At 46.7% G+C, this 57130-nt stretch carries 61 protein-coding genes and 2 tRNA genes (1 of these 63 cut by a window edge); 53 read left to right on the forward strand and 10 right to left on the reverse strand.

Annotation, left to right across the window (positions count from 1 at the left end):
• The 3 genes from CBF27_RS07785 to tnpB all read right to left on the reverse strand — a co-directional run.
• On the reverse strand, positions 1 to 275 hold a 275-nt coding region (locus tag CBF27_RS07785), incomplete at its 3' end, for an IS66 family transposase (RefSeq protein WP_148112286.1).
• 47 nt (positions 276 to 322) lie between these two features.
• A complete protein-coding gene (locus tag CBF27_RS14360) occupies positions 323 to 682 on the reverse strand; it encodes a transposase (protein WP_245985998.1) in 360 nt (119 codons plus the stop codon).
• Positions 683 to 849: 167 nt separating this feature from the next.
• Positions 850 to 1137, reverse strand: a complete 288-nt coding sequence (gene tnpB, locus CBF27_RS07795; RefSeq protein WP_126813756.1) for an IS66 family insertion sequence element accessory protein TnpB — start codon at positions 1135 to 1137, stop codon at positions 850 to 852.
• Positions 1138 to 1375: 238 nt separating this feature from the next.
• Between tnpB and CBF27_RS07805 the strand changes: the two genes are divergently transcribed.
• The 3 genes from CBF27_RS07805 to CBF27_RS07815 are packed head-to-tail and all read left to right on the forward strand — an operon-like array spanning position 1376 to position 3704.
• Complete coding sequence (locus tag CBF27_RS07805) at positions 1376 to 2431, forward strand: DDE-type integrase/transposase/recombinase (protein ID WP_126813757.1); 1056 nt, start codon at positions 1376 to 1378, stop codon at positions 2429 to 2431.
• Positions 2428 to 3156 (forward strand): IS21-like element helper ATPase IstB, encoded by a 729-nt coding sequence (istB, locus tag CBF27_RS07810; protein ID WP_126813758.1) that lies wholly within the window; start codon positions 2428 to 2430, stop codon positions 3154 to 3156. Before CBF27_RS07805 ends, istB begins: the two co-directional genes overlap by 4 nt.
• Positions 3157 to 3215: 59 nt before the next feature.
• Positions 3216 to 3704, forward strand: coding sequence for a transposase (locus tag CBF27_RS07815; RefSeq protein ID WP_211334638.1), 489 nt, complete (start codon positions 3216 to 3218; stop codon positions 3702 to 3704).
• Between the two features lie 388 nt (positions 3705 to 4092).
• Here CBF27_RS07815 and CBF27_RS07820 read toward each other — a convergent pair whose 3' ends face one another.
• A complete protein-coding gene (locus tag CBF27_RS07820; RefSeq protein ID WP_126813760.1) occupies positions 4093 to 4965 on the reverse strand; it encodes an LD-carboxypeptidase in 873 nt (290 codons plus the stop codon).
• A 203-nt stretch (positions 4966 to 5168) separates the two neighbouring features.
• On the opposite strand from CBF27_RS07820, the gene CBF27_RS07825 reads away from it, so the two are divergent.
• The 23 genes from CBF27_RS07825 (at position 5169) to CBF27_RS07935 (ending at position 24092) form a co-directional block, all read left to right on the forward strand.
• The gene (locus CBF27_RS07825; protein WP_126813761.1) at positions 5169 to 5543 is read left to right on the forward strand and encodes a hypothetical protein; all 375 of its coding nucleotides are present in this window, start codon (positions 5169 to 5171) and stop codon (positions 5541 to 5543) included.
• A 154-nt stretch (positions 5544 to 5697) separates the two neighbouring features.
• Positions 5698 to 5934: a preprotein translocase subunit SecG gene (gene secG / locus CBF27_RS07830; RefSeq protein ID WP_126813762.1), complete on the forward strand. Its 237-nt coding sequence runs from the start codon at positions 5698 to 5700 to the stop codon at positions 5932 to 5934.
• An 84-nt stretch (positions 5935 to 6018) separates the two neighbouring features.
• A complete protein-coding gene (locus CBF27_RS07835) occupies positions 6019 to 6777 on the forward strand; it encodes an alpha/beta hydrolase (RefSeq protein ID WP_126813763.1) in 759 nt (252 codons plus the stop codon).
• Positions 6774 to 9125: a ribonuclease R gene (gene rnr / locus CBF27_RS07840; protein ID WP_126813764.1), complete on the forward strand. Its 2352-nt coding sequence runs from the start codon at positions 6774 to 6776 to the stop codon at positions 9123 to 9125. The genes CBF27_RS07835 and rnr overlap by 4 nt, the downstream gene beginning before the upstream one ends.
• A gap of 11 nt (positions 9126 to 9136) precedes the next feature.
• On the forward strand, positions 9137 to 9601 hold the full coding sequence (smpB, locus tag CBF27_RS07845) for an SsrA-binding protein SmpB (protein ID WP_126813765.1): 465 nt from the start codon (positions 9137 to 9139) through the stop codon (positions 9599 to 9601).
• A gap of 231 nt (positions 9602 to 9832) precedes the next feature.
• Entirely contained in the window at positions 9833 to 10552 is a 720-nt protein-coding gene (atpB, locus tag CBF27_RS07850; RefSeq protein WP_126813766.1) for a F0F1 ATP synthase subunit A, read from the forward strand.
• A 43-nt stretch (positions 10553 to 10595) separates the two neighbouring features.
• Positions 10596 to 10808, forward strand: coding sequence for a F0F1 ATP synthase subunit C (gene atpE, locus CBF27_RS07855; protein WP_126813767.1), 213 nt, complete (start codon positions 10596 to 10598; stop codon positions 10806 to 10808).
• A 74-nt stretch (positions 10809 to 10882) separates the two neighbouring features.
• Positions 10883 to 11404 carry a F0F1 ATP synthase subunit B gene (atpF, locus tag CBF27_RS07860; protein WP_126813768.1) on the forward strand — a complete coding sequence of 174 codons (522 nt, stop codon included), beginning with the start codon at positions 10883 to 10885 and terminating at the stop codon, positions 11402 to 11404.
• Positions 11397 to 11936 (forward strand): ATP synthase F1 subunit delta, encoded by a 540-nt coding sequence (gene atpH / locus CBF27_RS07865; RefSeq protein ID WP_170175050.1) that lies wholly within the window; start codon positions 11397 to 11399, stop codon positions 11934 to 11936. Before atpF ends, atpH begins: the two co-directional genes overlap by 8 nt.
• Positions 11937 to 11967: 31 nt before the next feature.
• The gene (gene atpA / locus CBF27_RS07870) at positions 11968 to 13506 is read left to right on the forward strand and encodes a F0F1 ATP synthase subunit alpha (protein WP_126813770.1); all 1539 of its coding nucleotides are present in this window, start codon (positions 11968 to 11970) and stop codon (positions 13504 to 13506) included.
• A 17-nt stretch (positions 13507 to 13523) separates the two neighbouring features.
• Positions 13524 to 14441, forward strand: a complete 918-nt coding sequence (locus CBF27_RS07875; RefSeq protein WP_126813771.1) for a F0F1 ATP synthase subunit gamma — start codon at positions 13524 to 13526, stop codon at positions 14439 to 14441.
• A gap of 19 nt (positions 14442 to 14460) precedes the next feature.
• Positions 14461 to 15864 (forward strand): F0F1 ATP synthase subunit beta, encoded by a 1404-nt coding sequence (gene atpD, locus CBF27_RS07880; RefSeq protein ID WP_126813772.1) that lies wholly within the window; start codon positions 14461 to 14463, stop codon positions 15862 to 15864.
• A 12-nt stretch (positions 15865 to 15876) separates the two neighbouring features.
• A complete protein-coding gene (locus CBF27_RS07885) occupies positions 15877 to 16314 on the forward strand; it encodes a F0F1 ATP synthase subunit epsilon (protein WP_126813773.1) in 438 nt (145 codons plus the stop codon).
• A gap of 57 nt (positions 16315 to 16371) precedes the next feature.
• A complete protein-coding gene (locus tag CBF27_RS07890; RefSeq protein WP_126813774.1) occupies positions 16372 to 16611 on the forward strand; it encodes a DUF1146 family protein in 240 nt (79 codons plus the stop codon).
• A 115-nt stretch (positions 16612 to 16726) separates the two neighbouring features.
• Positions 16727 to 18034 carry a UDP-N-acetylglucosamine 1-carboxyvinyltransferase gene (gene murA, locus CBF27_RS07895; protein WP_126813775.1) on the forward strand — a complete coding sequence of 436 codons (1308 nt, stop codon included), beginning with the start codon at positions 16727 to 16729 and terminating at the stop codon, positions 18032 to 18034.
• Between the two features lie 23 nt (positions 18035 to 18057).
• Entirely contained in the window at positions 18058 to 18237 is a 180-nt protein-coding gene (locus CBF27_RS07900) for a DNA-directed RNA polymerase subunit beta (protein WP_126813879.1), read from the forward strand.
• Positions 18238 to 18313: 76 nt separating this feature from the next.
• Positions 18314 to 18589 (forward strand): membrane protein insertion efficiency factor YidD, encoded by a 276-nt coding sequence (yidD, locus tag CBF27_RS07905; protein ID WP_126813776.1) that lies wholly within the window; start codon positions 18314 to 18316, stop codon positions 18587 to 18589.
• A gap of 265 nt (positions 18590 to 18854) precedes the next feature.
• Entirely contained in the window at positions 18855 to 20042 is a 1188-nt protein-coding gene (locus CBF27_RS07910) for an ABC transporter substrate-binding protein (RefSeq protein ID WP_126813777.1), read from the forward strand.
• 69 nt (positions 20043 to 20111) lie between these two features.
• On the forward strand, positions 20112 to 20987 hold the full coding sequence (locus CBF27_RS07915; RefSeq protein WP_126813778.1) for a branched-chain amino acid ABC transporter permease: 876 nt from the start codon (positions 20112 to 20114) through the stop codon (positions 20985 to 20987).
• Between the two features lie 9 nt (positions 20988 to 20996).
• Positions 20997 to 21977, forward strand: coding sequence for a branched-chain amino acid ABC transporter permease (locus tag CBF27_RS07920; protein WP_126813779.1), 981 nt, complete (start codon positions 20997 to 20999; stop codon positions 21975 to 21977).
• Entirely contained in the window at positions 21955 to 22731 is a 777-nt protein-coding gene (locus CBF27_RS07925) for an ABC transporter ATP-binding protein (protein WP_126813780.1), read from the forward strand. Before CBF27_RS07920 ends, CBF27_RS07925 begins: the two co-directional genes overlap by 23 nt.
• Complete coding sequence (locus CBF27_RS07930) at positions 22731 to 23435, forward strand: ABC transporter ATP-binding protein (RefSeq protein ID WP_126813781.1); 705 nt, start codon at positions 22731 to 22733, stop codon at positions 23433 to 23435. The genes CBF27_RS07925 and CBF27_RS07930 overlap by 1 nt, the downstream gene beginning before the upstream one ends.
• Before the next feature lie 3 nt (positions 23436 to 23438).
• Positions 23439 to 24092: a CBS and ACT domain-containing protein gene (locus CBF27_RS07935; RefSeq protein WP_126813782.1), complete on the forward strand. Its 654-nt coding sequence runs from the start codon at positions 23439 to 23441 to the stop codon at positions 24090 to 24092.
• Between the two features lie 43 nt (positions 24093 to 24135).
• On the opposite strand, the gene CBF27_RS07940 is transcribed toward CBF27_RS07935, so the two are convergent.
• Positions 24136 to 25050 carry an AEC family transporter gene (locus CBF27_RS07940; RefSeq protein ID WP_126813783.1) on the reverse strand — a complete coding sequence of 305 codons (915 nt, stop codon included), beginning with the start codon at positions 25048 to 25050 and terminating at the stop codon, positions 24136 to 24138.
• Between the two features lie 119 nt (positions 25051 to 25169).
• On the opposite strand from CBF27_RS07940, the gene CBF27_RS07945 reads away from it, so the two are divergent.
• The 4 genes from CBF27_RS07945 to CBF27_RS07960 all read left to right on the forward strand — a co-directional run bounded on the left by CBF27_RS07945 (position 25170) and on the right by CBF27_RS07960 (position 25913).
• Positions 25170 to 25400 (forward strand): DUF2969 family protein, encoded by a 231-nt coding sequence (locus CBF27_RS07945; protein WP_126813784.1) that lies wholly within the window; start codon positions 25170 to 25172, stop codon positions 25398 to 25400.
• 83 nt (positions 25401 to 25483) lie between these two features.
• Positions 25484 to 25564, forward strand: a tRNA-Tyr gene (locus CBF27_RS07950).
• A gap of 10 nt (positions 25565 to 25574) precedes the next feature.
• Positions 25575 to 25646, forward strand: a tRNA-Gln gene (locus CBF27_RS07955).
• A gap of 84 nt (positions 25647 to 25730) precedes the next feature.
• Positions 25731 to 25913, forward strand: a complete 183-nt coding sequence (locus CBF27_RS07960; protein ID WP_126813785.1) for a hypothetical protein — start codon at positions 25731 to 25733, stop codon at positions 25911 to 25913.
• Between the two features lie 123 nt (positions 25914 to 26036).
• Here the strand turns inward: CBF27_RS07960 and CBF27_RS07965 are convergent, their stop codons facing one another.
• Positions 26037 to 26642, reverse strand: coding sequence for a TetR/AcrR family transcriptional regulator (locus CBF27_RS07965; RefSeq protein ID WP_126813786.1), 606 nt, complete (start codon positions 26640 to 26642; stop codon positions 26037 to 26039).
• A gap of 201 nt (positions 26643 to 26843) precedes the next feature.
• Here CBF27_RS07965 and CBF27_RS07970 point away from each other — a divergent pair, with 201 nt between their 5' ends.
• Positions 26844 to 31085, forward strand: coding sequence for a 2-hydroxyacyl-CoA dehydratase (locus tag CBF27_RS07970; protein ID WP_126813787.1), 4242 nt, complete (start codon positions 26844 to 26846; stop codon positions 31083 to 31085).
• Positions 31086 to 31204: 119 nt separating this feature from the next.
• The gene (locus CBF27_RS07975) at positions 31205 to 31915 is read left to right on the forward strand and encodes a GntR family transcriptional regulator (protein WP_126813788.1); all 711 of its coding nucleotides are present in this window, start codon (positions 31205 to 31207) and stop codon (positions 31913 to 31915) included.
• 29 nt (positions 31916 to 31944) lie between these two features.
• On the opposite strand, the gene CBF27_RS07980 is transcribed toward CBF27_RS07975, so the two are convergent.
• On the reverse strand, positions 31945 to 32589 hold the full coding sequence (locus CBF27_RS07980; RefSeq protein WP_126813789.1) for a YigZ family protein: 645 nt from the start codon (positions 32587 to 32589) through the stop codon (positions 31945 to 31947).
• Between the two features lie 93 nt (positions 32590 to 32682).
• Here CBF27_RS07980 and CBF27_RS07985 point away from each other — a divergent pair, with 93 nt between their 5' ends.
• Entirely contained in the window at positions 32683 to 32991 is a 309-nt protein-coding gene (locus CBF27_RS07985; RefSeq protein ID WP_126813790.1) for a DUF7662 domain-containing protein, read from the forward strand.
• Between the two features lie 34 nt (positions 32992 to 33025).
• Here the strand turns inward: CBF27_RS07985 and CBF27_RS07990 are convergent, their stop codons facing one another.
• Positions 33026 to 33949, reverse strand: a complete 924-nt coding sequence (locus CBF27_RS07990) for an alpha/beta fold hydrolase (RefSeq protein ID WP_170175051.1) — start codon at positions 33947 to 33949, stop codon at positions 33026 to 33028.
• Between the two features lie 98 nt (positions 33950 to 34047).
• On the opposite strand from CBF27_RS07990, the gene CBF27_RS07995 reads away from it, so the two are divergent.
• From CBF27_RS07995 to hpf, 3 genes are all read left to right on the forward strand, one after another.
• Positions 34048 to 35388, forward strand: coding sequence for an ATP-dependent helicase ComFA (locus CBF27_RS07995; RefSeq protein ID WP_126813792.1), 1341 nt, complete (start codon positions 34048 to 34050; stop codon positions 35386 to 35388).
• A complete protein-coding gene (locus CBF27_RS08000; RefSeq protein WP_126813793.1) occupies positions 35385 to 36068 on the forward strand; it encodes a ComF family protein in 684 nt (227 codons plus the stop codon). Before CBF27_RS07995 ends, CBF27_RS08000 begins: the two co-directional genes overlap by 4 nt.
• A 168-nt stretch (positions 36069 to 36236) precedes the next feature.
• The gene (gene hpf, locus CBF27_RS08005) at positions 36237 to 36791 is read left to right on the forward strand and encodes a ribosome hibernation-promoting factor, HPF/YfiA family (protein ID WP_126813794.1); all 555 of its coding nucleotides are present in this window, start codon (positions 36237 to 36239) and stop codon (positions 36789 to 36791) included.
• Here the strand turns inward: hpf and CBF27_RS14135 are convergent.
• A complete protein-coding gene (locus tag CBF27_RS14135) occupies positions 36788 to 36952 on the reverse strand; it encodes a hypothetical protein (RefSeq protein ID WP_170175052.1) in 165 nt (54 codons plus the stop codon). The two genes, hpf and CBF27_RS14135, sit on opposite strands and share 4 nt — an antisense overlap.
• A gap of 110 nt (positions 36953 to 37062) precedes the next feature.
• On the opposite strand from CBF27_RS14135, the gene secA reads away from it, so the two are divergent.
• The 14 genes from secA to CBF27_RS08075 all read left to right on the forward strand — a co-directional run bounded on the left by secA (position 37063) and on the right by CBF27_RS08075 (position 51887).
• Positions 37063 to 39588, forward strand: coding sequence for a preprotein translocase subunit SecA (secA, locus tag CBF27_RS08010; protein ID WP_126813795.1), 2526 nt, complete (start codon positions 37063 to 37065; stop codon positions 39586 to 39588).
• A 67-nt stretch (positions 39589 to 39655) separates the two neighbouring features.
• Positions 39656 to 40763 (forward strand): peptide chain release factor 2 gene (gene prfB, locus CBF27_RS08015; RefSeq protein WP_126813796.1). Its coding sequence is split into 2 segments (ribosomal slippage): positions 39656 to 39727 and positions 39729 to 40763, totalling 1107 coding nucleotides; the frame shifts between segments, so codons are not numbered across the junction.
• Between the two features lie 129 nt (positions 40764 to 40892).
• Complete coding sequence (ftsE, locus tag CBF27_RS08020; protein ID WP_126813797.1) at positions 40893 to 41579, forward strand: cell division ATP-binding protein FtsE; 687 nt, start codon at positions 40893 to 40895, stop codon at positions 41577 to 41579.
• Positions 41572 to 42456 (forward strand): permease-like cell division protein FtsX, encoded by an 885-nt coding sequence (gene ftsX, locus CBF27_RS08025; protein WP_126813798.1) that lies wholly within the window; start codon positions 41572 to 41574, stop codon positions 42454 to 42456. Before ftsE ends, ftsX begins: the two co-directional genes overlap by 8 nt.
• A 444-nt stretch (positions 42457 to 42900) precedes the next feature.
• Positions 42901 to 43755: a phosphate ABC transporter substrate-binding protein PstS family protein gene (locus CBF27_RS08030; RefSeq protein ID WP_211334639.1), complete on the forward strand. Its 855-nt coding sequence runs from the start codon at positions 42901 to 42903 to the stop codon at positions 43753 to 43755.
• Positions 43756 to 43786: 31 nt separating this feature from the next.
• Entirely contained in the window at positions 43787 to 44707 is a 921-nt protein-coding gene (gene pstC / locus CBF27_RS08035; protein WP_126813799.1) for a phosphate ABC transporter permease subunit PstC, read from the forward strand.
• Position 44708: 1 nt separating this feature from the next.
• Positions 44709 to 45593 carry a phosphate ABC transporter permease PstA gene (pstA, locus tag CBF27_RS08040; RefSeq protein WP_126813800.1) on the forward strand — a complete coding sequence of 295 codons (885 nt, stop codon included), beginning with the start codon at positions 44709 to 44711 and terminating at the stop codon, positions 45591 to 45593.
• Between the two features lie 13 nt (positions 45594 to 45606).
• Complete coding sequence (pstB, locus tag CBF27_RS08045) at positions 45607 to 46416, forward strand: phosphate ABC transporter ATP-binding protein PstB (protein ID WP_126813801.1); 810 nt, start codon at positions 45607 to 45609, stop codon at positions 46414 to 46416.
• An 11-nt stretch (positions 46417 to 46427) separates the two neighbouring features.
• On the forward strand, positions 46428 to 47180 hold the full coding sequence (gene pstB, locus CBF27_RS08050; protein ID WP_126813802.1) for a phosphate ABC transporter ATP-binding protein PstB: 753 nt from the start codon (positions 46428 to 46430) through the stop codon (positions 47178 to 47180).
• Positions 47181 to 47197: 17 nt separating this feature from the next.
• Entirely contained in the window at positions 47198 to 47875 is a 678-nt protein-coding gene (phoU, locus tag CBF27_RS08055; RefSeq protein ID WP_126813803.1) for a phosphate signaling complex protein PhoU, read from the forward strand.
• 173 nt (positions 47876 to 48048) lie between these two features.
• Positions 48049 to 49314 (forward strand): murein hydrolase activator EnvC family protein, encoded by a 1266-nt coding sequence (locus tag CBF27_RS08060; RefSeq protein ID WP_170175053.1) that lies wholly within the window; start codon positions 48049 to 48051, stop codon positions 49312 to 49314.
• A 220-nt stretch (positions 49315 to 49534) separates the two neighbouring features.
• Positions 49535 to 51142, forward strand: coding sequence for a daptomycin-sensing surface protein LiaX (liaX, locus tag CBF27_RS08065; RefSeq protein ID WP_126813805.1), 1608 nt, complete (start codon positions 49535 to 49537; stop codon positions 51140 to 51142).
• 38 nt (positions 51143 to 51180) lie between these two features.
• Entirely contained in the window at positions 51181 to 51528 is a 348-nt protein-coding gene (locus CBF27_RS08070; RefSeq protein WP_126813806.1) for a PspC domain-containing protein, read from the forward strand.
• A complete protein-coding gene (locus CBF27_RS08075) occupies positions 51528 to 51887 on the forward strand; it encodes a phage holin family protein (protein ID WP_126813807.1) in 360 nt (119 codons plus the stop codon). The genes CBF27_RS08070 and CBF27_RS08075 overlap by 1 nt, the downstream gene beginning before the upstream one ends.
• Positions 51888 to 51929: 42 nt before the next feature.
• Here the strand turns inward: CBF27_RS08075 and CBF27_RS08080 are convergent, their stop codons facing one another.
• Positions 51930 to 52889, reverse strand: coding sequence for a LacI family DNA-binding transcriptional regulator (locus CBF27_RS08080; RefSeq protein ID WP_126813808.1), 960 nt, complete (start codon positions 52887 to 52889; stop codon positions 51930 to 51932).
• Between the two features lie 223 nt (positions 52890 to 53112).
• Between CBF27_RS08080 and CBF27_RS08085 the strand changes: the two genes are divergently transcribed.
• From CBF27_RS08085 to CBF27_RS08095, 3 genes are all read left to right on the forward strand, one after another.
• Complete coding sequence (locus tag CBF27_RS08085) at positions 53113 to 54774, forward strand: alpha-glucosidase (protein WP_126813809.1); 1662 nt, start codon at positions 53113 to 53115, stop codon at positions 54772 to 54774.
• Positions 54775 to 54793: 19 nt separating this feature from the next.
• Positions 54794 to 56572, forward strand: a complete 1779-nt coding sequence (locus CBF27_RS08090) for a glycoside hydrolase family 13 protein (RefSeq protein ID WP_126813810.1) — start codon at positions 54794 to 54796, stop codon at positions 56570 to 56572.
• A gap of 104 nt (positions 56573 to 56676) precedes the next feature.
• Positions 56677 to 57130 carry the 5' end (the start) of an extracellular solute-binding protein gene (locus CBF27_RS08095; protein WP_126813811.1) on the forward strand. It continues 809 nt past the right edge of the window, so only the first 454 of its 1263 coding nucleotides appear in the window; it begins with the start codon at positions 56677 to 56679; its stop codon lies beyond the right edge, outside the window.

Here is a 57130-nt window from a genome sequence, read left to right on the forward strand (position 1 = left end):
TAGACAATGGCCTGTTTGCCGTGACGATTGCTGCAGAATTGCCAGTAGTAAGTTTTTTCCTTCTGACTGTTGATGACACGATACGTCGTTTCATCCGCATGCAGGACGGTTTCCTGACACAGGTAATACTTGAGCCGCTCTGCAATTGGATCCAGCGCGTTCTTGACCGCCAGGATATGCCAGTTAGCGATGTTGCCCCGCGTAATAGCTAATCCATGGACGCGTTGCCAATACTCGATTTGACGGTAGCACGGCAGTTTTTGTTCAAATTTCATGAGTGCTGTCTGTGTTACGAGACTGTTTGATCCTAAACTATTGGGAATCAGCGGTTTTGGCACGGGCGCTTTTTTGAAAGACGGTCTACCTGCGTTGCGGGTGTTTCTGCAGAACGTGTTGCTTCTGACGGCTGGTCTTCCGAAAATAGGTTAAGCTGGCCGCTGACTTGATTCGATAATGTTTCTTTGGAGCGGCCAAAGCGTTTATCAGTCAAATAAGCTACTTGTTCACGCAATAACTTAACTTCAGCTATTAAGTGTTGATTGGCTTGATTTGTGGATTCGATTGTTCCTCTCAAATCCTCGATGGTTCCTTTTAACGTCTCAATGACTTGAAGCAAGATGGAAACATCGTTATTTTTGTTATTTTTAAAAATCTGATCATCAAATAAAGCCACTATTTCCACCGCATTTCTATCATTTTATTACGTTATTATTATACCATAAATCATCACAAAAAAACAGAGGGAAAGCGCATGAAATCAACCTTTCCGCGACTTTTTCTCTGTTAAAACTGGCCGTTAACACCGGGTTTTATTGCTCGTTTTTGGTCGATCGACAACCCATCTAACAACTAACGTATTTGTTGGTGCGTCAGCTGACGCACCTCGTCTTTTTTGCGCGGCCATTGCAGGCGTCCGTTTTCGATACGCTTGTAGCACAGCAGCCAGCCGTCACCATCCCAGTACAATAGTTTGAACCGGTCGCTTCGTCTGCTGCAAAACAGAAAGATCGCATCATCATAGACGTCCATCTGATAGTCTTGTTGGACGATACCAGCCAGATCATCGATTCCCTTGCGTAAATCACAAAAGCCAGTCACGATATAGACCTGTTTGACAGCTGTCAAATCAAGAAGCATCGGTATTCAGCTCCTTTAACACCGTTTGAAGAATGTATTGATTGATGCTGTTATAGATCAATACCTCGTTGCCATCTTTGTGTCTTAACCGCACCGCAAGTCTCGCTGGACGCGGTGTTTTTTGTCCGCACTTTTGACTTCTTCGATGAGTTGAATAGGGATTATTTCATTTGGTTTATGCAAATATGCCACCTCCATAGTTATTTGTTAGCTCAAGTATACTTGGGGGTGGCAGCAGATGATAGATACTGTTTTATCAGGCGCTTATTTCGGGACAATGGAAGTTGTTCATGAAGGAAGTTTTAAAGAGGTCAAAACCTTGGTCATGACGTTTCCTTTTAGTAACGCAGGCTTCGCAGTTGTCCTCCCAGCAGAAAATCAAGAGTGTCTGTTGGAAGGCATGAAAGAATTATTCAAACAAGCTGGAGGTGTTCCCACTAAGATAAGAATTGATAATATGTCAACAGCGGTAGTGACAAGAAAGTCAAGAACAGCTCCTGCTGTTCTCACAGACGGCTTTTTACAATTTGCCACGCATTATGGCTTTGAAACGCAAGTCTGTAATCCGCGCAGTGGACATGAAAAAGGAAGCGTTGAAAACAAAGTCGGTTATGTACGCTATCACTTCTTTGCTGGCTCCCCCATTATGAAAGATTTTACAAGTTTCAATCACGAGCTTGCCATCCAGTTAGTAAAAGATCAAGAAAGACGGCATTATGAAAAAGGGGTTCCAATCAAAGAGTTATGGCAAGAGGAAAAAAACGATTTGTTGAATTTGCCTGAAATGTCCTATCCTGTTTTCAAAGAAATAGAAGTTAAGGCAAATAAGTATAATGAGATTTCCCTTGATGGCGCTCGACTTCACATACCAAGATGTCGCAACCATTCTTTACTTTTTTGTTTGCTTAAAAGTGAAACCTATCAACTATTCAACGGGCAAGGAGAAGTGATTGATGAAGGTCCGCGTCCTTATATGCACAAAAAACGCGATATTGATTGGATGACGATTTTTATGGACTGGCGCAGAAAGTTGCGTTCCATGCCCTATTCACGGTATTGGAAATATTTACCTAGTCGTATTCAACTTTTTCTCAGTCATCCTGATTGGCAAACACAAGCTCATCGCGTTGAACAATTAATCAATTTTTTAACGACACAAGATATGTTGAGTATTGAAGAAAATCTTTATGAATTATTGTCTGAATCAAAAGATCCAGACATATATGAAGTGACTTGGCAATCCTATGATCAATTTCTTCAACCTTTTTCAGAAAAGAAGGTGGTTGAAGGATGAGCACACCACTAGAAGCTATTTGTAAACAACTGAAATTGCCACACTTATTGACTGTTTTAGGAGCAGATGGTTTTGAGACAAAAGAAGAATGGTTGTTATTTTTACTGCAAAACGAATTGCAGTGCCGCGAGGCACTCAAAGCCGCCAGACTCTATAAAAAAGCGAAGTTCCCAACAAAAAGAACCTTGGAAAACTTTGATTGGCATGACTATATCGCTTTACCTAAACCAACGACCCGGGAGGCATTAACAAGCTTGTCATTTATTCATCAAAGAGAGAATGCCGTTTTTGTGGGGACACCAGGTACTGGTAAAACTCATTTAGCCTGCGCCTTAGGTCATTTAGCGACTACTTCGGGCATTGAAACCCAGTTTTGGCGTGTTTCAGACCTTGTAGGTGAGCTAGAACTGCACTGGAAAAATCAAACCTTAAATCAGTTTAAGAGGCGCTTTGACCGGACAAAATTAGTCATCCTGGATGAAATGGGTTATGTCCCTTTTACAAAAGGAGGAGCGGAGCTCCTTTTCCAGCTGATAAGTGACTGGTATGAAACAAAAAGTATCATTATTACTAGTAATCTTGAGTTTAGTCAGTGGCATAAGGTTTTCTTAGATGCTCGACTGACCGCAGCTTTGGTGGATCGTTTAATCCATCATGCCCATATTTTAAGTTTTACGGGCGAAAGTTTTCGACTAAAAAATGCACTATCTACACCAAAATATTAAAGAACATTTTCAGGTGCAGAGTTGTGTACTTTTAGTCTGCAATATTGTGTAGAAAAGTCTTGCAAAACACACTTGAAGCAGGACATCAGGCCAAGTATGTCCTATTTGATTCTTGGTTTTCAAGTCCTAAAACGTTCCGTACCGTTTGTGAGTGTGGCTTGCACGTGGTAGCCATGGCTAAGCGCTCGTCTAAAGTTCACTACTGTTTTAAGCAAGAAATGGTTGACGTGAAAACCATTTTCAAACTGGAGAAGAAGCGCCGTGGGCGCTCCCGTTACTTACTTTCAGTAATCGTTAAAGCCGTCTATGAAGTTGGCAAAATCTTACCAATCAAACAGGTTTATGTACGCAACCGTGATAAACGCAACGAATATCTGGTATTGGCGCCAACGAATACGACCTTAACGGAAGCTGACATCATTCAACTTTATGGCAAGCGTTGGTCAAATAGAAGTCTATTTCAAGATGGGGAAACAGTACCTTCATCTTGCCAACTATCAAGGGCTATCATATTGACGGTATCTTTGCGCATTGCCTCCTCGTTGTGACAAGCTATCTAATATTGTCTCTTCGGTAACTTGACGAAACAGATGAGCGAACCATTGGTGAGTTATTTTATTTGAGGGTTGAGTAACTAAGCGATTTAACTGTCGCAAAAGCACTTCGCGATTTAATCGAACTATTCCGTGACGCATTTAAGGTGGAGCTCGTTCTTCGTAAGGATGTGTCAGACAACATTATTGATAAATTTATAGGAACATTGTCAATAATGATTCAAAAACAGTTACTGAGTACCGCGAAAGGCTATTATTTCGACTATAAACCCTGTTATCAAGGAATCAGTCCGTGAAATCAACTTTCGAGTTTTAGTCAATACCAAATATAAAAAGAGAATAACGAAAACTGGTGTTAATAGTTGTAAAAATTTATTAAAGATTAAATCAGAAACTGCTGGATCCTTAGGTCAGTCTCCCCATTCAACACCAGCGCTTTCGACAACCGTCCGTGCCCGACGTCATCGGTTTTGGCTACGGGCATTTTTTTATCAGGCAGGACATCCAGCAGCAAATCGCCAATTGTCTGTGTAGAGTCCGCGCGCTCGTAGTCTGTAAATGTTCCTAAAAGAATGCCGGACAGCTGCTGAAAATCTGGCAGTTGTGTCAGTTGATGAAAGTAGCTGAACTGCTTCTCGGTTAAACCGCCTTGGCTTTCGAGGAACAAGATGCGGTCTTTCAATGGCGGCAAATAGGGTGTGCCGGCTAATTTCAGAAAGCAGCGGATGTTACCGCCGATGAGCTGTCCGCTCATGCGATTGCCGCGGATAAACCGCCAGTCGACATCATACAAGCTGTTTTCGCCGTGAATAAAAGTTTCTGTAAAGCGGGCCAGTTGTTGACCAGTAGTGTCTTGCAGGATGGTTTTCAGTTGAAAGAGTCCTGTGGGGATGCCGGACTGGGCTGCAAGTGCATTGAGAACGGTCGTGACATCGCTGTAACCAAAAAAGGGTTTTGGGTGATTCTTGATGGCTGTGTAATTCAAAAAAGGCAGGACGCTGTTGGCCATGTCGCCGCCGGAAATATCAAAAATTGCTTTGATTGTTTTATCTGCAAAATACTGGTTGAGGATGGCGGCTTTTTCCTGATAATGACGTGTACTTCGGCTGAACAATAGCGGGCTTTCCGCCACTTCAATGCCGAGTTTATTGAGGACGGCTGTTAATTGACGAACGGTTTCTTTTTCTGATGCCGGCAAGGGATTGGAATTGCCGACAAGAGCGATTGTATCGCCCGGCTGGCAGACTAGATGCATCGTAATGACCTCCGATAATAATAATGATACCTTATTATACCAATAGCCTGCGTTAATTAAAAAAATCTTAGTTTGTGCCCCTTTTTTTTAGTAAATGGTACAATTTAAAATGGAACAGCCCGCCAGCGCGGGTTATGTGCGGAGCATTCCCGGAATGCCCGGCAATGAAGATTAGATGTATCAAGTGAAAGGGAGTAGTTGGGTTGTTGAAAAACGGGCAAAAAAAAGCAGTGATACATACGATTGCGTCACTGGCGCCAATCGTCTTTTTTGTGGTGTGGTCAGCATTGTTTGGCGGGTGGTCGCTTGCTAAAAAGCTGTCCGGCTGTGTGGTGATTATCGTTTGGGCAGCTGCAGACATTTATATGTATCAGGATAAGGCGGCTTGGAAAAAAAAGTTTTCCCAGTATGTTGCCGCTTATCAGCTGACACCAGAACAGTTGAGTGATGTGACGGGATTCAGCCGATATGATTTTTCGCGTGATAAAAAAGGACGGATGTTATTTGTTTTCTGTGCCAGTCCCAAAAAAAGACAACAAGTCCTATCCTGTTTGGAGGACGTTTTTGGTCCGGTTTAGCATTCGTCTTGAAAAAGCGGTGAAGCAAGCCGGCGTGATACGCAAAAAGATATGATGAATAGTAGAAAATCATGCAACAGTCATAGAAATTTTTTCAATAGTATGGTAAAATGACTTGGCATATGAGAAGACATAGAGAGCGAGGGAATATGTGATGTATAATATATTATTGACAGTGATGCTGATATTATCAGTGATTATAATTATCTCCATTATGATGCAGCCGACGAAACAGAACAGTGCTGCCAGTGCATTTACCGGCGGAGCTGCTGAATTGTTCGGCAAAACAAAAGCAAGAGGGTTTGAAGCAGTCATGCAGAAAGTGACAGCCGTGCTGACTCTGGCGTGGTTTGTCATTGCGATTGTACTTGCCTTTTTATCATCCAAGTAAATTTGTTGCATCTCCTGTCGAGACAGGAGATTTTTTTATTGATACAATGAAACAAGAGTCAAAGTTGTGAGAAGGGGGTAAATCATGTTACCTGAATCATTATATTTTAAAACTGGCGGGAAAAAAGCGGTGCTGTTGTTCCATGCCTATACCGGCAGTCCCAATGATGTCCGACTGCTGGCGCGGATGCTGGAGCGGCACGGCATCAGTGTTCTGGCACCGCTTTTCTCCGGTCACGGGACGGCCGAACCGCTGGACATTTTGTCTATTGATCCGTCTTCCTGGTGGGAGGATGCTGAGCGGGCCGTTGCCTTTTTGCAACATGAGGGTTTTGAGCAAATCGCGGTTTTCGGGCTGTCGATGGGCGGGATTTTTGCCATGAAGACACTCAGCCGTTTCCCGGCGATGGTCATCGGCGGCGGCGCCTTCAATTCGCCGCTCATACCGCAGCAGGACACGAAGATTTATCCGAGCTTTCTTGAGTATTGCAAGCTGGTTTACCGGCGCCGGAAGCTGCCTGAAGAAGCCGTTCAAGAAAAAATCATGCAGATAAAAGAACCGTTAAAAACGCAATTGGGAGCGATACATGACGTGACCAGTCAGGTGGTAGCGGATTTTGCGCAAATCCATCAAGATGTTTTTCTCGCTCAGTCCGGTAAAGATGAAATGATTGACGCCCTGAGCGTGTACCGGACCGGAGAACTGCTGTCACACACAAACCATGAGATTTTCTGGTATCCGGAAGCCACACATGTCATTACCGTGGGCAGCAACCGGTACCGTTTTGAAGCAGATGTACTGGCATTTATTGAGAAATTGCCGTGGGACGAGGTGAAAGAATGACCCAAACAATTAAACAAGCTGTGCTTGAGCTGCTGGCTGAAGGAACAAAAAAATCCTATGCCATGGAGCAGCTGGCTGAAGCACTGGGCTTGCAGAAAGGCAAGGACTTCAAAGAACTTGTCAAAACCGTTGCCCAGATGGAACGGGAACAAACAGTTGAATTTACAGGCAAAGGAAAAGTCAAGCTGGTCCAGCCTGATGTCCAGCTGGAAGGTATTTTCAGAGCGAACGAGCGCGGGTTCGGTTTTGTCACCATCGATGATGAAGAAGACGATGTGTTTATCCCGAATGATGCCACCGGCTATGCCATGGACGGGGATAAGGTTCTGATTGCCATCACGCGTCCGTCTAACCAGCTTGAGGGGCAGGCGGCTGAAGGGAAAGTCATGTCGGTAGTTGAACGTGCGGCTTCCCAGATTGTCGGCGTGTTCACGTCGTTTTCGGAAGAAGAAGTTGAAGAAACGGATTTATACGGTTACGTGACGCTACAGGAGAAAAAATTGAACCAGTTTAAAGTGTTCGTTGCGGCAACAGGCATCCGTCCGGTGAGCGGCAGTGTCGTGATTGTCGAAGTGACCCATTATCCGGAACACGGCTATGCACGAAGTTTGGAAGGTATCGTCAAAAAGGTGGTAGGGCATAAAGATGACCCCGGCATGGATATTTTGACGATTGTGATGCAGCATGGCATTCCTGTTGATTTTTCAGAAGAAGCTATGCGACAAGCGGAAGAGACACCAGATGAGGTGCTGCCGGCAGACTTGGCAGGTCGGCGTGATTTGCGCGACAAAGTTATTGTGACGATTGACGGCGAAGACGCCAAAGACTTGGACGATGCGGTCAGAGTCGAGCGTCTGGCCAATGGCAACTATTTTCTGGGTGTGTACATTGCCGATGTTTCGTACTATGTCACCGAAAACTCGCCGCTCGATCTGGATGCTGCCGACAGAGGCACCAGTGTGTATCTGACTGACCGGGTGATTCCGATGCTGCCGCATAAACTGTCTAACGGCATTTGTTCGTTGAATCCTCAGGTGGACCGGCTGGCAATGGCATGCGAGATGGAGATTACGCAGGAAGGCACCGTTGTTTCCTACGAGATTTTTGAAGCAGTGATCAATAGCAGTGCACGCATGACTTACACAGCAGTCAACGCAATACTGGAACAGCAGGACGAACAGACGCTGGCTGAATATGCCGAGCTTGTGCCGATGTTTCGTGAGATGGGGGATCTGCACCGCATTCTGGAAGAGATGAGGCGGCGGCGGGGCGCCATTTCCTTTGAAGACCGGGAAGCTAAAATTATCGTTGATGAAGCGGGACATCCGCTGGACATCCAGCTGCGGGCCCGAGGGGTCGGCGAACGATTGATCGAGTCGTTCATGCTGGCGGCCAACGAAACGATTGCACGACATTTTTACCGCCGGAAGCTGCCGTTCATCTACCGGATTCACGAGCAGCCGAAAGAGGAAAAAATGCAGCGGTTTTTCGAGTTCGTTACAAATTTCGGTATTTTGATTAAAGGAAAAAAAGAAGACGTGACACCGAAGGAACTGCAAAAAGTGCTGGACAGCGTGCACGGCAAGCCGGAAGAATCCGTCATCAACATGATGATGCTCCGCAGCCTGCAGCAGGCGTGCTATTCGGAAGTGGCGACCGGGCACTACGGCTTGGCAGCTGAGGATTACACGCATTTCACATCGCCGATTCGCCGTTATCCTGATTTGACCGTTCACCGTCTGATTCGCGAATACAGCCGGGAAAAAACAGTCAGCGACAAAACAAAGGCGAAGTGGCAGGAACAAATTCCGGACATCGCCGAACACAGTTCAATCGCCGAAAGACGGGCCGTGGATGCGGAACGAGACACCGATACGCTGAAAAAAGCAGAATTTATGATGGACAAAATTGATGAAGAGTTTGACGGTGTTGTTACTTCAGTCACCAAGTTTGGTCTGTTTGTCGAACTGCCGAATACGATTGAAGGTCTTGTGCATGTCAACACATTGAAAGACGATTACTATCACTTTATCGAAAATCACTTAATGCTTGTCGGCGAACGGACCAAGCGCTCATTTCGCATCGGGCAGAAGGTGACGGTCAAAGTGGTGAAAGCCGATCCGGAAAGTCGGGAAATCGATTTTAATATCGTCGCGTCCGAAGAGGTCAGGGAAACGCCGGCTTTGCCGAAACACGGCAAAGGAAAAAGACCGGCCCGCAGCAACGGTGCTGACAGAAGAAATAGAAAGGCCTCGCAGCGGAAAGACGCAAAACATAAAAATAAGCAAAAACAGCCTTTTTATAAGGAAGTTGTTAAAAAGAAAAAGAAGAAGAAAAATCGTAAGTGAGGGGTGAATGTATGCCTAAACCAACGGATAATGTCATTGCACAAAATCGGAAGGCCAGCCATGATTACACGATCATCGACACTGTTGAAGCAGGGGTTGTGTTAAAAGGCACGGAAATCAAATCCGTCCGCAACCGCCGAGTGAACTTAAAAGACGGATTTGCACGTATTAGGAACGGCGAAGCCTATTTGCTGAATGTCCATATCAGTCCCTACGAGCAGGGAAACCTGTTCAACCATGACCCGCTCAGAACGCGGAAGCTGCTCCTGCATAAGAAGCAGATAGCCCGTCTGGAGGCGGAAACCAAAAACAGCGGCGTGACATTGATTCCTTTGAAAATGTACCTTAAAAACGGCTTTGCCAAAGTACTGATCGGCATTGCCAAAGGAAAGAAAAAGTACGATAAACGGGAAGATTTGAAACGGAAAGACATTGACCGGGAAATCAGCCGCACACTAAAAGAAAGAAACAGGTAAAAAATACTTGCCAATACGACAGAATTTGCTAGAATAGGGGGATAAAGTCGCTCTCGCCAACGAACCTTTTTTGTGAAAAAACTTTGTAATATCGGTTTGTTGGTGGTATCATATGACTAGTTGAATATTTCAACAATTTATAGTTTTTTGTGCGATTTTATTCATTGTACATTGCCAGAGACTGACAACGATCCAATGAATCATTTTTCTTTAGAAAAGGGGTGAAGTGTGATGGAAGAAAAGTCCTGGATAATTAACATTGCGGGGCTATCATTTGATGGTACGATTTGCTTAATGACCATACTGACTTGTGCTATTATCTTTTGTCTTGTTTACTTTTTTGGCAGAAATCCAAAGATGAAACCGGGCAGAAAGCAAAATGCACTGGAATATCTGGTCGAGTTTATCAGGGGGATTGTTTCAGACAATGTGCCTGCTAAGGAAGTGAACGACTATCATTTGTTAGCTTTTACGTTTTTCATGTTTATTTTAGTGTCTAACCTTATAGGTTTAGTGACGAAGATAACAATCTTTCCGAGTGACACCAACTTTTGGAAGAGTCCAACGGCTGATCCAATCGTGACCATGACGCTGGCACTGATTGTCGTGCTGCTGACCAACTATTTTGGGATCAAAAAACAAGGGTTCCGAAAATTTTTCGTAAACAGCTACATGAGTCCGGTGAAATTTTTAACACCGATCAAGATTATGGAGGACTTTACCAATGTATTAACACTGGGACTTCGTCTCTACGGAAACATTTATGCCGGCGAAGTGTTGCTGACGCTGATTGCAAGTTTAGGCACAAGCAGTAAGTTTACGTTTCTCCCGGCGTTGCCGCTGGAAGTTATTTGGCAGGGTTTTTCAGTCTTTATTGGTGCCATCCAAGCTTACATCTTTGTAACTTTGACAATGGTGTACCTGTCTCATAAAATTGAAGTTGAAGAATAGCAATATTAGATTTTTAAATGTGAAATTAGGAGGAGAATGCATCATGCAATACATTGCAGCAGCAATCGCAGTTTTTGGCTCGGCAATCGCCGCAGCATATGGTAACGGAAAAGTTATTTCCAAAACTTTGGAGTCTATGACAAGACAGCCTGAAATGGCTGGACAATTGAGAGCCACCATGTTTATTGGTGTTGGTATCATCGAAGCTGTTCCTATTTTGGGGATTGTTATCGCCTTGCTCTTGGTGTTCAAGTAGAATAATTCACCGGGAAGTAGTGTGCCAACTACTTTCTTTTTGATGTAGCAACTTAGGAAGGAAGTGTAACAACTATGTTCAGTGATCTGGTCGTTGCCAGCACGACGTCAACTACGTTAGGCTCGATGCTCTTTGTTTCGTTGTCTTTTTTGGTGTTACTGCTTTTACTGAAAAAGTTTGCATGGCAGCCTGTCATTCGTATGCTTGATCAGCGGGCAGATAAAATTTCCAATGACATCGACTCTGCGGAGAGCTCCAGACGGGCAGCAGACAAACTGGTTGAACAGCGGGAGAGTGAACTGCAGCAATCTCGTATAGAAGCGCGTGCAATCATCAGTGAAGCAAAAGAAACAGCTGAAAACAGTGCTTACAGTATTATTGAAAATGCTAAGAAACATGCACAAGACATGAAAGAACAAGCTGAAAAAGAAATACGTATTGAACGAGAAAAAATGATGGATGATTCCAAGAAGGAAGTAGCGGAACTTTCCATTCAGATTGCATCTAAAATATTGAAAAAGGAAATTTCCCTTGATGTTCATCAAGAACTGATTCAATCCAGCATTGACAGACTAGAAGGTGATGGGGATGAATAAGCAGTATACGACAGCACGTACCTACGGCAAAGCATTGTTTAATGAAGCTGAAAAAAACAACGAAGTGACGGATGATTTTCAGGAACTGCTGAAACTAAGAGATGTCTATCGGGATGTCCCGGAACTGGGAGAAATGCTGACGGACAACAGGTTGAGCGTATATGAAAAGGTAAGTATCATTAGTGAATTGGAAAACAGCTTTGGCAAAACTGTTGCCAAGTTTATCCACATGATTTATGATTACGGCCGCATGGACGAACTGCCGGAAATGATTGATGAGTTTGAGCGGGAATACTACAAACGCTCGGGCATCATTGTCGCAAGAGTGACAACGGCTGTTCCGTTAAGTCAAGAGCAGCGGCATGATTTGGAAAATAACATTGCTGAATATTTCAACGCCGATAAAGCCATGCTGAATGCGAAAATCGACCCGTCCATCATCGGCGGCGTCATCATCGAAACAGAAGGCAGCATCATTGATCAAAGTATCAAGACGGAGCTGGAAAATATGCATGCGGCATTAATGAAATGATGCTGATCGAAAGTGGTAAGAGGTGAAAAATATGAGTATCAGCGCACGAGAAATTAGTTTACATATAAAAAAACAAATAGCGGATTTTGAAGAGTCCTTGACAGTCGACGAAATAGGCACAGTCAGCTATGTCGGAGATGGTATTGCGCGGGCTTACGGACTTGAAAATGCCATGTCAGGCGAGTTGGTATCCTTTGCTAACGGCGCTTACGGAATGATTCAAAATTTGGAATCAGACAGCGTTGGTATCATTGTTCTTGGAGATTATGAGCATATCCGAGAAGGAGATAAAGTCAAACGTACCAGAAAAATCATGGAAGTCCCAGTCGGCGAAGAACTGATTGGACGGGTGGTCAATCCGCTTGGACAACCGATTGACGGGCTCGGCGACATCAATACGACCCGTACACGGCCGATTGAAGCACCGGCACCCGGTGTCATGGACAGACAATCGGTAGACGAGCCGCTGCAGACAGGACTCAAAGCGATTGATGCACTTGTTCCGATCGGCAGAGGCCAGCGTGAATTGATTATCGGTGATAGAAAGACCGGCAAAACGTCCATTGCCATTGATACGATCATCAATCAAAAAGATGAAAACATTATCTGTATCTATGTGGCAATCGGACAAAAAGAATCCACAGTCAGAACACAAGTTGAGACGTTGAAGAAATTTGGCGCGATGGACTACACGATCGTTGTATCAGCCAGTGCCTCACAACCGGCGCCTCTGCTTTATATTGCGCCGTATTCCGGTTCAGCGATGGGCGAGGAATTCATGTATAACGGCAAACACGTCCTAGTCATTTTTGACGACTTATCCAAACAAGCGGCGGCTTACCGTGAAATTTCCCTGCTGTTGAGAAGACCGCCGGGACGTGAAGCTTACCCAGGGGACGTCTTTTATCTGCATTCCCGTTTGTTGGAAAGAGCGGCTAAACTGAATGAGGAACTTGGCGGCGGCTCGATGACCGCCCTGCCGTTTGTTGAGACACAGGCAGGAGATATCTCGGCCTATATCCCGACAAACGTCATCTCTATTACAGACGGCCAAATCTTCCTTGAGAGCGACTTGTTCTATTCCGGGGTCAGACCCGCAGTTGATGCTGGACTATCGGTGTCCCGGGTAGGTGGTTCTGCCCAAATCAAAGCGATGAAAAAAGTAGCGGGAACGCTGCGCTTGGATTTGGCAAGCTACCGTGAGCTAGAGGCCTTTACGCAGTTTGGTTCGGATCTGGATGCGGCGACACAAGCCAAACTGAATCGCGGACGCCGGACTATTGAAGTGCTGAAACAGAATGTGCACGAACCGCTCTCGGTTGAGAAGCAGGTTATTATTTTGTACGCTCTGACAAAAGGATTTCTTGACACGATTCCAGTCGGGGATATACTGCGGTTTGAAAAAGAACTGCTGGAGTACATCGGCAATAACTATCCGGCAGTTTTTGATACCATCCGCAGCACGAAAAATCTGCCGGAGAGCGACGTCATCGATCAGGCGATTGATGAATTCAAAGGTATTTTTTCATCTACCAAGTTTTCCGTGGCAGAAGCTCTGAAAAATTCGTAGAAAGTCGGTGATTTAAAATGAGTGGTTCGTTGGTAGATATCAAGAAGCGGATTGCTTCCACAGAAAAAACAAGTCATATTACCAGTGCCATGCAGATGGTCGCCGCCTCGAAACTGACTAAATCGGAGCAGTCTTCCAGACGTTTTCAGCTGTACGCTTCCAAAGTGCGTGAGATTGTGACGCACCTGGCTTCTACACAATTAAAAGCTCTGGATAACATAGATGAAGACGGGGAAGAGTCAGGAATGATGGAAGCTTATCACAAAATGCTGGTAGCCCGTCCGGTAAAGCGGACCGGCTACATCGTCATCAGCTCCGACAAAGGGCTGGCAGGCGGCTACAACAGCTCCGTGATAAAAAACACCGTCGACATATTTGAAAAGTATCACAAAGATCCTCATGAAATCGTGTTGATGACAATCGGCAACACGGCTTCCGAGTTTTTTAAAAATCAGAACATGCAGGTTTCTTATGAATTGAAAGGCGTCAGCGACCACCCTGCATTTTATGAAGTCAACCGGATTGTTTCCACAGCTATTCAGATGTACCATAACGAATTGTTTGATGAATTGTACGTATGTTACAATCACCACGTCAACACGCTGACTTCCGCTTTCCGGGCAGAAAAGATTTTGCCGATTGTGGATTTGGACGTCAGGGAAGCGAAAAGTTATGAACAAGAGTACATTCTGGAACCGTCCGAGGATGTGATTTTAAATACGCTGCTGCCGCAATACGCGGAAAGTTTGATTTTCGGTGCCGTTCTTGATGCGAAAACAGCTGAGCATGCCGCTCGGATGACAGCCATGAAGAGTGCCACAGAGAATGCAAACACGATTATTGATGATTTGACTATTTCCTATAACCGGGCACGTCAAACGGCTATCACCCAAGAGATTACGGAGATAGTCGGCGGCGCGGCGGCGTTGGAGTAGTAAAGGGGAGGAACATGAGATGAAATCAGGAAAAATTGCTCAAGTAATTGGCCCAGTTGTTGACGTTGAATTCCCCCTAGACCAATCTTTACCTAATATTAACGATGCCTTGATTGTTTATAAAAAAGATAATAAGACAAAAGTTGTTTTAGAGATTGCCTTGGAACTGGGAGATGGAATGGTCAGAACCATCGCCATGGAGTCAACTGACGGTCTGCAGCGGGGGATGGAAGTGCTCCATACCGGCCAACCGATTACAGTGCCTGTCGGTGAGGAAACGTTGGGCCGGGTATTCAACGTACTGGGCGACACGATTGACCGTGACGAAGCATTGCCCGAAACAATGAAGCGGGAAGCAATTCACAAAAAAGCGCCCACCTATGAAGAATTGAGCACGGCCACTGAAATTTTGGAAACAGGTATCAAAGTCATAGATTTGCTGGCCCCTTATTTGAAAGGCGGAAAAATCGGACTGTTCGGCGGTGCCGGTGTAGGTAAAACAGTTCTGATCCAAGAACTGATTCACAACATCGCCCAAGAACACGGCGGGATTTCCGTATTCACCGGTGTCGGTGAACGGACACGTGAAGGGAATGACCTGTACTTTGAAATGAAGGAATCCGGCGTTATTGAAAAGACGGCGATGGTCTTCGGGCAGATGAATGAACCGCCCGGTGCCAGAATGCGTGTCGCGCTGGTCGGCTTGACATTGGCGGAATATTTCCGTGATGTTGCCAATCAGGATGTCCTGCTGTTTATTGATAATATTTTCCGGTTTACCCAAGCCGGCTCGGAAGTCTCGGCTCTGTTAGGCCGGATGCCGTCAGCAGTAGGCTACCAGCCGACACTGGCGACGGAAATGGGCCAGCTGCAGGAACGGATTACATCAACCCGGAACGGCTCCATCACATCCATTCAGGCGATTTATGTGCCGGCGGATGACTATACTGACCCTGCACCGGCGACAGCATTTGCTCACTTGGACGCGACCACCAACCTTGAACGGCGCTTGACTGAACAGGGGATTTACCCGGCGGTCGACCCGCTGGCCTCCACCTCCAGTGCGCTCGAACCCGGCATAGTCGGCCAAGAGCACTACGAGGTCGCCACAGAAGTACAGCGGCTGCTTCAGCGTTACAAAGAACTGCAAGACATCATTGCGATTTTAGGGATGGACGAGCTGTCTGATTCTGAGAAAGTGATTGTTGCCAGAGCCAGACGGATTCAGTTTTTCCTATCACAAAACTTCCATGTCGCTGAACAATTTACGGGTCAGCCGGGGAGCTATGTGCCGCTCAGCGAGACAATTCGCGGATTTAAGGAAATTCTTGAAGGTAAACATGACAATCTGCCGGAAGAAGCGTTTCGGAACGTCGGACGAATTGAGGATGCGGTCGCTAAAGCCGAGCAACTTGGCTACTAAAGGAGTGACACCATGAATTTATTCACTGTCAATATTGTAACGCCCGACGGGATTATCTATGACCATCAGGCCAGATTCTTGCTGGCGAAAACCCAGGCCGGTGATTTGGGGATTTTGGCGAATCATGCGCCGCTGGTGGCACCGCTTTTGATTGAAGCTGTCAGAATCGACCGGTTTACCGATGAAGGCCAGACTAATCTAGCGTCTGACTGGGTAGCCGTCAACGGCGGGATTATGGAAGTGCGTGACAACGTCGTCTCCATTATTGCCAACAGTGCGGAAACCGAGCAGGACATTGATATCAGCCGTGCTGAACGGGCGAAAAAACGGGCCGAGGAAAAAATCGCCAGAGCGAAAGCCGAAAGGGATGCGACTGTCGATTTGGACCGTGCCGAAGTGGCTCTTCACAGAGCATTGAACCGTTTGAAAGTAGCAAACAAAAGAAGGTAGAGGGTCTCAGACTCTTTACCTCTTTCTTTATGCCGAATCACGAAAGGTGGTCGTAACATGCAAGTTTTTGGGATAGATGCAATCGTCCGGATTGTCAGCCACGTGACATTTATTTACCTGATTTTTTGGGGCTTCCGCTCCGTCCGGCTGGACACATTTTTCCAAAAGGGTGCCAATAACACTCAGATACGTGTCATGATATTGAGTTTCTCAATTATTTCAGGCTATTTGTTAAGTTCTTTTTTCCTGGAAATAATCAGCTTGTCCCGGAATATCTTTGTGACATGGCTGCCGTAATAAATGACACACCTGACATCTATATGACAAAAATCAAAAAAATTACTCAATAAGCGCTAAACATGATATAATGTCAGGGTCATATGCAATTACTGCAATTTCTGGGGGGAACATAATGGAGTATATGATTGTACGCAGCGGCAGACAATTAGAAGGAACCGTTAAAATCGAAGGCGCCAAAAATGCTGTGCTGCCGATTCTAGCCGCGACAATTCTAGCTGAAGAAGGTCGATCGGTCATTGATAATGCCCCGATACTTTCGGACGTCATGATGATGAATAAAGTAATTGAACATTTAAATACCAGCGTAACTTTTGAAAAAGACAAAAACCGCATCACTGTGGACGCAACTCAGCCGCTCTGTGCCGAGGCGCCATTTGAATACGTGAGTCAAATGCGTGCATCGATTGTCGTTATGGGCCCGCTGCTTGCAAGAAATAAACATGCAAAAGTTGCGATGCCCGGCGGATGCGCGATCGGCAAACGCCCGATCGACTTGCATTTAAAAGGATTTCAAGCACTGGGAGCGACCATCAAGCAGGAAAACGGGTATATCGAAGCCTATGCGGATGAACTGACAGGCGCGCGTATCTACTTGGACTTTCCAAGTGTCGGTGCGACACAGAACATTATGATGGCAGCTGTTAAAGCAAAAGGCACTACGATTATTGAAAACGTGGCCCGCGAGCCTGAAATCGTCGATTTGGCTAATTATCTGAACAAGATGGGAGCAAACGTTTTTGGTGCCGGAACTGAAACGATTCGTATCGAAGGTGTGGACAAGCTGACGGGAATCGAGCATTCCGTCGTTCAGGATAGAATCGAAGCAGGCACGTTCATGGTTGCCGCAGCCATCACTCAAGGCAACGTGCTGATTGAAGACGGCATCATGGAACATAATCGTCCGCTGATTTCCAAACTGCGTGAAATGGGCGCGGTGGTGGAAGAAGAAGCCGGCGGTATCCGGGTCATCGGTCCGGAAACAATCAAAGCGGCCGACATCAAGACTCTGCCGCATCCGGGATTCCCGACAGACATGCAGGCACAGATGAGCGCCTTGCAAGTTGTAGCAGACGGCACCAGTGTGTTATCGGAAACGGTGTTTGAAAACCGGTTCCAGCACTTGAACGAAATGAACCGCATGGGTGCAAATTATACCATTCAAAATAATGTGGCATATATCAAAGGAGTGTCGAAGCTTCAAGGAACGGAAGTCGCAGCAACAGACTTGCGTGCCGCGGCTGCCCTGATTCTGGTCGGGCTGGTGGCTGAGGGCGTGACCCGTGTGACCCATTTGGAATATCTTGACCGCGGTTATTATGAATTTCATAAAAAACTGCAAAAGCTGGGAGCTGATATTGAGCGTGTCGATGACCGCGACAATGTCCCACAGCCGTCATCTGAACAATTAATCAATCGCTAACTGATGTGGAGGTGTATCTATTGGTGGACGGTACAGGCAGAAGAGTCCTTTTTCAGTTGCTGAAAATCTTGCTGGTCGTGCTTGGACTGATTGTCCTATTTCTGATAGGTACCATGGTCGGTTATGGTGTGATTGGCAAAGGCGACATGTTTGAGGTGTTTCAGAAAGAAACATGGCAGCATATTTTTGATTTTATGAGATAAAACTGATAAGTCAAAACCGGTCCAGTTTTCCGGTTTTGGCTATTTCTTATTGCAACAGTGAGTGAAGAGGGAATATATGAAATCGATAATCATTACGTTAGTCAGAGGCTACCAGCGTTTTATTTCGCCGTTGTTTCCGAGAAGCTGCCGCTATCATCCGACGTGCTCTCAATACATGGTGGATGCTGTGCACACACACGGTGCGGCGAAAGGTTTCCTGATGGGCATTGCCCGGATATTAAGATGTCAGCCATTGGCCAAGGGCGGCATCGACTATGTCCCGCTCCATTTCTCTCTTAGAAAGAATCCGGATGAAACGTATCATGGCCCTTATGATAAACGGGTCAAGTAAGAGGCAATCAATTGTAACCAAGCAGGCAGGGCGAAACAGGCCCTGTTTTTTTATACATCCGGACAGCTTGTGCTTTTTCGCACAAAAATCTGTTCATTAATGAACCGAATGTCAAAAGAAATCGGGCGCCAACGCGGAAACAGTACTTTTTTTGAGAATAATCCAAATATTCAGAAAATTCATTGACATTCTCTTTTTTTTGTTTTATATTTGTATACATCTATAAAAAATATAGTGCTTAGGATTAATTTAGGGGGAGATTAATATGAAAAAACTGACAGGAGTATTGATGGCGAGTTTGTTTCTGCTGGCTGCGTGCGGCAGTCCGGGCGGAGGCAGCACATCCGGCTCAAAAGAGAGCCAAGGAGACAGCGACACAGTCAAAATCGGTGCGAACCTTGAGTTGTCCGGCGGCGTTTCAGCATACGGCAACCAGGAGAAGGAAGGCATCGATCTGGCGGTGGAGGAAATCAATGCCGCTGGAGGTATCAACGGCAAGAAAGTCGAAATTGTTGCGAAGGACAACAAATCTGAAACCGCAGAAGCAGCAGCGGTAGCAGCAAGTTTAACAAATAATGACAACGTCGTCGCGATTATCGGACCGGCGACATCCGGTGCGACTAAGGCCACGATTCCGAATGCCACTAAAGCCAAAGTACCGGTCATCACACCTTCAGGAACGGATGACGGCATCACAGTGACCGGTGAAGGCGACAGCAAAAAGGTTCAGGAATATATTTTCCGGACATGTTTCCAAGACTCGCTGCAAGGCGTCATCTTGGCGAATTACGGTACAGACACGCTGAAAGCTGAAAAAGCGGTCATCATCGGCGATGTTTCCAGCGACTATGCCAAAGGCCTGACCAAGTCATTCAAAGATACCTTTAAAGGCGAGATTGTATCCGAGGAAAGCTTCAACGCAGATGACAAAGATTTTAAAGCCATCCTGACGAAGATAAAAGGCAAGGATTTTGATTTCATCTACCTGCCCGGCTACTATGAACAAGCGGGCGCTATCATCAAGCAGGCGCGCGAAATGGGCATTGAACAGCCGATTCTTGGCGCGGACGGATTCTCCGATGCCAAGCTGATTGACATTGCCGGCGCTGAGAATGTCAATAACATTTTCTACACGGCGCATTTCTCTGAAAATGCACCGGCCAGCGACAAAGTAACAGCGTTTATTGATGCGTTCAAGGAAAAATATGATAAATCACCAAGCTCATTTAATGCACTGGCTTATGATTCGGTTTACATGATCAAAGCAGCTTTGGAGTCAGCGGGAGAAGACGCCGATGGCGAGAAACTGGCCAAGGAACTATCTTCACTGAAAGACTTTGAAGGTGTCACTGGTACGATGAGTATGGATGAGAATCACAATCCGTCGAAAGATCTGGTCGTTATCGGACTGGAAAAAGGCAAAGAAGTATCAGCAGAGACTGTCAAACCATAATAACATGTCATAAACAAGGTGTATCTCATAACATGCACCTTGTTTTTTACTGAAAGAAAGGGAATCGCTATGGAATTTATACAGCAATTGGTCAATGGACTGTCGCTGGGCAGTGTTTATGCGTTGATAGCATTAGGCTATACGATGGTTTACGGCATTATCAAGTTAATTAATTTTGCCCACGGGGAAGTGTATATGCTGGGTGCTTTTATCGGTTATTTTGTCATCAATACGTTTCAGCTCAGCTTTTTTCCGGCATTGTTAGTTTCAATGCTGGCGTGTGCGGCTATCGGAGTCATCATCGAGTTTCTGGCTTATCGCCCATTGAGAAATTCGACGCGGATTGCCGCGCTGATTACGGCAATCGGCGTGTCCTTTTTACTTCAAAACCTGATGATTTATTTTGTCAAATCGGATCGGCGCGCGTTTCCGCAAATCATCCGCAACCAGAACTATGATTTGAAGTTGTTTACGATTAGTAAAATCGAACTGTTGATTTTATCAACAGCCGTTATTTTGATGATTCTGCTGCAGCTTGTCGTCAAGTATACTAAGATGGGAAAAGCGATGCGTGCTGTGAGTGTAGATGCAGACGCGGCGCAGCTGATGGGGATTAATGTCAACCGGACCATCTCCTTCACGTTTGCGATTGGTTCCGCATTGGCCGGTGCCGGCGGCGTGTTGATCGGGCTATACTATAATAGTATCGACCCGATGATGGGCGTTGCGCCTGGATTGAAGGCCTTTATTGCGGCTGTGCTAGGCGGAATCGGGATTATCCCCGGTGCGGCACTTGGCGGGTTTACCATCGGTGTGGTGGAAACCATTGTCAGTGCGCTTGGTTACACGGCATACAAAGACGCGGTGGTCTACGCCATCTTGATTATAATTTTGCTTATCCGGCCATCCGGACTGTTAGGCAAAAATGTGAAAGAGAAAGTGTAGGTGAGACTCATGAAAAAAAATCTGAAAATCAATGCCGTTTGGGTGGCAATCATGGTCCTCGCCTTTGCCGCGATTGGTATCAGCTACTCAGTCGGGTTAATCAATCCTTATATCGAAACGACGCTCGTGCAAATCGGTATCAATATTATCCTTGCAGTCGGCTTGAATCTGGTGATTGGTTTCTCCGGACAATTTTCTTTGGGCCATGCAGGATTTATGGCGATTGGTGCTTATGCGACTGCCATCGCCTCGTTAAAGAATCCGACATTCGGCGGGTTCGCCACAGGCATGCTGGCCGGAATGGTTTTGTCGGGGGCTGTGGCGCTGGTCGTCGGGATTCCCACGCTGCGTTTGAAAGGCGACTATTTGGCGATTGCAACACTGGGCGTGTCCGAAATCATCCGTGTGCTGATTGTGAATCTGGACACGGTCACAAACGGGCCGGCGGGTCTGTTCGGCATCACACCATTTGTGACATGGTCGATGGTCTTCGGCTTTGTCGTGGTGACGACGCTGGTCACCGTCAACTACATACACAGTGGCGCCGGCAGGGCCACATTATCAGTGCGTGAGAATGAAATCGCCGCAGAAGCCATGGGTGTCAATACGACGAAGTATAAAGTGACAGCCTTTGTCATCGGCGCAATGACGGCCGCACTGGCAGGGGGCTTGCACGCCAGCTATATTCAGACGATTTTACCGAAGGACTTTGCATTTATGAAGTCGATTGATATTCTGATCATCGTTGTGTTCGGCGGTGTCGGCAGTGTGACTGGCTCATTTATCGCTGCCATCGTGCTTGGGTTGTTAAATATGTTTTTACAGGACTTCGGCCAGCTGCGTATGATTATTTATGCGTTGGCGCTCATTATCATCATGATTTTCAAACCGAGCGGTCTGATGGGAACATGGGAATTTTCTGTCAAGCGGCTGTTTGAGAAAAAAGCTAAAAAAGGGGGAAACGCTGATGTCTCTTCTGAAAGTAACTAGTTTGACAAAAAATTTCGGGGGGCTGGCGGCCGTTTCCAATGTGAACTTAACGTTAGAAGCGAATGAACTGGTCGGCTTGATTGGTCCGAACGGCGCAGGGAAAACGACCCTCTTTAATTTGCTGACAGGTGTATACGAGCCGTCCGAGGGAAGTGTCACGCTGGAAGTAGCAGGAAAAGAAACTAAAATTGACGGTATGAAGCCGTATAAAATTGCCAACTTAGGATTGAGCCGCACGTTTCAAAACATTCGTCTCTTTAAAGATTTGAGTGTGATGGATAACGTGCTGATTGCGATGAACAGCAAAAAGCCGCAAGGGATACTGACGGGGATTTTGCGTCTGCCGGCTTTCTATAAGCAAGAAGACGAGATGCGTCAGAAGGCGCTGGAATTGCTGAGCATGTTTGATATGGCAGACAAGGAGCGGGTGTTGGCGAAGAATCTGCCTTACGGCGAACAGCGCCGTCTGGAAATTGTGCGGGCGCTGGCGACAGAGCCTAACGTGCTGTTTCTGGATGAGCCGGCAGCCGGCATGAATCCGCAGGAAACGGCAGAGCTGACCGATTTGATTCGCAGTGTTCAGGAGAAGTTTGAGTTGACGATTTTACTGATTGAGCATGACATGTCGCTGGTCATGGATGTTTGCCAGCGGATTTATGTGTTGGAATACGGCAGAATCATCGCGCACGGCCTGCCGGCAGAGATTAAAGCCAACCCGAAAGTTATCCAAGCTTATTTAGGCGGTGAGATATAATGTTGAAGATAAGAGATATGTCTGTGCACTACGGCATGATTCAAGCGGTCAAGCAGGTCAGTTTTGACGTGCAGGAAGGCGAAATCGTTTCGTTGATTGGGGCTAACGGTGCAGGCAAGACAACTATTTTGCGCACGATTTCCGGGCTGATTCGTCCCACTTCCGGCGAGATTTCTTTTGAAAATCAGGATATCACGAAAATGGGAGCGCAGAAAATCGTTGCCGCCGGCTTGTCGCAAGTACCTGAGGGTCGTCACGTCTTTCCGGGGATGACGGTTTTGGAAAACCTGGAAATGGGTGCGTATTTGCAAACAGATAAAGCATCCAATAAGCAAATGATGGCGACGGTTTTTGAGCGTTTCCCGATTCTGGAAGAGCGGAAGCATCAGGACGCGGCCACGCTGTCCGGCGGCGAGCAGCAAATGCTGGCAATGGGCAGGGCGCTGATGTCGCGACCGAAGCTGTTGCTTTTAGATGAACCGTCGATGGGGCTGGCACCGATTTTCATTCGTGAGATTTTTGCTATCGTGCAGGAGATTCAGAAACAAGGCACGACGGTGCTGCTGATTGAACAAAATGCGAAGATGGCACTGTCGATTGCCGACAGAGGGTATGTACTGGAAACCGGGAAAATCGTCCTGAGCGGTACCGGCCAGGAATTGTTGGCGAGTGATGAAGTTCAGAAAGCTTATTTGGGGGGATAAACGATGATTGTAGAAAATTATATGGCGAAAGATGTCATCACTGTATCAAAGGCAACTAAAATTTTTGATGCGGTCGAATTGATGAATCAAAATGACATCCACCGGCTGCCGGTCGTTGAAGACGGTAAACTGGTCGGCCTGATTACCGAAGGGACCATTCAGTCTGCCATGCCGTCTCAAGCTACCAGCTTAAGCGTGTATGAAGTCAATTATTTGTTGAACAAGACGACGGTTGCCGACATCATGATAAAAGAGGTTGAGACTATCCAGGCAGATGCACTGCTGGAAGATGCCATTTCCAAAATGCGCCAGCACAATATCGGGGTGCTGCCGGTCATGTCACCGTCCGGCGAGGTAATGGGCATCATAACGAACAATGATATTTTCGATGCGTTTCTAGAAATTACGGGCTACAATCAACCCGGCACGCGCGTTTCGATTGCCATCTCAGATGACCACGAAGGGGTGTTGGCGGATTTAACGACACTGTTTGCGGAAAATCATATCAATATCGTTCAAATTGTCGTCTACCGCAAAAACAACCAGCCGACCATCGTGATCCAGCTGGCTAATCCAAACGATGCGGCGATTGTTGATTTATTATCAGCCAAAGGTTACGAAGTCATTTCCTGCGTTACGACAACAGCAGCGGAATAACAAAAAAGCGTCGTCTTCCTGAATGGAAGGCGCGCTTTTTTTGCTAGACGAACAAGATGACTGCTGTCATCAACAGAAAACTGATAATGAAGCTGATAGAAGCGATAAAGCCGACCGTTTCGGATTGGAGTCCCTCTTCGATGGCGCGAATCGTCGACACAGTGGCAACCGGCGTGAACAGCATGAGCAGGATGATTTTTTTCTCAAGCAAACTGAAAAACGGTATCAGGTAAATAAGCACGGCTAGCCCCGCAGCCAGAAGATAGCGGGTGACAAGTACCTTGCCGACCAGCTGCCGATCGTTGTCAGAAAGTTTGAATTCCAGAAACAGGCCGACCATGAACATCGATAAAAAGGTGTTGCTGTTGGCAAACGGCTGGGCAAATTGATAGACGAGCGCCGGTACGGGCACCGAAAAGCTGTGGAGCAGTAACAGGACAACGTAGGTCATTAACGGGATGGAGCGCAGCATTCGTCTGAGAATATCGCCCATCGTGATACTTGAGCCGTGGCGGGCGCTGAAATAGTTAATCATGATTTCCGTCCCGCCGAACATCATCAAGGCGTTGCCGATATCAAAAATAATGGCGAACGGGATAAAAACCGGATAAAAGCCCTGAATGAACGGCAAGGCAAAGTTGCCGATATTGTAACCTGAAATGGTGAACATCATCAGCTGATGATGCTGCGGCGCCTGTTTCCGCCAAAAAAAGCCGGCAAAACTGACGAGTACGACAGTCACGATGACGGCGGTCAGTGTTAATTTAAATAATGCCAGTGAAAGTGCAACATCTTTCAAACCGATGATGATGGCTGCGGGCAGCGTCACTGTCATGATGATTTTGGCGAGGATTTGTCCGTCTGTCTTTTTCAGTGCGCCGGTTTTTTTCATGAAGTAGCCGCTCAAAATGATAAGAAGCAAAGTTGCAGCATGAATCAGTATTTGTCTAATGGTCATCAACCTCCGATATACTTGTCATTATGAAGATATTCCGGCAGTTCTGCAAGCAAAAGATTAACAAATTGCTTTTTTTATGTTATCTTTGATAGCAGGAAACAAAAAGGGGACACAGACTGATGAAAAAAAATAAAAGCGTAGAAGTGACAATCAAAGAAGCAGATAAAAATATGTTCGGTCAACCGGCAGTGGTTCACCAGCTTTACATCGGTAAAAAAATGATCGGCGAAGTGGAAGAATTGTCAGAGGGCAAATACGGTGTGACAATCAATAACCAGCAGACAATGGTTGTGAAGTCTTTCGAATCAGGCTATGAGGAAGTTATCCGCGTCTGGAATTTGGAGCATTAAAAAAAATAAAAGTTTAGGCTTGCTTTTTCCAGTGATTTTTTGTATGATAATGAAGTCGGGTTTTTCACGACTGACAGATAGCTGGAGGGGTAGCGAAGTGGCTAAACGCGGCGGACTGTAAATCCGCTCCTTCGGGTTCGGCAGTTCGAATCTGCCCCCCTCCATTTAAACCATTGGGGTATAGCCAAGCGGTAAGGCAACGGACTTTGACTCCGTCATTCGTTGGTTCGAATCCAGCTACCCCAGTTAAAAAATCAACCATCCAACGGGTTGATTTTTTTGTTTTGTGATACAATGAAAGAAATAAGCGACCGGAGAGGATGACTGAGCATGTTGACAAAATTGACAGGCGTGACAGATACGATGCTGCATTACCGTTCTCTGTTGAGGAACAGCGAGTATGTAGTGCTGGCGCATTTATTTGAAAACAAAGATATCCGCCGCAATCGCATTCGTGTGATTCGGGACCGCGACACAGCCCATACTAAAAAATGGCACAGCCGGCTGTATTAGGCTGTCTGATGTAAACAAGGCGGGACCGGCCTCTATCAACAGTCCATGTAATGAAAAAAACATCGCCCAAGCATCTTGAAAAAGAGTCTTGGGCGATATTTTTCTTCTGAGAGCCGCTTTTTTTTACTTTTCGATATCGATGCCGAGCACCGTCAAGTGGCCGTTACCGACTAGTTTCAGTACGAGCCGCGCCATGTGTTCCGGTGAAAAATCGGATTTTGTGCTGACCCACCAGTGGACTGTTGCAACGAAGATAGCGGTCATGTATTCGATAATAAAGCTGATGGGAACTTCAATGTCGTTTTCAGTGATACGGAGTTTGTCAAAAATATCCTCATATTTTGAGTAGAGCAGGTCGGAAATTTTTTTGCGGAAGATGCCGTTGGAGCTGCCTTCCGTCAATGTTAGGAAGAAATTTTGCTTTAGCTTGATTTCAGCAAAAATGCGCGACAGTGTTTTTTCGATGGTTTTGACTTTAATCAAGTTGCCGTTCATCAGATTGTCGGCATCCAGAATCGATGCCAGTTGCGAGATGGCGAACTCGATGATTTTCTCATACAAATCTGCCTTGTCTTTAAAATGGGCATAAAAAGTTGCGCGGTTGATCATGGCCCGCTTGGAGATGTCCTGAATGGTGACGGCCTCATACCCTTTCTCATCCACCAGCTCAATGAATGCTTCCAGAATCATTTTTCTCGTCCGGAGCACACGCAAATCAATTTTTTTCATAAAAACCTCCTGCCGTTTCTCAACAAAAACGCATTGATTGTTGTTTATATCACAAACTGTGATGAATTGATGATTGAAAAAAATCACGAATGATTTAAACTAGACTTATACTATTATATCAGACATGATGTTGGGTATTCAACAAACTGTTGGAGGCTTTTTGTGTCATTACGCACATCTGATCTACTCAGGAGGTTTATCATGATTTATAATGCAGGAATCGATGTTGGTTCTACCACAGTGAAACTTGCGATTTTGGACGATGCTCAGCGGATGGTGTACTCGCAATACCGGCGGCATTTTTCAGATGTCAAAGCTGCGACAGAAGAGATTTTGAAAGAGGCACTGGCCGCTTTAGGTGAAAATATTCAGATTCGAATTAAAATAACGGGTTCCGGCGGAATGGGTATTTCCGATGTGTTGGATATCGGGTTTGTTCAGGAAGTCATTGCCTGTACCAAAACAGTTGAAACGTTGATACCTGAAACAGATGTTGCCATCGAACTGGGTGGCGAAGACGCGAAGATTACTTTTTTTGAAGGGTCCCTTGAACAGCGGATGAACGGCAGCTGTGCCGGCGGGACGGGCGCATTCATCGACCAGATGGCAGCGCTCCTTGAAACCGATGCAGAAGGTGTGAATGAACTTGCCAAAAGCTACCAGACGATTTACCCGATAGCATCCCGCTGCGGAGTGTTCGCCAAAACAGATATTCAGCCGCTGATCAACGAAGGCGCGGAAAAAGCTGACATTGCAGCCAGTATTTTTCAAGCGGTGGTCAATCAGACGATCGCCGGGCTGGCTTCCGGACGAAAAATCAAAGGGAAGGTGGCCTTTTTAGGCGGGCCGCTGTATTTCATGAGTGAACTGCGGCGCCGTTTTATCGAAACACTGGATTTGGCGGAGGAGGACATTCTTTTTCCTGAAAATTCCCAGTTGTTCGTTGCTATCGGAGCAGCGCTCTATGCGCAGAAGGAACCGGTGACGAGCATTGAGGGCATACTGGCACGCATTGACGATGATGCGCGCGAATCGCTGCAAGTGGAAGACAAGCTGCCGCCTTTGTTTGCCTCAGAGGAGGAACGTCGGGTATTTCATGAACGGCACGACCGGGCGACCGTTACGCAAAAACAGCTGGCAGGTTATTCGGGTACTGTATTTATAGGGATTGATGCCGGTTCTACAACGACGAAGGTTGCAGTCATTGATGACGAAGGCGAATTGCTTTATTCATATTACGGCAACAACGAAGGGCAGCCTTTGACAACTACTATCCGTGTATTGAAGGAAATTTATCAGGCATTGCCGGCATCTGCATCCATCGGCAAAGTCGCTGTGACCGGTTATGGCGAACAGCTGATTAAACACGCATTAAAGATTGATATCGGTGAAGTGGAAACCGTGGCGCATTATAAAGCCGCCAATAAGTTTCAGCCGGGCGTTGATTTTATTCTGGATATCGGCGGACAAGATATGAAAGCCATGACCATCAAAAACGGTGTGCTGTCTTCCATTCAGCTGAATGAAGCCTGCTCCTCCGGTTGTGGCTCGTTTATCGAAACATTTGCCAATTCCCTCGGCTATGAGGTGGCGGACTTTGCAGAAGCGGCGATGGCATCGGAACAACCGGTCGATTTAGGCTCACGCTGTACAGTGTTCATGAACTCTAAAGTCCGGCAAGTGCAAAAAGAAGGAGCAACACCGGGCGACATCTCGGCAGGCTTGTCTTATTCGGTTATTAAAAATGCATTGTACAAAGTCATTAAAGTCAGACGGCCTGAGGAGCTGGGCGAAAAAATCGTCTGTCAGGGCGGGACGTTTTACAATGATGCCGTTTTGCGTGCTTTTGAGCTGATCAGCGGACGCGAGGTCGTCAGACCGGATATCGCCGGACTGATGGGCGCATACGGTGCCGCCTTGATTGCTCTTGAAAGGTATGAGCCCGGCGATGCAACGACGATGCTGTCTTTTGAAGAGCTGCTGTCGTTTACGGAAGAAAAGGAATTCACCCATTGCCGTATTTGTGAAAATCACTGTCAGCTGACAATTACGCTGTTTTCAGACGGCCGCCGGTTTGTCAGCGGCAACCGCTGCGAGCGCGGTGCACAAATCAAAATCGACAAAAAAGACCGAAAAGAAAATCTGGTGGATTATAAATACCGCCGCTTGTTCAGCTATCGTCCGCTTAAAAAGAAAGAAGCCAAATTCGGCACTATCGGTATTCCCCGTGTGTTGAATATGTATGAGAACTATCCGCTGTGGCATACGATGCTGACTGATTTAGGGTTTCGCGTCGTGCTGTCGCCGCGCTCCAGCAAGCAGATTTATGAGCAGGGCATCGAGACGATTCCAAGCGACACGGTTTGTTATCCGGCCAAAATCGCCCATGGTCATATACAGGCACTCATCGACAAAGGCGTACCGCGTATTTTTTACCCGGGCGTTGTCTTTGAGCAGGAAGAATTCGCAGAAGCGGACAATCATTTTAATTGCCCGATCGTTCAAAGCTATTCCGATGTGATTCGCAATAATGTCGATGAAATAAGGCATCATCAAGTGATGTATGACAATCCTTACTTGAATCTTGCTAATAAAGAGTCGGTCGTCGACCAGATTACCGAGGCTTTCTCCGACTTGGGCATCCCTCGTGCTGAGGTGAAACAGGCAGTTTACCATGGGTATGAGGAGCTGGAGGCGTACAAGCAGGATATCCGGAACAAAGGCGAGGAGATGCTTGCGATGCTGACGCGCACAGGTCAGCGGGGTGTCGTGCTTTCAGGCAGACCGTACCATATCGACCCGGAAATCAACCACGGCATCGCCGATGTGATTACCCAAGAGGGGTTCCATGTCTTGACGGAGGACAGCATTTCCCATCTGGGAGATGTGGGCAATTTGCGGGTCGTCAATCAGTGGGTGTATCACGCCAGACTGTACGCAGCTGCCCGTGTCGTTGCCAAGACGCCTAATCTGGAGCTGGTCCAGCTGAATTCTTTCGGCTGCGGTCTTGATGCTGTCACAACCGATCAGGTAGAAGAAATCATGGCGCAGTACGGGCGCATCTATACCGTATTGAAAATCGACGAAGGCTCGAATTTGGGAGCGATTCGGATACGTCTCCGTTCGTTGAAAGCTGCGGTGAATGAACGCAAGCAAGCCGACCAGCAGCCGGTCAAGCTGTATGACGCACCGGAGAAACTGGTCTTTACGAAAGAAATGAAGCAGACACACACGCTGCTTTTGCCGATGCTCAGTCCGATCCATCAAAACGGTCTGCTGGACATTGCACTGCAAGCCAGCGGCTACAATGTCGTCTGCCTGCCTTCCGAAGACAAGGAAGCAATCAATGTCGGACTGAAATATGTCAATAACGATGCGTGCTATCCAGCCATCATCTCCATCGGCCAGCTGGTAGAAGCGCTCCAGAGCGGCGACTATGATTTGGATAATGTCAGCGTCATGATGACGCAGACAGGCGGCGGCTGCCGCGCAACGAACTATATTCCGCTGCTTCGGAAAGCGCTGGTGGACGCCGGCTTTCCGCAAGTCCCGGTCGTGTCCATTTCCCTCGGCAACAAAGGTGTGGAAAGCAATCCGGGCTTTAAGCTGAGCCTGCCGCTGTTGAAACGGGTGGCGGTGGCTGCCCTGTACGGCGATTTGTTTGAACGGGTCGTCTACCGGACCCGACCGTATGAAACAGAGCCGGGGATGATTGATGCCCTGCATGAAAAATGGCTGAAAAAAGTTCAGCGCAGTGTTGAAAAGGGTTCGTTCAGCCAATTCAGACGTTTTTGCAAGGAAATCATCCATGAGTTTGACACGGTGCCGTTAACTAATGAGGTAAAACCGCGAGTCGGAGTTGTGGGGGAAATCCTGGTCAAATACTCACCGACTGCCAATAACAACGTGGTCCGGCTTTTGGAAGAAGAAGGGGCCGAGGCTGTTGTTCCCGGCATCATCGGTTTTATGCACTATTCGCTTTACAACAGTATTTGGAAACACGACAATCTGGGAATGTCGCGCAAAGCTAAATGGGTATCTGAATTTGCTATCAAACTGATTGAACAGTGTGAAAAGCCGATGCACGAAGCACTGGTGGCATCCGAACGCTTCGAAGGGCTGACGCCGATTGCCCAGCTGGCAGAAGATGCAAGCAAAGTGTTGTCGATTGGCAACCACACCGGTGAAGGCTGGTTTTTGACCGGCGAGATGATTGATTTGCTGAAGCACGACGTGCCGAACATCATCTGTATGCAGCCATTCGGCTGTCTGCCGAATCATGTCGTCGGTAAAGGCGTCATCAAGGAACTGCGCCATCAGTACCCGATGGCCAATATTGCACCAATCGATTATGACCCGGGTGTTTCTGTGGTCAATCAGTTGAACCGTATCCGCCTGATGCTGGCAACTGCTGAACGCCAGCTGAACCAATTGCATACATAACGCGCCAATGCCGGAGAATCGCAACACGATTCTCCGGCATTCTTTGGTGGCTGATGCTTGTCTGTTCGGTCTATACCAGTTATAATAGGAGAAAACAAGGTCAAAAGGAAGTGAGCAGCATGAGCAAACATAATGTGCCGATATATATTCAAATCCACGACCAGCTCAAACAGCAAATTGAAACGGGCAAATGGCGCGTCGGCGATCGTCTGCCTTCTGAACGGGACTTGGCAAAAACGTTTCAAGTCAGCCGGATGACCTTGCGTCAGGCGATACAGACACTGGCAGATGAAGGCATCCTCGAGCGGAAAATAGGCTCCGGCACATATGTCGCCAGCAGCAAAGTACAGGAAGCCATGGTCGGCACGACCAGCTTTACAGACATCATTTTGTCTCAAGGGCGCACGCCCTCCAGCAAAACCGTCTCGTATGTCATTACGAAGCCCAGCTCCAGCGAAATGGAAAAGCTGCAGCTGGATAAAGACAGCGATATTTTGAAGATGGAACGTATCCGCTATGCTGACGGCGTACCGATTTCATTTGAAGTGACAAGTGTGCCGCATCATTTTGTAGCGGCATTCAGCAAGTCGGAGATTACCCGGTCGCTTTACAACGTACTGGCGGAAAAAGGCAATTTGCATATCGCCAGAGCCAGCCAAACGATTTCGGCAATGCTGGCATCTGAAAAGATTGCCGACTACTTGCAAATCAATAAAGGTGATGCAGTGCTGCGTTTGCGTCAAATTTCCTATTTGACGGGTGATGTCCCCTTTGAATATGTCCGCAGCCAGTACGTCGGCAACCGCTTTGAATTTTATTTGGAAAAATAAACCATGGGTTGTTTTAAACAACTCATGGTTTAACTGCTTGGCGGGACAGGTGTTTCAAAGTAGTCAGTCCCTTTTAGCTGAATGTCATATTGTCCGGACAGCAAATCGTCCAGCTTGCTGCGAAATGCCTGCACGCGGTCTTCAGTAATCATACAGCTGACGGTGACCCTCTCCGTAAAGGCTGTGTCTTTAACGTAAATATCAGCCTGCTGTAAAAAATACTCCAGTTTGCCGTGTAAAGGATAGCCGACCGTTACCTGAACTTCCTGCATCAACACGCCCTCAACAATTCCGATGTGCTTCAGAGCTTCTGATACGGACTGGCTGTATGCGCGAATCAGACCGCCGGCACCGAGTTTCGTGCCGCCGAAGTAGCGGGTGACGACTGCCAGCACATTGCGCAGCTGTTTGACTTTCAGGACTTCCAGCATCGGCACGCCGGCGGTACCGCTTGGTTCGCCGTCATCGCTGGACCGCTGTATCTCCTGCTTATCGCCCAGCACGTAGGCGCTGCAGTTGTGTGTTGCCTTCCAGTGTTCTTTTTTCAGCTGCTGGATATACTCCCGCGCCATTTCTTCCGACTCGATCCGTTTCAGTGTACAGATAAATCTGGATTTTTTGATTTCGATTTCATATTGCCCGTCTTCTTTTATGGTATAATAATGTGATAACATGTGGCACCTCGCTTTAAATACAGTATAAAGAGTTTGGCCCGGGGATTCAAGTTCAGACGAAATGACAACGCTTTACGATAAGGGGGAGAGACCGTGCAGAAAAAGGAACGCGAAAAAAAATACGACAGCCTGACCCGCTATTTTAATGAAAACAAAGGCAGTCAGGTCACGCTGACGTTCACCCAGTTTGACGAGCTGCTGTTCCCTCATACCGGTTTGCCGAAAACTGCACGGACGTCGGAAGATTGGTGGGCGAATGACTACCGCTATCCTGAAAAAGGGGCTTACGGCTGGCTGAATGCCGGTTATGAAGTTATCCGGGTGGATTTGGAAAAGGAATTTGTCGTCTTTAAAAAGCTGTTAAAAGAAACCGAGCTGTTTCGGTTTAAAGATCACGGCTAATGATAAAAAACAAACGCATGGACTGATACTATTGTCAGTCCATGCGTTTTTGCATCCAATTCAACAAGTCGAGCATGACGATATCCGCCTCGGCTTCATGAAGAATCTCGTGGCGTAAATCGTGATACAGCTGCAGCGTGACATCGTCAAAGTGCCCCTCCTGCAATTCCTGAGCCACTTTGCGCGGTCCTTTGCCGTAATTTCCCACCGGGTCCATTTCGCCGCTGATGATTAAAAAGGGCAGCGTTCTCGGGATGGACTCGTACCATTTTTTTCCGGCTCCGTGATGAATCAGGCTCATCAATGTGTAATAGCCGTTGTTGGTAAACGGAAATCCGGTTTTGTCATTGGCTTCGTACCAGCGCACATTTTCCTGATTTTTGGAAAGCCAGGAAAACGTCAGATTATCCTGCTTGAACGGCTGATTGTAGTTGAGGAAAATCAGCTTGTCCATGACCGGATTGAATTTTGTGCCGCTTGTACGGTTCAAAACCCGTAAAATCCGCAACGCGTGCGCGGCTTCCCGCCGTTCGCTGCTCGTTCCCATCACGATGGCACCGTCCACAGGATGTGTCTGTGTTTGCAGGTAATTTCGCAAAATAAAGGAACCCATGCTGTGTCCCAGCAGGAACAGGGGCAGAGTCGGGAATCTTTTTTTGAGATAGGCAGTGACATTAGCCGTGTCAGAGATGAGGATGTCCGGACTGTTGCCTTTGGAAAAATACCCGTACAGCGGATGTTCGGCGTCTACCGAATCACCGTGTCCCAAATGGTCGTGGCCGATGACCATTATCTGGTGTTCATTCAAAAAGCGTGCAAATGCATCGTAACGCTCAATGAATTCTGCCATACCGTGGATTATCTGGACTGCTGCTCGGGGCCGGCCGTTTGGCAGCCACATGACAACATTTAAGTCAGTGCGGCCATCTGCCGATTCAAAAGAAATATATTTTTTCATCGGGACTTTCCTCCTTGCTGTTCTTTCATTCATTATAGCGAAACCTGTAAAAACATACTAGTTTATTAGACGTATTCTTATAATAAAGGATGAAATGAATGGAAAACGGAGATTATTTAAAAGGACGGCTGCTGCTGGAAACGGAAATCGTGCCCGCTGCCCGCGGGATCGTGCGTGACACTTCAGTCAAGTGTCTGCCGGCGATGGTAGAAATGGCAAACCAAGTTCAGTGTACCAGATGCGGGTCGGTGCATCTCAAAAGGCAGGCGGTGATTGTCAATCAGCTTGCGGCATTTTATTATTGCCCGTCCTGCATCCAGTTGGGACGCATCCAGAGCAATCTTGCGCTGTACCATCTGCCTGAAACAGGCTTTCCGCCATCGAAGGTGACTTGCTTTTGGCAAGGCCGGTTAAGTCATGAACAAAATCGCATTTCTGAAAAGCTGGTGCAGGCTGTTCACGACGGGGGCAAGTATCTGGTTCATGCGGTGACCGGTGCCGGCAAAACGGAAATGCTGTTTGCCGCCATTGCAGCGGCCCTGTCACTGGGCAAACGCCTCTGCCTTGCCAGCCCCCGTGTAGATGTGTGTCTGGAGTTGTATCCGCGGTTGCAGTCGGCTTTCCCTCAGCAGGCGATTTGCCTGTTATACGGTAAACAGCCGGCGCCGTATCAGCGGACAGCCTTTGTTTTATGTACGACTCATCAGCTACTCCGGTTTTACCGCGCGTTTGATGTGCTGATACTGGATGAAGCTGATGCCTATCCGTATGCAGGAAACGCCATGTTGGAGCATGGTTGTGCTCAATCAATAAAGGAACGCAACACCCTTATTTTCCTGACAGCCACCCCGACGAAAAAAATGCAGCTGACTGTTACAGGCAAGCGATTAAGTGTCAGCCGTCTGCCGGCACGCTATCACCGGTACCCGCTGCCTGAACCTGTTTGCCACTGGGTCTGGCAGCTGCCGCAACAGATATTGTCAGGAAAATTACCCAAAGCACTGATTGCAGCTGTGGCACAAAGGCAACGACAGACGCTGATGTTCTGCCCCTCAATTCGCCAGACAGAGCTGTTGTCGGCATTGCTGAAAAGAAGCTTTCCCGCACTCAGAATTGACAGTGTCCATGCCGATGATGACGAGAGAGAAAGAAAAGTCGCCGCAATGCGGGAAGGTGCCTATGACATCTTAATCAGTACAACGATTTTGGAAAGAGGGGTGACTTTTCCGAATATTGATGTGCTGGTTGTCGGCAGCGACCACCGTGTGTTCAGCGAATCAGTCCTTGTTCAAATTGCCGGAAGGGCCGGGCGCAGCCGTGAGCACCCGGAAGGAGACGTTGTTTTTTTGCACAGCGGAATGAGCAGAGAAATGAAAAAAGCACTGCGGCATATCCGCCGTATGAACTGCCGGGCAGCTGAGAGGGGGCTTCTTCGATGATGTGCGTGTTATGCCAGCGGCCGATATACCACACACTGTCATGGGCGGAGCTTTTGACATGGCAGAAATTGTATCAAGGAACGTGCTGTCCCCGCTGTCAGGCACAATTCCAGCGTTTACCGGCAGAGGGAGTATGCCGCGGCTGCGGGTGCCCGGATACGGCCGGATACTGCAGCGACTGCCGCATGTGGCAGAACATGTACCCGGGGCTCTCACTTTCCCATCGTGCACTGTATAGGTACAATCCGGCGATGAAGGATTTTTTCCACCGTTATAAATTTAAGGGCGATATCCGTTTGGCCGGCTGTTTTATTGAACAACTGCGCTGTTTTTTAAGTGCGTATCATTACGATATATTGGTGCCGATTCCCTTGTCGGATGCTCGGCTGCGTGAAAGGGGGTTTAATCAGGTGTCAACTTTGCTGGATTATGCTGAGCTGCCTTATGCCAATTGCCTGATAAAACCGGTGGACACGGACAGCCAGTCAGCAAAAAACCGAGCTGAACGGCTGCAGCTGAGACAGCCGTTTGCTCTTTCAGCGGACAACTATCAGCTGGCAGAGCGGCGCGTATTGATTATGGATGATATTTATACTACTGGACGGACAATGGTTTTTGCGTATGATTTATTGCTGCATCAAGGTGTAAAAAGTATTCAATCCGTTTCGATTGCCCGATAAACAATGTTTTTTATCGTCAGTTTTTTTCAACAAGGTTTATTTTATTTAATAAAATAAGACTCTTAATTGTCATTTCCCACATACTCAGATATAATGGTAGTGAGAAGAAATATTAAAGAGTGGTCCTTTATTATTCTCTTATAGTGATAGACGAAAGGGGTAATTGTCATGCTTAGATATAACGTTAGAGGCGAGAATATTGAGGTGACACAGGCAATTAGAGATTATGTGGAGAAAAAGGTCAGTAAGTTGGAGCGTTATTTTACTAATGTTCCAGAGTCTACCGCATACGTTAATTTAAAAGTGTACACAGATAAGAATGCCAAAGTGGAAGTGACGATTCCATTACCATATCTGGTCTTGAGAGCTGAAGAAACCTCTCCGGATTTGTATGCGAGTGTGGATTTGGTTGTTGACAAGCTGGAAAGACAAATTAGAAAATTCAAAACCAAAATCAATCGTAAGTCAAGAGAAACTGGACTGGATGTGAACGGTTCTGCCGTTTTCGCAAACAATCATTCCGAACAACAGACAAACGAACCGGATCTGGCGATTGTTCGCACCAAACGCCTATCATTAAAACCAATGGACAGTGAAGAAGCTGTTTTACAGATGAACATGCTTGGACACAACTTCTTTATCTTTGAAGATGCTGAGACAAACGGTACAAGCATCGTTTACCGCCGCAAAGACGGCAAATACGGCCTGATTGAAACAAACTAGCCGGACAAGACAATAAAATTGAAAACAATTGCCCGCAACAGCTGTGCCTGTTGCGGGTTTTTGGGTGTTGCCCAGCTTTTTTTTGTGCGGCTGCCGGTTTTCTCCCCCTTAGACAAACGATTGCCCGGCAAGTCGGCGGTTTTTAAATAAAATAGTTTCATTTTCACAAAAGTAATGCTAGAATAATTAAGATGGCTGAGATATGTCTTTTTTTAAAGATGAATGGAATATCCAATTGTGAGAGAAACGACGAGAGGAAAGGTTTTATTTAATGGCTAATTTTCTAAAGCGAATAATTGAGAGCGATAAAAAAGAATTAAAACGGCTTGGGCACATAGCAGATAAAATTGATGCGCTGGCTAACGATATGGAACAACTGAGTGATGACGCACTGAAAGGGAAGACCGAAGAATTCAAAGCACGCTATCAAAAAGGCGAAACGCTGGATGACTTGCTGGTCGAGGCCTTTGCAGTCGTCCGTGAAGGCGCCAGACGTGTACTCGGGCTCTATCCGTATAAAGTCCAGCTGATGGGCGGGATTGTACTGCATGACGGCAATATTCCGGAAATGAAAACTGGTGAAGGGAAAACCCTGACAGCAACGATGCCGGTTTATTTGAATGCACTGACCGGCGAAGGAGTCCACGTTGTCACCGTCAACGAATACTTGGCTACCCGTGACGCCAGTGAAATGGGCGAGCTGTATAATTTCCTCGGGTTAACAGTCGGTTTGAACCTGAATTCAAAAAGTTCTGAGGAAAAAAGACTGGCCTATGCCTGCGACATCACCTATTCAACAAATAACGAGCTGGGATTCGACTATTTGCGCGACAACATGGTGGTCTACCGCGAACAGATGGTTCAGCGGCCGCTGAATTTTGCCGTCGTCGATGAAGTGGACTCAATCCTGATTGATGAGGCGAGAACACCGCTGATTATTTCCGGTCAAGCGGAAAAATCCACAGCAATGTACAACCGTGCTGATAATTTTGTGAAAACATTAGTGGAGGACGAGGACTATACGATTGATGTCCAGTCCAAAACAATCAGTCTGACGGAAAAAGGGATCAATAAAGCAGAAGAGAATTTTCATATCGAAAACTTGTACGATTTGGAAAACACCTCGCTGACCCACTATCTGGACCAGTCGTTGCGCGCCAACTATATCATGCTGCGCGACATCGACTATGTTGTTCAGGAAGGCAAAGTCTTAATTGTTGACCAGTTTACCGGACGGATCATGGAAGGCCGCCGCTACTCCGACGGGCTTCATCAGGCAATCGAAGCCAAAGAAGCCGTTGAAATCGAAGATGAAACAAAAACCATGGCGAACATTACCTTCCAGAACTACTTCCGGATGTATAAGAAACTATCAGGGATGACGGGTACTGCCAAAACGGAAGAAGAAGAATTCCGTGAAATTTATAATATGGAAGTTATCCAAATACCGACAAACGAGCCGGTCATCCGGGATGACCGCCCGGACTTGCTGTATCCGACACTGCGGAGCAAGTTTGCGGCAGTGGTCAAAGACATTGAGGAGCGGTACCGTAAAGGTCAGCCGGTCCTTGTCGGGACGGTCGCCGTCGAAACGTCAGAATTGCTGTCCAATATGCTGACAAAAGAAAAAATTCCGCATGAAGTGCTGAATGCGAAAAACCACTTTAAAGAAGCTGAAATCATCATGAATGCCGGTCAAAAGGGTGCAATCACAATCGCAACCAACATGGCCGGACGTGGGACGGACATCCGTCTGGGGATGGGTGTTGTCGAATTGGGCGGTCTGGCGGTTATCGGTACAGAACGCCACGAGTCCCGCCGGATTGACAATCAGCTGCGGGGACGTTCTGGCCGTCAGGGCGACCCGGGTGTGACACAGTTTTACTTGTCCCTCGAGGATGACCTGATGAAGCGTTTCGGTTCCGAGCGGATCAAAGCCTTCTTGGACCGGATGAATCTGGAAGAAGAAGACGCGGTAATTCAAAGCAAGATGCTGTCCAAGCAAGTCGAATCGGCACAAAAACGTGTGGAAGGAAATAACTACGACACGCGGAAGAATGTCCTGCAGTATGACGATGTCATGCGTGAACAGCGGGAAGTCATTTATAAACAGCGGTACCAAGTAATCACTGCCGAGTCGGATTTGAAGCACGTTATCTTAGGCATGGTGCGCCGCACGATTGAGCGGTATGTAGAAAGTCATACACAAGGTGAAAAATCTGACTGGAATCTGAAAGGGCTGGTCGATTTTGCCGGCGCGGCTATCACGAGCGAAAATGCGATTGCCGTTTCTGATTTGGAGAACAAAACACCTGAGGAGATCATTGCATTCATCTTCAGCAAAGCAGAAGATGTCTACAATGAAAAAGAACGGATTCTTGCCAGCCCGGAACAAATGCTGGAATTTTCGAAAGTCGTTGTGCTGAGGGTAGTGGATACCAAGTGGACAGACCACATTGACGCAATGGACCAGTTGCGCGAGTCGATCGGCTTGCGTGCCTATGGCCAAAACGATCCGCTGGTGGATTACCAGACGGAAGGCTACCAGATGTTCAATGACATGGTCGGGGCCATCGAATATGAAGTGACACGTTTGTTTATGAAAGCTGAAATCCGTCAAAATGTACAGCGTGAGCAAGTTGCCCGCGGAGAAGCTGTTACACCGACTGAGGAACAGGGACGTGTTGCTTCCGATGAGAAGAAAAAACCAATCAAAGTGGAAAAGGTTGGCAGAAACGATCCGTGTCCATGCGGCAGCGGCAAGAAATATAAGAATTGTCACGGCAAACCGCAATAGGCGATAATCAAGGTGCGACTTGGCTCAAGCTAAGTCGCATTCATGTTTGAATAGGGAGTGAATGAATATGGAAATAAGCGAACTGCGTTCCGAACTGGATGAACTGTCCAGTAAAATCAATGACTTTAGGAGGTCACTTTGACTTAGACCGTTTGGAAGAAGAAATTGCTGAAACGGAACATGACATGAGCGTTCCCGGATTTTGGGATGATTCAGATAAGGCCCAACAAGTAATCGACCATGCCAATCAGCTGAAAAATCAGTACAACAGTTTCAAGGAATTGGCAGATGAGCAGGAAGAACTGCTGATTCTTCTCGAAATGTATCAGGAAGAAGGCGACGAAGACCTGAAAACAGAGCTGACTATGCGCATGGGCGAGCTGAAAGAAAAAACCGGTCTGTTTGAGCTGTCTCAGCTGTTGAGTAATCCTTACGACAAAAATAATGCGATTTTGGAAATCCATCCGGGAGCCGGCGGGACCGAATCCCAGGATTGGGGCAGCATGCTGCTGAGGATGTATACACGGTGGGCGGAAAGCCATGATTTCAAAGTGGAAACACTTGACTATCAGGGCGGCGACGAAGCCGGTATCAAAAGTGTCACGTTGCTGGTCAAGGGCTACAATGCTTACGGGTATTTGAAATCTGAACGCGGGGTTCACCGGCTGGTGCGTATCTCGCCTTTTGATTCCCAGAGCCGGCGGCACACGTCATTTTGCTCGGTCGACATCATGCCGGAGTTGGACGGCGATATTTCAGTCGACATCAATTCAGATGATTTGAAAGTCGATACGTTCAGAGCCAGCGGTGCCGGCGGCCAGCACATCAACAAAACAGAATCGGCTGTACGCATCACCCATCTGCCGACAGGTATCGTCGTGTCGAGTCAAGCCCAACGTTCCCAAATCAAGAACCGGGAACAGGCGATGAGTATGCTGAAAGCCAAGCTGTATCAGCTGGAGCTCGAAAAACAGGAGCAGGAAGCCGCCAGCATCCGCGGGGAACAACTGGAAATCGGCTGGGGCTCGCAAATCCGCTCGTACGTGTTCCACCCGTATTCAATGGTCAAGGACCACCGGACAAATTACGAAGTCGGAAATGTGCAGGCAGTGATGGACGGCGAGATTGACGACTTTATTGATGTCTATTTGCGGACACAGCTGGTGCACGACTGATTATTTCAGAATAAGTGGAAAATGAAACATATTTGTAAACAAATGAAAGAACAATAAACACAGTTTCATGCTATACTAATTTGAGGTTTAACGACGTCATCAGGCAAAAATGAATTAGGGAGAATGCTAATGATTGAGATGAAGAAAGTGACGAAAAAGTACCCGAACGGTACAACAGCATTGCGTAACCTGTCAGTAACCATTAATCAGGGCGAATTCGTCTATGTTGTTGGTCCCAGCGGTGCCGGAAAGTCAACCTTTATAAAACTAATGTATCGAGAGGAAAAGGCGACAAAGGGTCAGCTGAATGTGGCTGGCTACGACTTGCTGAAAATCAAAAACCGCCATGTTCCTTATTTGCGCAGAGAGATCGGGATTGTCTTCCAGGACTATAAATTACTGCAGCAGAAAACCGTTTATGAAAACGTGGCGTATGCGATGCAAGTTATCGGCAAGCGCCCGCGTGAAATCAAAAAACGGGTGATGGAAGTATTGGATCTGGTTGGACTGAAGCATAAAGTGCGCGTGTTCCCGTCGGAATTATCAGGCGGTGAGCAGCAGCGTGTGGCGATTGCCCGGGCGATTGTCAACACGCCGAAAGTGCTGATTGCCGATGAACCGACTGGTAACCTGGACCCGGACAACTCGTGGGAAATCATGGAGCTGCTGGACCGCATCAATGCGCAGGGAACGACAGTTGTGATGGCGACACACAACAGTACGATCGTCAACACCATTCGCCATCGGGTACTGGCAATTGAAAACGGCCGGATCACCAGAGACCAAGATGAGGGGGATTACGGATACGATGATTAGAAATTTCTTTCGTCACATTGGTGAAGCGTTAAAAAGTATTCGCCGGAACGGCTGGATGACGATGGCATCCGTCAGCGCTGTCACAGTGACGCTGACGCTTGTCGGTATTTTTCTGGCAGTTATTTTAAATGTGAGTAAAATTGCGGAAGACATCAAAAGCAATGTTGATGTTTCCGTGTTTGTCGATATCGGCACAGATGAAAAAGGGCTGGACCAGCTGGAAAGCGAGCTGAAAGCACTGCCCGGAGTAACGAAGGTAGAATTTTCAAGCAGTGAACAGGAGTATCAAAAGCTGGTTGACCGGCTGGGCGATACATGGAAACTGTTCGAAGGGGATAAAAACCCGCTGTATGATGTGTTTATCGTAGGGGCCGACTCCACCGAGGCGACTAAAGCCGTACAAAAGTCAGCGTCTAAATTAAACAATGTTTACAAAGCAGACTACGGCGGCTCCTCATCCGATAAAATCTTTACGATTGCGAAAAATGTGCGTGTCTGGGGAAGTGCGGCTGCTGTGTTTCTCGTCTTTGTGGCAGTCTTCCTGATTTCAAATACGATTCGGATCACCATCATTTCGCGTAAACGGGAAATTCAAATTATGCGTCTTGTCGGTGCGAAAAACGGGTTCATCCGTTGGCCTTTCTTCCTGGAAGGTGCCTTTATCGGACTGCTGGGCTCGGTTATCCCGATTCTTTTAGTGAGTTTCGGCTACACGCAAGTCTTTCTGATGGTCACAAAGAGTATGCTGGGCAACAGCTACCAGTTGATGACACCGGACGATTTGGTACTGAAACTGAACGTGGCGATGGTAGCAGTCGGCGTTATCATCGGTTCAATCGGCTCTGTGCTTTCAATGAGACGTTTTTTGAAGATATAAATGGAAAAACACCTTTCGGACATTTTTTGCCTGAAAGGTGTTTTAAAAATGGTAAAAGGACGCTCCGCGGAACGTCCTTTTACCATTTCATAAGGGATGATATTTTTCGTCACTTTTATAATGGGGATTATAGTTTTTAGTGACTAGAAATCAACATATAGATAACGATTAATAAACAAAAAAACGCCTTATCTACAAATGTACAAAAAGGGTATTTATGTTAAAAATAATCACCTATATCTGATTTCTTATTAATTATACCACATTATATCATTAAATGTGAAGGGTTAATTTATAAAAAAGACATTTTCTGTTTTTGGGATAAAGCGATTACATTCGGCGTTTAGATGAAAAAAACTTGCTTTTTTTCATACTAACCTATATGTTAATTCTGAGGAGTAATTTTCTAACTTATCATGTGAAATTAATGAGGAGGCTTATTTTGTGAAAAAGCTTTTGAAAGCATCGGTATTGTGCTCGTTTTTCTTTTTAGGAGGCTGTTCAAATCTGGTGGACAAAGGAGAATCCATCGATATTGTCGGTTCTTCTGCGATGCAACCGCTGGTGGAGGCTGCCAGTGAACAGTTCAGCAGCGAAAATATTGGAAAATTCATCAACGTTCAAGGAGGAGGCAGCGGCACGGGGCTGAGTCAGGTACAGGCCGGTGCTGTTGATATTGGTAATTCAGATTTGTTTGCTGAAGAAAAACCAGGGATAGACAGTGAGGCGCTGGTCGGTCATAAAGTAGCAGTCGTCGGGTTGACGCCGATTGTCAATAAAGGTGTCGGCATTCGCGACATTTCCATGGCGGACTTGAAAAAAATTTTTACCGGGGAAATCAAAAATTGGCAGGAAGTCGGCGGAGATGATCAGGAGATTGTTGTATTAAACCGTGCATCAGGCAGCGGCAGCCGCTACACCTTTGAACAATGGGTGCTGGACGGTGAGCAGTCTGTTCGTACGCAAGAACAGGAATCGACCGGGATGGTCCGCCAGATTGTCAGTACGACACCGGGCGCTATCAGCTATGTCGCGTTTTCTTATGTCACAGAGGACGTTGCCACTTTGTCCATTGACAATGTGCAGCCGACAGAAGAAAATGTCAAAACGAATGACTGGGTCATCTGGTCCTATCAGCATATGTACACCAAGGGCCAGCCGACAGGGTTGACCAAGGACTTTCTTGCCTACATGATGTCAGATGAAGTGCAAGACAACTTGGTGCCGAAGCTGGGCTATATCTCAATGTCAAGCATGCAGGTCGAAAGAGATGCTGAAGGCAACACCACACCAAAATAGCAGGTGAAAAAGAGTTTAGGAGGTCATGGTTATGGAAGAGGTTCATAATCAGTTGTTGAAGAAATCCAAAAAAGCCAAGTTGGAACAATTCGGCAAGACAATCAGTTTTTTAGCTATCATACTGATTGTTGCAGTAGTCGTTGCGATATTTTATTTTGTTGCAAGCAAAGGTCTGGCAACATTCTTTGTAGATAAAGTGAATTTTTTTGAATTTTTATTCGGGACTGAATGGAGTCCGGGGAACGTCACAGAAGAGGGCAAGCAAATGGTCGGCGCACTGCCGATGATTGCCGGCTCATTTATTGTGACGCTGCTGTCTGCGATTGTCGCCACACCGTTTGCGATCGGGGCAGCAGTGTTTATGACAGAGATTTCGCCTAAATTAGGCACGAAAATTTTACAGCCCGTCATTGAGCTTTTAGTAGGTATCCCGTCCGTTGTCTACGGATTTATCGGTTTGTCGGTCATCGTTCCGGCAGTCCGCATGACTTTCGGCGGTTCAGGCTTTGGTCTGCTCGCCGGAACATTTGTGCTGTTTGTCATGATCCTGCCGACAGTGACTTCAATGACGGTTGATGCGCTGAAGGCAGTTCCCAGATATTACCGGGAAGCATCGCTGGCTCTTGGAGCGACCCGCTGGCAGACGACCTATAAAGTCGTGCTGCGTGCAGCTGTCCCCGGTATTTTGACAGCCGTTGTATTCGGCATGGCCCGTGCGTTTGGGGAAGCACTGGCTATCCAGATGGTTATCGGTAATGCGACACTGATGCCGCATAACCTGATTACCCCGGCTTCGACCCTGACAAGTGTGCTGACAATGGGCATCGGCAATACGATTATGGGAACGTTGGAGAACAATATTTTATGGTCTCTGGCATTACTGCTGCTGTTAATGTCTCTCTTGTTTAATATTTTAATCCGGTTCATCGGCAGGAAGGGAGAAATGAAGTAACATGAATGCAAAACGTTCTGACAAGATAGCCACAGGTATCTTGTATGGGATTGCCGGTATCATTATTTTGATTTTGGCAAGCTTGATTTTATACATACTGGCACGGGGCCTGCCGCATATCAACTGGCAGTTTTTGACCCAGCCGTCCAAAAGTTTCGAGCCGGGCGGCGGTATCGGTATTCAACTGTTTAACTCATTTTATCTTTTGCTGATTACAATGATTATCAGTGTGCCGATTTCACTGGGAGCCGGTATTTATTTGTCGGAGTATGCAAAAAAGAACCGCTTGACGGACATCATCCGGACAGCTATTGAGGTATTGAGTTCGCTGCCGAGTGTTGTTGTCGGTCTGTTCGGTTTTTTAGTGTTCGTTATTCAGGCCGATTTGGGATTCTCGATAATTTCAGGTGCGCTGGCACTGACCTTCTTTAACTTGCCGCTATTGACCCGTAACGTGGAAGAATCGCTGAACGCGGTCCACTTCACACAGCGTGAAGCCGGGTTGGCATTAGGGCTGTCCCGGTGGGAAACAGTCACCAAAATTGTGATACCGGAAGCCTTGCCGGGCATTTTGACAGGTGTCATTTTAGGTGCCGGCAGGATTTTCGGCGAGGCGGCAGCGCTTATTTACACTGCCGGGCAGAGCGCTCCTGCTCTTGATTTTACGAACTGGAACCCGTTAAGTATTTCCAGTCCGCTGAATATTTTCCGGCAGGCGGAGACACTGGCAGTGCACATCTGGAAAGTCAACAGTGAAGGTAACATGCCCGATGGTGCCCAAGTATCAGCAGGCGCCTCGGCTGTATTGATTATTGCTGTGTTGTTATTTAACTTCCTCGCACGCTTCCTTGGCAAGAGGATTCACAAAAAAATGACATCAGCATAATAGGAGACAAGACATGAAAGAATACAGTTTAACAGATACACACATCATCGAACTGGACAAGACGACACATGATATTGCCTTGGCGACAAATGATATCCATGTCTGGTATGGGACCAACGAGGCAATCAAGGGTGTTTCGCTGGCGTTCGAGAAGCATAAAATCACGTCGCTGATCGGGCCGTCCGGTTGCGGCAAGTCGACGTATTTGCGGTCGTTGAACCGGATGAATGATGAAATTGCACATACTAAAGTAACCGGTGAAATCATGTACCAGAATACCGACATCAATTCAAAGCAAGTGGATGTGTATGAAATGCGTAAACATATCGGCATGGTGTTTCAGCGGCCGAACCCGTTCAGCAAATCCATTTATGAAAATATCACATTTGCCTTGAAACAGCACGGCATGAAAGACAAGAAAAAGTTGGATGAAATCGTGGAAACGAGTTTGAAACAGGCTGCGTTGTGGGATCAGGCCAAAGACAATCTGCATAAAAGTGCGCTCGCACTGTCCGGCGGGCAGCAGCAGCGCCTATGTATTGCTAGAGCAATCGCCATGAAACCGGATATCCTGCTGCTGGATGAGCCGGCGAGTGCCCTCGACCCGATTTCGACCAGTAAAGTTGAAGAAACGCTGATTAACCTTAAAGAGGACTATACAATCATCATCGTGACGCACAATATGCAGCAGGCGTCCCGGATCAGCGACTATACCGCCTTTTTCTACATGGGGAAAGTCATTGAGTATGACCAGACACGCCGCATATTCACTCGGCCAAAGATCCAGGCGACAGAAGATTATGTATCAGGGCACTTTGGTTAAGGAGGAGAACAATGGCGATTATCGAATCAAACGACGTACATTTATATTATGGTAAGAACGAAGCACTCAAAGGCATCACCATGGATTTTGAACAAGGGGGGATTACAGCGCTGATTGGTCCTTCAGGATGCGGCAAGTCAACTTTCCTGAGGACGCTGAACCGGATGAATGACTTGATACCTAATGTCACCATCACAGGCAAAGTAACGTTTCGGGGGAAAGATATTTACAGTCCCAAGACGGATACTGTTGCTCTTAGGAAGCAAATCGGCATGGTGTTCCAGCAGCCGAATCCATTTCCGTTTTCTGTCTATGAAAATGTGATTTACGGATTGAAGCTGGACGGCAAAACCAATAAAAGCGAGCTGGATGAAATCGTAGAAACGAGTTTGAGAGCTGCGGCGGTGTGGGACGACGTGAAAGACAAGCTGAATAAAAGCGCCCTGTCATTGTCCGGCGGGCAGCAGCAGCGGGTGTGCATTGCCCGGGTATTGGCAGTTAAACCGGATGTGATTCTTCTGGATGAACCGACCAGTGCCCTCGACCCTGTTTCCAGCGGGAAAATCGAAAACATGCTGCTGGAGCTGAAAGACAGATACACGATGATTATCGTCACGCACAATATGCAGCAGGCATCGCGGATTTCCGACAAGACAGCTTTCTTTTTGGACGGACATTTGATTGAGTACAACAAGACCAGAAAAATCTTCCTTAATCCTGAGAAGCAGCAAACGGAAGATTATATTACGGGTAAATTTGGCTAAATGAGGAGAGTGACATTATGTTAAGAACGCAGTTTGAAGAAGATTTAAAAAATTTGCACGAACAATTTTACAAAATGGGACGCGAAGTCAGCATTGCGATCAACAATTCTGTCAAAGCGTTTATCGACCATGATAAAGAACTGGCGCTCGAAGTGATTGAGCATGATGCCGACATCAACAACTATGAAGTCAGCTTGGAAAAGAAGAGCTTTGAAATGATTGCACTGCAGCAGCCGGTCACGACAGATTTGCGTACGCTGGTAACCGTATTAAAAGCGAGTTCGGATTTGGAAAGAATGGGCGACCACGCGGTGTCCATCGCCAAATCGACCATTCGTGTCAAAGGCAGCAAGCGCGTGCTGGAAATTGAAGAAGACATCGAGCAGATGGCCGGTATGGTAACTGAAATGGTCGACGATGTGCTGGATGCGTATGTGATCACGGATGAGAAAAAAGCGAAAGACGTGGCCAAAAGCGATACCGCAGTCAATCAGCAATTCAGTTCCATTTACAAAAAATGTATTGATGCCATGAAGGAAAATCCGGAAACAGTCGTTGTCGGGGCAGACTACTTGCAAGTGGCCGGGTATTTAGAACGTATCGGCGATTACGTGACCAATATTTGCGAATGGATTGTCTATTTGAAAACAGGAAAAATATCAGAATTAAATTCGAACCGCACGGAAGAAATATAACGCGGTTCGAGCTATCCAAAAACGCCGCTGTCCGTTTTTCACCGGACAGCGGCGTTTTGCCGTTAGATGTAATATAATAAAGCCTGATTGTAAAGAATCTGTAATCTTTTACAGTTTTTTTTATGATATAGTAGATGAGTAATATCATTTTAGGAATGAGGGTAGCTATATATATGTTGAATAAAAAATCTTTTGCCATTAGCTTGGTAACTATCGCTACATTAACTATCTCGTCACCTATCTCTGTTTCAGCAACAAATATTGACGATAAAATCAATCAACAAGAACAAAAAATAAATGATTTAAATAATCAAAAAGCCGCAGCTGACAAGACACTGGCAGGTCTTGAATCACAAATTGCCACTCTTAAAGAAGAGACGCAGCAGCTGTTGGATGAAAAGGTGGCTCTTGAACAAGAAGTCGCCCAATTAAACAAAGAGATAGCTGACTTGGAAGAAGCGATTCAAAAGCGTTCTGAAAAAATCGACGAACAAGCGCGTGAGACACAGGTCAACCAAGACAAGCAGAACATTGTTTCCGTCTTGCTGGAAGCTGATTCTGTCTCTGATGCCATCAACCGTACACTGGCTTACGGGACACTGGTTTCTGCCAACAACAGCATCATGGAAGACCAGAAACGCGACAAAGATGATTTAGCACAGAAAAAACAGACGTTGGAAGAAAAAGTTGCAGCGATTACCAAAAAACAAGAAGCGTTTAAGGTAAAACAGACTGAACTGGAAGCTTCCAAAGCTGAACAGGTCAAACTGGCAAACGATATTTTGAATAATTTGGCAAACGAAAAGGATAAAAAAGCTGAGTACGTTGCCCAAAAAGCTGAGGCAGAACGGATTGCCGCAGAAGCTGCCCGCAAACAGAAAGAACTTGAGAAGCAGCAAAAAGAGGCAGAACAGGCAACTCAAGCTGCCGTTCAAAAAGTGACCGGCGAAGAAAATGTGTCGCAATCAAACAACGTTTCTTCATCAGGTACGGCGAACAGCGGCGCACAGACGAAACCGCAAACGCCGGCACCTCAGACCGGTTCAGGTTTCCAAAGCCCGTTAAGCAGTTTAGTTGTTACCAGCGGCTTCGGCTACCGTGCCGACCCGACAGGCAATGCCGGTAATTTCCACAGCGGTATCGACTTCGGCGGAAGCATGAACACACCTGTCATGGCGGCAAGAGCGGGAACAGTCATTGCAGCCGGCTTTGAACCAGGCGGCGGCAATCACATCATCATCCAGCATGACAACGGCTACTACACGTACTATCTGCACTTGAACCAGCATGTGGCAAGTGTCGGAGCCAGCGTTCAGGCAGGCGATGTCGTCGGATTGATGGGCACGACCGGGGATTCCACTGGTGTGCATCTCCACTTCGGTATCAGTACCGGATTTTGGAGCGGTTACTTGAATCCAGGACCATTTTTAGGCATTTAAAACAGTCAAACAATCAACCATTGAATCTTTTAGATTCAATGGTTTTTTCTTATTTTGGCGGAGAGTCTATCGGGTTTGCCGGCTGAATTCAAGATAAGACCAGAATTTTAGACAGAAATCATTCTCAGGTCCTATGACAAACAGGGGTAAACCTAGCATAATAGGATATGTAAAGTAGAGTAATTAGCGAAAGTGACCTAATTTAAGGAGGCTGCACATAATGAGAGAGCGTGAACGTATTTTAGAACTGGTGAAGCAAGGGATACTGTCCACAGAAGAAGCGCTTGTTTTACTGGAAAATATAGCTACGGAAAAAGATGAGTCGCTGGTTGATCTGGAAGCTGAAAAAGTTAAAAAGCCAAGTACTTTGGATGAAAAACAGGAACATTCAAGTACTATTGATAAAATTGAACAGACGAGTCACGAAGATTTCAAAAAAGAGCTTGAAGAAGACGAGCGCCGTGCTTTCGAAAAATTTGAAGAAAACGAAGCCCGCGACAAAGAACGGCTTGAACAGATTTTGGAAGAGCTGGCGACCAAAGCCAATCAGGCATCCGCACAACTGGATGAACTCAATGTGACGATTCAAAAGGTGAAGACGGACATCCGGGATACGGAAGAACAGATTATGGTTCTGGACACGATGGAGGATTTGGAAACCTTGTCCGAGGAGAAAGAACAAGAACGTGAGGCTTTGACTGAACGGATGAGCGACTTGCAAAGCAATCTGAGCGAACTGGAATCAGAAAAAGCTATTCTGGAAGACCAGCTGAAGGACATCCGCAAACAGCAAAAAGAAAGTGCCAAAGACGAATGGATGTATAAATTCGAAATACCGGAAGACTGGAAAGAAACAGCCAACGAAACATTCTCGCAGGTCGGAGAAAAAATGAGCGAAGCCGGCAACCAGCTGGGGAGCTTTTTGAAGAAGACCATTGATGCTGTGACGACGACAGTCAACGACAACGTCGATTGGAAAGATGTAAACATCAAAGTGCCCGGAGTTGCGAGCCAGAGCTTCAGTCATGAATTTGTCTACCCGGACAACAGCGCCACGATTGTGGATATCAAAGTGGCAAACGGTGAAGTCAAACTGAAGCAGTGGGACAGACCGGACGTCAAAGTCGAAGCGGCGATCAAGCTGTACGGCAAGATGGATGCCGCGACACCGTTCGAGGCATTTCTGGAGCGCAGCGATTTGGACGTCACGGATGAAAAAATTTCGTTCCAAATTCCGAACAAACGCGTGAAAGCCGACTTGGTCTTTTACTTGCCGGCCCGTGTGTATGACCATGTGTCCATCAAATTGTTGAACGGGGCAGTGAAAATCACGGAGTTTGACGTCAAAGACATCTTCACTAAGAGCACAAACGGCGATATGACGTTTGACAAGCTGAGTGCGACGATGCTGGAAGTGGAAGGCGTCAACGGCACAGTCAAAGTGAAAGACAGCCATGTCATTGATTTGCTTGGCGAATCGGTCAACGGTGAGTTTGTCATTCAATCCGATGTGGAAAACATGAGCATCTCGTTGATTAACGGCGATATTAAAGTGACCGCGCACAAGGCCAATCTTGCCAAACTGAATGCAACGACAGTCAACGGCCAAATCAAAGTCGCATTGCCGGCCGACGCCAGCTTTGATGTGACAGCTAAAACTAATCTGGGCAGCGTCAAAAACCGCTTCAGCCATGCTGAAACAGTTAAAGAGAAGAAGAGCCGGAACAGTCACATGATTCAAATGAGACGGTCTGCCGGTGAACAAACAGCCTATTTGATTCTTAACACAACAACTGGTAATGTTTACTTGAAAGACACTGACAAATAGGTTTTCCATGAATAAATTGAGCGAAGAGGTGAAAGCAAGTGAGACGAAGATTAACTAAATCCAATAACAATATTGTCATTTCCGGTTGTCTGGGAGGAATCGCAGAATACCTGAATATCGACCCGACAATAGTGCGAGTCATTTATGTCTTTTTGTCAATGTTTACAGCAATGTTCCCCGGGTTCTTCCTATACATTGCGCTGATGGTTTTAATGCCGTCAGGGGGACGCGGCTACCACGATTACAACCAGAACCGCAGTGAGAACTACGGAGGTCAAAGTAAAAAATATTTTTACACCAATCACACCGGCCGGAAACGACCAAGAAAAGAGGCCGAGAAGCTGGACCCCGAAGATAATTCTGATGATGATTGGAGCGACTTCTAATGACTTACCTGCAGCGATTGATTGTGACGACGCTTGCGTTTATTTCGATGGCCGTTTTGTTTCCGTCAAAAATCTATGTCAGCAGTTTAGTCATTGCGTTTGTTGCAAGTTTCGTGCTGTCGATATTAAATACGCTGGTTAGACCGGTGTTGTATATTTTATCACTGCCGATTACCTTTTTAACTTTCGGGTTGTTCAGCTTTGTCATCAATGGGTTAATGCTGAAGCTGACCTCGCTGGTTGTGGGTACCCACGCCTTTGCATTTTCAAGTTTCTGGTCAGCTCTGATGATGGCTGTTGTGCTATCCATCGTCAATGCCATTGTCGAAGACCACCATGCCCGTAAATATTTGAGATAGACATAAACGAGCCTGAAGCTGCTGCTTCAGGCTCTATTTGTGTTATTCTTTTGATGCATCCGTACTGCCGCGGACGACCAATTCCGGCAAAAACAATTTATTGCCTTGCGGGGCATTTTTCTGTGAAATTTTGTTTAACAGCATTTGTGCGCATGCTTTTCCCATTTCAACGACAGGCTGTTTGATTGTCGTCAGGCGGGGATAGGCTATCTGGTCGAGAAAAACGCCGTCGAAGCCGACGATGCCATAATCTTGAGGAATCCGGGCTTTTTTTCTCAGCAGCCCGCGCTGGATGCCGATGGCCAGCCGGTCGCTGCTGCAAACGAAGGCTGTTTTTTTCTCAAATTTATGGAAGTTTTCTTCGATAAAAGCAGCCGAATAGCGCGACCGGTTTTCGAACCGGTGAATTTCCGGGACCAGCTGACGCTGCTGCACGGTATTGATATAGCCTGCTTCACGGGAAAACTCGAAGGTTTCCTTGACATCTATGCCGATGAACACGATGTTTTTATAGCCGCTGTTCAGTGCATGTTCGGTAGCCATTGCGGTTCCCGCCGCATTGTCGGTATCGACAAAATCAATGCCGAAGCGGTTTTCGCCAAACAGCACCAGCGGTTTTTCCAGACGCTGAATCCATTCGTAATCACTGCTGCGCATGCCGGTGATGATGTAGCCGTCGCTTTGGCCGATATCAAAACTGTTTTCGCTGACCAGCTGCAAGGAATACTGATGCTTATCGAGTTCGCGGGAAACTCCTGTCAAAAGGTGCATGTAATATGGTTCGGTTGTATCCATTTCTTCTAGAATAAATAATTTGACCACTTGTGTCATGTTTTTGGCAAGCGCCTTGGCTGCGGCATTCGGCTGGTAATTCAATTCCTTCATTGCCTGAAAAACCAGTTCTTTTAGTTCATCGGTTACCAGCTCTGGGTGATTAATCACCCGGGACACCGTCATTTTTGATACGTTGGCTTTTTTCGCCACATCAGATAATGTAACCATTTTTTCCTCTTTCTATTTTAAAATTGTCTATTCATATTATAGTCATTTTTTCACCGAAATACCAGATTTCTAAATATGTTGCAAAAAAATTCTAATAAAGCTATCGTTTTTAATCAGTCGGCGCTTTTCTTTTAAAATGTTACCGTTAACAACGAGTTTGCTATTGTAATTGTGCGTAACATTTCATAGACTGTCAAGTGAATGAAGAAAAGGAGGGAATAAAATGGCACAGGAATGGTGGCGGCAGACAATTGTTTATCAAATCTACCCGAAAAGTTTCCAAGACAGCAACGATGATGGCATCGGCGATATTCCGGGCATCATCCGGAGACTTGATTACCTGTCTGAACTGGGTGTGGAAACACTCTGGCTGAACCCGATTTTTATTTCACCTCAGATTGACAACGGCTATGATGTGTCCAATTATTACGCGGTCGACAGTCTTTTCGGCACGATGGCGGATGTGGAAATGCTGATTGCCGGAGCGCATCAACGGGGGATGAAGGTCATGTTTGATTTTGTATTGAATCATACCTCACGCGAACATCCCTGGTTTCAGGAGGCGCTGAAAGGGCCGGATAATATTTACCGGGATTACTATTTATGGCACCCGGGCAGTCAGGACAGCGGTCTTCCCAATAACTGGGAATCATTTTTCGGCGGTTCTGTCTGGGAAAAGGATGAAGCGAGCGGCGAATATTATTTTCATCTGTTCGACAAGGAGATGCCGGACTTGAACTGGCACAACCCCGAAGTCCGTAAAGCCATGCTTGACATCGCTGCTTTCTGGATTGAAAAGGGGATTGACGGGCTGCGTCTGGACGCATTTATTCATATTATTAAAGACGATTTTAACAAACAACTGCCGGGGCTTGCTCAAGGTGAACTTGCATTGGCTGAAGAATATTATGCCAACCTTCCCGGTGTGCTGGATTATTTATCGGAGTTTATCGGCGGGGTTAAAGCTATCAAACCGGATTTGTTTATTTTGGGAGAGGCGGCTTCGGCAACACCTGAGTTGGGCAGCCGCTATACGCAGCCGGAAAATAATTTGTGCAGCAGTGTGATTTCGTTTAATTATTTTAAATTTGCTGAATCCAGTGCGGACGGGCTGAAGGACCCGCAGGCTGTCCAGCTGTTTAAACAGACAATGATGGACTGGCAAAAAACACTGTCTGCTGACCAGCTGCCGGCTCTTTATTGGAATAATCACGACATGGCAAGACTGGTGTCGCGCTTTGGCGATGACACTGTCTACCGTGACCGGAGCGCAACGATGCTGGCAGCGCTGATGTATTTGCAGTGCGGTATCCCCGTTTTATTGTACGGTGAAGAAATCGGCATGAAAAACCTCGTGCTGTCTGATGTGGACAAGCTGCAGGACAAACGGGCGCTCGAACAGAAACGCCGGCTGCTTTCGGAGGGCTGTTCTGAGGCGGAAGCTATGCACCTTGTCGTTTCACAGCATAAAGAAGCCAGCCGCGGCGCCATGCAGTGGGACGACAGCGAATTTGCCGGCTTTTCCAATGTTGCTCCGTGGTTAGGGGTTAATCAGGAGTCGCGTTATAATGTTGCGGCGGAATCAGCCGCAGCAGACAGTGTGCTGCACTTTTACCGCAGCTTGCTGGCACTGAAGCGCAGGCCGCTGTTTACTGAAGGCAGTATTGAATTTTTAGCAACAGCTGATACACTCTTCGGTTATACCCGCAGCTGGCAGGATGAACGGGCAGTGATTCTTTGCAATCTGACTGCCGAAGAACAGTCCGTTGCACCGTGGCTGCCGGCTGACCCGGAGTACAATGAGATACTGGCTAATTTTGACTTTTCAGGAAATGTGCACCGTCTGCCGCCTTATGGTGTGGTAGTGATTGTGTACGAAGACTAATTTCAGGAGGGAACAATATATGGAACGTTCAGCTTTATTACATCGACCGGACAGTGAATACGCGTATTTATATGAGAAGGACCGGTTTCATATTCGGTTGCGCACTAAACATAAAGATGTTGCGGCAGTGAGGTTAATTGCCGGCGACCCCTATTTGATAGATCAGGACAAATGGTATCAGCAGTCTGAAGCGATGACACTTTTGGCGTCAACAGAAGACTACGATTATTGGTTTATTGAAGTGTCAGCCAAATTCCGCCGTATCCAGTATGCTTTTCATGTTACCGGGGCAGATGATGAGGAAGTGTTTTACGGCGACAGAGGATTATTTGACGTAAGCCAGGCTGTTTTGGCCAAAGCGGAAAATTATTTCCGGATGCCGTTTTTCCATGAAATCGACCGCTTCAAATCACCGCAGTGGGTGAAGGAAACTGTCTGGTATCAAATCTTCCCGGAACGTTTTGCCAACGGCGACACGAGCAACGACCCGGCAGGCACACTGCCGTGGGGCAGCAAACTGCCGGGACGTGAAGATTTCTTCGGCGGAGATTTGCAAGGCGTCATCGATCATTTGGATTATTTGGTTGATTTAGGCATTAACGGCATTTATTTCTGTCCGATTTTTACGGCTTATTCCAATCATAAATATGACACCATTGATTACTTTGATATTGACCCGGCTTTCGGCGACAAAGCGCTCTTTAAAAAGCTGGTCAGCGAGGCGCACAAGCGCGGCATCCGCATCATGCTGGATGCGGTCTTTAACCATGCCGGCTACTATGCGCCGCAGTGGCAAGATGTGGTCGAACATGAGGAACAGTCGCGCTACAAAGACTGGTTCCATATCCACAGCTTCCCGGTGGCATACGGACAAAACGGTAACTTCGAAGGGGCGACAACGCTCTCCTACGATACGTTTGCCTTTACTCCGCGGATGCCTAAATTAAATACCGCCAATCCGGAAGTTCAGGAATATCTGCTGGACATTGCGACGTATTGGATTAAAGAGTTTGACATTGATGCTTGGCGGCTGGATGTGGCAAATGAGGTCGACCATCATTTCTGGAAACAGTTTTATCAGGCGACGATAGCCTTGAAAGAGGATTTTTATATTTTAGGCGAGGTTTGGCATTCGTCTCAAAGCTGGCTGAACGGCGATGAGTTTCATGCGGTGATGAACTACGCTTATACAGAAACGATTTTGAATTTCTTTGTCAAAGAGGAAATCACAGCTAAAAAAATGGTCAGCGGTCTGAATGAACAGCTGATGCTGTACCGTCAGCAAACCAATGAAGTGATGTTCAACTGTCTTGATTCGCACGACACGGCGCGTCTTTTGACCGTCAGCGGAGAAGATAAGGATGTGGCGAAGATGGCACTGGCTTTCACATTTCTGCAGCACGGCTCACCTTGTCTTTATTACGGGACAGAGGTCGGCATGCTGGGCGAAAATGATCCGGACTGCCGCCGCTGCATGATTTGGGAAGAGGAACAGCAGGACTTGGATATGCTGTCATTCACCAAAGCACTGATTGCGCTGAGAAAAGCGTATCAGCCGATTCTCTCTTACGGCGGACTGGCGTTCACGCATGTTAATAACGACGATAATTACCTGATTTTCCGCCGGGAATCCCCGGATGGTGTCATCGATGCTTACTTTAACCGCGGCACAGCCGGACATGCCGTCGTTCTGGGTTATAATGAGAAAATCATCATGAGTCAAAATGTGACGCAGACAGGAAAAGGGTTGACGATTGGCGAAAAAGGCTTTTTGGTCGTCGCTAAAACCAATGAGTGATTCTGTTATCGGTAACAGTGTAAAAACGGTTGCAGTGTTACTGATAACAAACTAGAATAAGTGTGTGGAAAAAAAGAAATCATAAACTTAGGGGGCTTTATGTAATGAACGTATCATTTAAGAAGTTTGGATTAGGCTTGCTGACTGCCGGTTTGGCACTTGGTTTGGCAGCTTGCGGCAGTGATGACAAAAAGAAAGAAGACACAGCCGCAAAGGACACAGGTTTAGAAATATCAGTCGATAAAGGTTACATCCCTTATTTAGAAGAAATCAAGGGCGAGTTTGAAAAAGAAAACAACATTAAAATCAAACTTACAGAACGCGACATGTTTGAACAGCTGGATGCTCTGTCATTAGACGGTCCGGCAGGCAAAGCACCGGATGTCATGATGTCAGCTTATGACCGCTTGGGACCTTTGGGACAGCAAGGACACTTGGCAGAAGTTAAATTGACGGACGACAGTATCTACAATGATAAAGACAAACAGCAAGTCACTGTTGACGGTAAGTTTTTCGGGGCACCGGCAGTTATCGAAACATTGATTTTGTACTATAATA

The sequence above is a fragment of the Vagococcus acidifermentans genome (assembly GCF_003987655.1).
Classification (GTDB): domain Bacteria; phylum Bacillota; class Bacilli; order Lactobacillales; family Vagococcaceae; genus Vagococcus_B; species Vagococcus_B acidifermentans.

Bases quoted from the DNA above. Each gene is read 5' to 3' on its own strand.
- tnpB (WP_126813756.1), bottom strand. From the start codon at position 1,137: ATGCTTCTTGATTTGACAGCTGTCAAACAGGTCTATATCGTGACTGGC.
- CBF27_RS07805 (WP_126813757.1), top strand. From the start codon at position 1,376: ATGATAGATACTGTTTTATCAGGCGCTTATTTCGGGACAATGGAAGTT.
- istB (WP_126813758.1), top strand. From the start codon at position 2,428: ATGAGCACACCACTAGAAGCTATTTGTAAACAACTGAAATTGCCACAC.
- CBF27_RS07820 (WP_126813760.1), bottom strand. From the start codon at position 4,965: ATGCATCTAGTCTGCCAGCCGGGCGATACAATCGCTCTTGTCGGCAAT.
- secG (WP_126813762.1), top strand. From the start codon at position 5,698: ATGTATAATATATTATTGACAGTGATGCTGATATTATCAGTGATTATA.
- CBF27_RS07835 (WP_126813763.1), top strand. From the start codon at position 6,019: ATGTTACCTGAATCATTATATTTTAAAACTGGCGGGAAAAAAGCGGTG.
- rnr (WP_126813764.1), top strand. From the start codon at position 6,774: ATGACCCAAACAATTAAACAAGCTGTGCTTGAGCTGCTGGCTGAAGGA.
- smpB (WP_126813765.1), top strand. From the start codon at position 9,137: ATGCCTAAACCAACGGATAATGTCATTGCACAAAATCGGAAGGCCAGC.
- atpB (WP_126813766.1), top strand. From the start codon at position 9,833: ATGGAAGAAAAGTCCTGGATAATTAACATTGCGGGGCTATCATTTGAT.
- atpE (WP_126813767.1), top strand. From the start codon at position 10,596: ATGCAATACATTGCAGCAGCAATCGCAGTTTTTGGCTCGGCAATCGCC.
- atpF (WP_126813768.1), top strand. From the start codon at position 10,883: ATGTTCAGTGATCTGGTCGTTGCCAGCACGACGTCAACTACGTTAGGC.
- atpH (WP_170175050.1), top strand. From the start codon at position 11,397: ATGAATAAGCAGTATACGACAGCACGTACCTACGGCAAAGCATTGTTT.
- atpA (WP_126813770.1), top strand. From the start codon at position 11,968: ATGAGTATCAGCGCACGAGAAATTAGTTTACATATAAAAAAACAAATA.
- CBF27_RS07875 (WP_126813771.1), top strand. From the start codon at position 13,524: ATGAGTGGTTCGTTGGTAGATATCAAGAAGCGGATTGCTTCCACAGAA.
- atpD (WP_126813772.1), top strand. From the start codon at position 14,461: ATGAAATCAGGAAAAATTGCTCAAGTAATTGGCCCAGTTGTTGACGTT.
- CBF27_RS07885 (WP_126813773.1), top strand. From the start codon at position 15,877: ATGAATTTATTCACTGTCAATATTGTAACGCCCGACGGGATTATCTAT.
- CBF27_RS07890 (WP_126813774.1), top strand. From the start codon at position 16,372: ATGCAAGTTTTTGGGATAGATGCAATCGTCCGGATTGTCAGCCACGTG.
- murA (WP_126813775.1), top strand. From the start codon at position 16,727: ATGGAGTATATGATTGTACGCAGCGGCAGACAATTAGAAGGAACCGTT.
- yidD (WP_126813776.1), top strand. From the start codon at position 18,314: ATGAAATCGATAATCATTACGTTAGTCAGAGGCTACCAGCGTTTTATT.
- CBF27_RS07910 (WP_126813777.1), top strand. From the start codon at position 18,855: ATGAAAAAACTGACAGGAGTATTGATGGCGAGTTTGTTTCTGCTGGCT.
- CBF27_RS07915 (WP_126813778.1), top strand. From the start codon at position 20,112: ATGGAATTTATACAGCAATTGGTCAATGGACTGTCGCTGGGCAGTGTT.
- CBF27_RS07920 (WP_126813779.1), top strand. From the start codon at position 20,997: ATGAAAAAAAATCTGAAAATCAATGCCGTTTGGGTGGCAATCATGGTC.
- CBF27_RS07925 (WP_126813780.1), top strand. From the start codon at position 21,955: ATGTCTCTTCTGAAAGTAACTAGTTTGACAAAAAATTTCGGGGGGCTG.
- CBF27_RS07930 (WP_126813781.1), top strand. From the start codon at position 22,731: ATGTTGAAGATAAGAGATATGTCTGTGCACTACGGCATGATTCAAGCG.
- CBF27_RS07935 (WP_126813782.1), top strand. From the start codon at position 23,439: ATGATTGTAGAAAATTATATGGCGAAAGATGTCATCACTGTATCAAAG.
- CBF27_RS07940 (WP_126813783.1), bottom strand. From the start codon at position 25,050: ATGACCATTAGACAAATACTGATTCATGCTGCAACTTTGCTTCTTATC.
- CBF27_RS07945 (WP_126813784.1), top strand. From the start codon at position 25,170: ATGAAAAAAAATAAAAGCGTAGAAGTGACAATCAAAGAAGCAGATAAA.
- CBF27_RS07960 (WP_126813785.1), top strand. From the start codon at position 25,731: ATGTTGACAAAATTGACAGGCGTGACAGATACGATGCTGCATTACCGT.
- CBF27_RS07965 (WP_126813786.1), bottom strand. From the start codon at position 26,642: ATGAAAAAAATTGATTTGCGTGTGCTCCGGACGAGAAAAATGATTCTG.
- CBF27_RS07970 (WP_126813787.1), top strand. From the start codon at position 26,844: ATGATTTATAATGCAGGAATCGATGTTGGTTCTACCACAGTGAAACTT.
- CBF27_RS07975 (WP_126813788.1), top strand. From the start codon at position 31,205: ATGAGCAAACATAATGTGCCGATATATATTCAAATCCACGACCAGCTC.
- CBF27_RS07980 (WP_126813789.1), bottom strand. From the start codon at position 32,589: ATGTTATCACATTATTATACCATAAAAGAAGACGGGCAATATGAAATC.
- CBF27_RS07990 (WP_170175051.1), bottom strand. From the start codon at position 33,949: ATGAAAAAATATATTTCTTTTGAATCGGCAGATGGCCGCACTGACTTA.
- CBF27_RS07995 (WP_126813792.1), top strand. From the start codon at position 34,048: ATGGAAAACGGAGATTATTTAAAAGGACGGCTGCTGCTGGAAACGGAA.
- CBF27_RS08000 (WP_126813793.1), top strand. From the start codon at position 35,385: ATGATGTGCGTGTTATGCCAGCGGCCGATATACCACACACTGTCATGG.
- hpf (WP_126813794.1), top strand. From the start codon at position 36,237: ATGCTTAGATATAACGTTAGAGGCGAGAATATTGAGGTGACACAGGCA.
- CBF27_RS14135 (WP_170175052.1), bottom strand. From the start codon at position 36,952: ATGAAACTATTTTATTTAAAAACCGCCGACTTGCCGGGCAATCGTTTG.
- secA (WP_126813795.1), top strand. From the start codon at position 37,063: ATGGCTAATTTTCTAAAGCGAATAATTGAGAGCGATAAAAAAGAATTA.
- ftsE (WP_126813797.1), top strand. From the start codon at position 40,893: ATGATTGAGATGAAGAAAGTGACGAAAAAGTACCCGAACGGTACAACA.
- ftsX (WP_126813798.1), top strand. From the start codon at position 41,572: ATGATTAGAAATTTCTTTCGTCACATTGGTGAAGCGTTAAAAAGTATT.
- pstC (WP_126813799.1), top strand. From the start codon at position 43,787: ATGGAAGAGGTTCATAATCAGTTGTTGAAGAAATCCAAAAAAGCCAAG.
- pstA (WP_126813800.1), top strand. From the start codon at position 44,709: ATGAATGCAAAACGTTCTGACAAGATAGCCACAGGTATCTTGTATGGG.
- pstB (WP_126813801.1), top strand. From the start codon at position 45,607: ATGAAAGAATACAGTTTAACAGATACACACATCATCGAACTGGACAAG.
- pstB (WP_126813802.1), top strand. From the start codon at position 46,428: ATGGCGATTATCGAATCAAACGACGTACATTTATATTATGGTAAGAAC.
- phoU (WP_126813803.1), top strand. From the start codon at position 47,198: ATGTTAAGAACGCAGTTTGAAGAAGATTTAAAAAATTTGCACGAACAA.
- CBF27_RS08060 (WP_170175053.1), top strand. From the start codon at position 48,049: ATGTTGAATAAAAAATCTTTTGCCATTAGCTTGGTAACTATCGCTACA.
- liaX (WP_126813805.1), top strand. From the start codon at position 49,535: ATGAGAGAGCGTGAACGTATTTTAGAACTGGTGAAGCAAGGGATACTG.
- CBF27_RS08075 (WP_126813807.1), top strand. From the start codon at position 51,528: ATGACTTACCTGCAGCGATTGATTGTGACGACGCTTGCGTTTATTTCG.
- CBF27_RS08080 (WP_126813808.1), bottom strand. From the start codon at position 52,889: ATGGTTACATTATCTGATGTGGCGAAAAAAGCCAACGTATCAAAAATG.
- CBF27_RS08085 (WP_126813809.1), top strand. From the start codon at position 53,113: ATGGCACAGGAATGGTGGCGGCAGACAATTGTTTATCAAATCTACCCG.
- CBF27_RS08090 (WP_126813810.1), top strand. From the start codon at position 54,794: ATGGAACGTTCAGCTTTATTACATCGACCGGACAGTGAATACGCGTAT.